This window comes from Stenotrophomonas sp. YJH_SMC_130, assembly GCF_059369035.1.
This window is the reverse complement of sequence record NZ_JCAFSH010000006.1, coordinates 114,042-157,892: the sequence shown is the minus strand read 5'-3', so window position 1 is coordinate 157,892 and position 43,851 is coordinate 114,042. Positions and strand designations below refer to the sequence as shown.

44 protein-coding genes (1 of these 44 cut by a window edge) are annotated in these 43,851 nt (G+C 65.9%); 22 read left to right on the top strand and 22 right to left on the bottom strand.

The genetic code is table 11. From position 1 onward, the window contains the following. The first annotated feature begins 430 nt into the window (after window positions 1-430). From AC5P5V_RS10875 to lpdA, 6 genes are all read left to right on the top strand, one after another. Entirely contained in the window at window positions 431-1,096 is a 666-nt protein-coding gene (locus tag AC5P5V_RS10875) for a T6SS immunity protein Tdi1 domain-containing protein (RefSeq protein ID WP_083297597.1), read from the top strand. A gap of 529 nt (window positions 1,097-1,625) precedes the next feature. Beyond that, window positions 1,626-3,041: a ribosomal protein uL16 3-hydroxylase gene (locus AC5P5V_RS10870; RefSeq protein WP_134969463.1), complete on the top strand. Its 1,416-nt coding sequence runs from the start codon at window positions 1,626-1,628 to the stop codon at window positions 3,039-3,041. Between the two features lie 9 nt (window positions 3,042-3,050). After that, window positions 3,051-3,947, top strand: coding sequence for a GNAT family N-acetyltransferase (locus AC5P5V_RS10865; RefSeq protein ID WP_231352198.1), 897 nt, complete (start codon window positions 3,051-3,053; stop codon window positions 3,945-3,947). A gap of 186 nt (window positions 3,948-4,133) precedes the next feature. After that, the gene (locus AC5P5V_RS10860; protein WP_231352199.1) at window positions 4,134-6,965 is read left to right on the top strand and encodes a 2-oxoglutarate dehydrogenase E1 component; all 2,832 of its coding nucleotides are present in this window, start codon (window positions 4,134-4,136) and stop codon (window positions 6,963-6,965) included. 40 nt (window positions 6,966-7,005) lie between these two features. Then, a complete protein-coding gene (gene sucB / locus AC5P5V_RS10855) occupies window positions 7,006-8,205 on the top strand; it encodes a dihydrolipoyllysine-residue succinyltransferase (protein ID WP_053499860.1) in 1,200 nt (399 codons plus the stop codon). 63 nt (window positions 8,206-8,268) lie between these two features. Next, window positions 8,269-9,705 carry a dihydrolipoyl dehydrogenase gene (gene lpdA / locus AC5P5V_RS10850; protein WP_061477976.1) on the top strand — a complete coding sequence of 479 codons (1,437 nt, stop codon included), beginning with the start codon at window positions 8,269-8,271 and terminating at the stop codon, window positions 9,703-9,705. Between the two features lie 161 nt (window positions 9,706-9,866). On the opposite strand, the gene AC5P5V_RS10845 is transcribed toward lpdA, so the two are convergent. From AC5P5V_RS10845 to AC5P5V_RS10805, 9 genes are all read right to left on the bottom strand, one after another. Next, complete coding sequence (locus AC5P5V_RS10845; protein ID WP_134969315.1) at window positions 9,867-10,124, bottom strand: hypothetical protein; 258 nt, start codon at window positions 10,122-10,124, stop codon at window positions 9,867-9,869. Then, window positions 10,121-10,333, bottom strand: coding sequence for a hypothetical protein (locus AC5P5V_RS10840; RefSeq protein ID WP_005417525.1), 213 nt, complete (start codon window positions 10,331-10,333; stop codon window positions 10,121-10,123). The genes AC5P5V_RS10845 and AC5P5V_RS10840 overlap by 4 nt, the downstream gene beginning before the upstream one ends. 246 nt (window positions 10,334-10,579) lie before the next feature. After that, window positions 10,580-12,010, bottom strand: coding sequence for a replicative DNA helicase (locus tag AC5P5V_RS10835; protein ID WP_005417526.1), 1,431 nt, complete (start codon window positions 12,008-12,010; stop codon window positions 10,580-10,582). A gap of 246 nt (window positions 12,011-12,256) precedes the next feature. Beyond that, window positions 12,257-12,817 (bottom strand): NADPH-dependent FMN reductase, encoded by a 561-nt coding sequence (locus AC5P5V_RS10830; protein ID WP_134969316.1) that lies wholly within the window; start codon window positions 12,815-12,817, stop codon window positions 12,257-12,259. A 66-nt stretch (window positions 12,818-12,883) separates the two neighbouring features. Further along, window positions 12,884-14,827: an asparagine synthase (glutamine-hydrolyzing) gene (gene asnB / locus AC5P5V_RS10825; protein ID WP_231352200.1), complete on the bottom strand. Its 1,944-nt coding sequence runs from the start codon at window positions 14,825-14,827 to the stop codon at window positions 12,884-12,886. A gap of 3 nt (window positions 14,828-14,830) precedes the next feature. After that, a complete protein-coding gene (locus AC5P5V_RS10820; RefSeq protein ID WP_495215877.1) occupies window positions 14,831-17,110 on the bottom strand; it encodes a transketolase C-terminal domain-containing protein in 2,280 nt (759 codons plus the stop codon). Between the two features lie 61 nt (window positions 17,111-17,171). Beyond that, window positions 17,172-17,828 carry a glutathione S-transferase family protein gene (locus tag AC5P5V_RS10815; protein ID WP_111177393.1) on the bottom strand — a complete coding sequence of 219 codons (657 nt, stop codon included), beginning with the start codon at window positions 17,826-17,828 and terminating at the stop codon, window positions 17,172-17,174. 155 nt (window positions 17,829-17,983) lie between these two features. Further along, the gene (locus tag AC5P5V_RS10810; RefSeq protein ID WP_061477983.1) at window positions 17,984-18,532 is read right to left on the bottom strand and encodes a GNAT family N-acetyltransferase; all 549 of its coding nucleotides are present in this window, start codon (window positions 18,530-18,532) and stop codon (window positions 17,984-17,986) included. Window positions 18,533-18,658: 126 nt separating this feature from the next. Further along, window positions 18,659-19,501 (bottom strand): glycine zipper 2TM domain-containing protein, encoded by an 843-nt coding sequence (locus AC5P5V_RS10805; RefSeq protein WP_061478099.1) that lies wholly within the window; start codon window positions 19,499-19,501, stop codon window positions 18,659-18,661. A gap of 163 nt (window positions 19,502-19,664) precedes the next feature. On the opposite strand from AC5P5V_RS10805, the gene AC5P5V_RS10800 reads away from it, so the two are divergent. Continuing rightward, window positions 19,665-19,880 (top strand): DUF6116 family protein, encoded by a 216-nt coding sequence (locus tag AC5P5V_RS10800; protein WP_005417541.1) that lies wholly within the window; start codon window positions 19,665-19,667, stop codon window positions 19,878-19,880. Further along, on the top strand, window positions 19,877-20,650 hold the full coding sequence (locus AC5P5V_RS10795; protein WP_134968881.1) for a TatD family hydrolase: 774 nt from the start codon (window positions 19,877-19,879) through the stop codon (window positions 20,648-20,650). Before AC5P5V_RS10800 ends, AC5P5V_RS10795 begins: the two co-directional genes overlap by 4 nt. Before the next feature lie 76 nt (window positions 20,651-20,726). Here AC5P5V_RS10795 and AC5P5V_RS10790 read toward each other — a convergent pair whose 3' ends face one another. Continuing rightward, window positions 20,727-21,554, bottom strand: a complete 828-nt coding sequence (locus AC5P5V_RS10790; RefSeq protein WP_005417543.1) for a tRNA threonylcarbamoyladenosine dehydratase — start codon at window positions 21,552-21,554, stop codon at window positions 20,727-20,729. A 79-nt stretch (window positions 21,555-21,633) separates the two neighbouring features. Here AC5P5V_RS10790 and AC5P5V_RS10785 point away from each other — a divergent pair, with 79 nt between their 5' ends. Next, window positions 21,634-22,068, top strand: a complete 435-nt coding sequence (locus AC5P5V_RS10785) for a cytochrome c (RefSeq protein ID WP_134968882.1) — start codon at window positions 21,634-21,636, stop codon at window positions 22,066-22,068. Window positions 22,069-22,204: 136 nt separating this feature from the next. Further along, a complete protein-coding gene (locus AC5P5V_RS10780; protein WP_005417545.1) occupies window positions 22,205-22,699 on the top strand; it encodes a glycine zipper 2TM domain-containing protein in 495 nt (164 codons plus the stop codon). Window positions 22,700-22,771: 72 nt separating this feature from the next. On the opposite strand, the gene AC5P5V_RS10775 is transcribed toward AC5P5V_RS10780, so the two are convergent. Then, window positions 22,772-22,981 carry a cold-shock protein gene (locus AC5P5V_RS10775; protein ID WP_005417546.1) on the bottom strand — a complete coding sequence of 70 codons (210 nt, stop codon included), beginning with the start codon at window positions 22,979-22,981 and terminating at the stop codon, window positions 22,772-22,774. A gap of 235 nt (window positions 22,982-23,216) precedes the next feature. Here AC5P5V_RS10775 and AC5P5V_RS10770 point away from each other — a divergent pair, with 235 nt between their 5' ends. From AC5P5V_RS10770 to arsC, 3 genes are all read left to right on the top strand, one after another. Beyond that, the gene (locus AC5P5V_RS10770; RefSeq protein ID WP_032958895.1) at window positions 23,217-23,702 is read left to right on the top strand and encodes a DUF456 domain-containing protein; all 486 of its coding nucleotides are present in this window, start codon (window positions 23,217-23,219) and stop codon (window positions 23,700-23,702) included. Between the two features lie 118 nt (window positions 23,703-23,820). Further along, a complete protein-coding gene (locus AC5P5V_RS10765) occupies window positions 23,821-24,975 on the top strand; it encodes a phospholipase A (protein WP_061477987.1) in 1,155 nt (384 codons plus the stop codon). Next, the gene (gene arsC / locus AC5P5V_RS10760) at window positions 24,975-25,316 is read left to right on the top strand and encodes an arsenate reductase (glutaredoxin) (RefSeq protein WP_061477988.1); all 342 of its coding nucleotides are present in this window, start codon (window positions 24,975-24,977) and stop codon (window positions 25,314-25,316) included. The genes AC5P5V_RS10765 and arsC overlap by 1 nt, the downstream gene beginning before the upstream one ends. Window positions 25,317-25,389: 73 nt before the next feature. Here the strand turns inward: arsC and AC5P5V_RS10755 are convergent, their stop codons facing one another. The 3 genes from AC5P5V_RS10755 to AC5P5V_RS10745 form a co-directional block, all read right to left on the bottom strand. Next, the gene (locus tag AC5P5V_RS10755; protein ID WP_061477989.1) at window positions 25,390-26,025 is read right to left on the bottom strand and encodes a glutathione S-transferase family protein; all 636 of its coding nucleotides are present in this window, start codon (window positions 26,023-26,025) and stop codon (window positions 25,390-25,392) included. Window positions 26,026-26,083: 58 nt separating this feature from the next. Next, complete coding sequence (locus AC5P5V_RS10750; protein ID WP_005417563.1) at window positions 26,084-26,422, bottom strand: hypothetical protein; 339 nt, start codon at window positions 26,420-26,422, stop codon at window positions 26,084-26,086. 122 nt (window positions 26,423-26,544) lie between these two features. Further along, window positions 26,545-28,062 (bottom strand): fumarate hydratase, encoded by a 1,518-nt coding sequence (locus AC5P5V_RS10745; RefSeq protein ID WP_005417564.1) that lies wholly within the window; start codon window positions 28,060-28,062, stop codon window positions 26,545-26,547. A gap of 146 nt (window positions 28,063-28,208) precedes the next feature. On the opposite strand from AC5P5V_RS10745, the gene AC5P5V_RS10740 reads away from it, so the two are divergent. The 4 genes from AC5P5V_RS10740 to AC5P5V_RS10725 all read left to right on the top strand — a co-directional run bounded on the left by AC5P5V_RS10740 (window position 28,209) and on the right by AC5P5V_RS10725 (window position 32,691). After that, window positions 28,209-29,105 (top strand): RNA polymerase sigma-70 factor, encoded by an 897-nt coding sequence (locus AC5P5V_RS10740; RefSeq protein WP_231352202.1) that lies wholly within the window; start codon window positions 28,209-28,211, stop codon window positions 29,103-29,105. Between the two features lie 35 nt (window positions 29,106-29,140). Beyond that, a complete protein-coding gene (locus AC5P5V_RS10735; protein WP_061478100.1) occupies window positions 29,141-29,590 on the top strand; it encodes a carboxymuconolactone decarboxylase family protein in 450 nt (149 codons plus the stop codon). Between the two features lie 369 nt (window positions 29,591-29,959). Further along, window positions 29,960-31,831 (top strand): ABC transporter ATP-binding protein, encoded by a 1,872-nt coding sequence (locus tag AC5P5V_RS10730; RefSeq protein ID WP_134969186.1) that lies wholly within the window; start codon window positions 29,960-29,962, stop codon window positions 31,829-31,831. Window positions 31,832-31,911: 80 nt separating this feature from the next. Then, entirely contained in the window at window positions 31,912-32,691 is a 780-nt protein-coding gene (locus AC5P5V_RS10725) for a ferredoxin--NADP reductase (RefSeq protein ID WP_049439380.1), read from the top strand. A 94-nt stretch (window positions 32,692-32,785) separates the two neighbouring features. Here the strand turns inward: AC5P5V_RS10725 and AC5P5V_RS10720 are convergent, their stop codons facing one another. Then, window positions 32,786-33,265, bottom strand: coding sequence for a glutathione peroxidase (locus AC5P5V_RS10720; RefSeq protein WP_134969187.1), 480 nt, complete (start codon window positions 33,263-33,265; stop codon window positions 32,786-32,788). 130 nt (window positions 33,266-33,395) lie between these two features. On the opposite strand from AC5P5V_RS10720, the gene AC5P5V_RS10715 reads away from it, so the two are divergent. Then, window positions 33,396-35,564, top strand: coding sequence for a M3 family metallopeptidase (locus AC5P5V_RS10715; protein ID WP_134969188.1), 2,169 nt, complete (start codon window positions 33,396-33,398; stop codon window positions 35,562-35,564). Between the two features lie 127 nt (window positions 35,565-35,691). On the opposite strand, the gene cfa is transcribed toward AC5P5V_RS10715, so the two are convergent. Genes cfa through AC5P5V_RS10700 form a run of 3 tightly spaced genes read right to left on the bottom strand, consistent with a single transcriptional unit; the run spans window position 35,692 to window position 38,048 of the window. Next, entirely contained in the window at window positions 35,692-36,807 is a 1,116-nt protein-coding gene (gene cfa / locus AC5P5V_RS10710; RefSeq protein ID WP_061477996.1) for a cyclopropane fatty acyl phospholipid synthase, read from the bottom strand. A 19-nt stretch (window positions 36,808-36,826) separates the two neighbouring features. After that, window positions 36,827-37,708, bottom strand: a complete 882-nt coding sequence (locus tag AC5P5V_RS10705) for a DUF3298 and DUF4163 domain-containing protein (RefSeq protein ID WP_061477997.1) — start codon at window positions 37,706-37,708, stop codon at window positions 36,827-36,829. Window positions 37,709-37,745: 37 nt separating this feature from the next. Next, the gene (locus tag AC5P5V_RS10700) at window positions 37,746-38,048 is read right to left on the bottom strand and encodes a GNAT family N-acetyltransferase (protein WP_005417588.1); all 303 of its coding nucleotides are present in this window, start codon (window positions 38,046-38,048) and stop codon (window positions 37,746-37,748) included. Window positions 38,049-38,256: 208 nt separating this feature from the next. Between AC5P5V_RS10700 and AC5P5V_RS10695 the strand changes: the two genes are divergently transcribed. Next, entirely contained in the window at window positions 38,257-38,418 is a 162-nt protein-coding gene (locus AC5P5V_RS10695) for a hypothetical protein (protein ID WP_180883853.1), read from the top strand. A 48-nt stretch (window positions 38,419-38,466) separates the two neighbouring features. On the opposite strand, the gene AC5P5V_RS10690 is transcribed toward AC5P5V_RS10695, so the two are convergent. After that, entirely contained in the window at window positions 38,467-39,090 is a 624-nt protein-coding gene (locus AC5P5V_RS10690; RefSeq protein ID WP_005417591.1) for a rhomboid family intramembrane serine protease, read from the bottom strand. Between the two features lie 7 nt (window positions 39,091-39,097). After that, on the bottom strand, window positions 39,098-40,663 hold the full coding sequence (locus tag AC5P5V_RS10685) for a POT-type proton-dependent oligopeptide transporter (protein WP_061477998.1): 1,566 nt from the start codon (window positions 40,661-40,663) through the stop codon (window positions 39,098-39,100). Between the two features lie 162 nt (window positions 40,664-40,825). Between AC5P5V_RS10685 and AC5P5V_RS10680 the strand changes: the two genes are divergently transcribed. Continuing rightward, entirely contained in the window at window positions 40,826-41,674 is an 849-nt protein-coding gene (locus tag AC5P5V_RS10680; protein WP_061477999.1) for an endonuclease/exonuclease/phosphatase family protein, read from the top strand. Between the two features lie 71 nt (window positions 41,675-41,745). On the opposite strand, the gene AC5P5V_RS10675 is transcribed toward AC5P5V_RS10680, so the two are convergent. Next, the gene (locus AC5P5V_RS10675; RefSeq protein ID WP_005410310.1) at window positions 41,746-42,357 is read right to left on the bottom strand and encodes a superoxide dismutase; all 612 of its coding nucleotides are present in this window, start codon (window positions 42,355-42,357) and stop codon (window positions 41,746-41,748) included. Between the two features lie 219 nt (window positions 42,358-42,576). Between AC5P5V_RS10675 and AC5P5V_RS10670 the strand changes: the two genes are divergently transcribed. After that, window positions 42,577-43,029: a guanyl-specific ribonuclease gene (locus AC5P5V_RS10670; protein WP_061478000.1), complete on the top strand. Its 453-nt coding sequence runs from the start codon at window positions 42,577-42,579 to the stop codon at window positions 43,027-43,029. After that, on the top strand, window positions 43,029-43,442 hold the full coding sequence (locus AC5P5V_RS10665; RefSeq protein WP_061478001.1) for a barstar family protein: 414 nt from the start codon (window positions 43,029-43,031) through the stop codon (window positions 43,440-43,442). The genes AC5P5V_RS10670 and AC5P5V_RS10665 overlap by 1 nt, the downstream gene beginning before the upstream one ends. A 132-nt stretch (window positions 43,443-43,574) precedes the next feature. On the opposite strand, the gene AC5P5V_RS10660 is transcribed toward AC5P5V_RS10665, so the two are convergent. Further along, window positions 43,575-43,851: the end of a dermokine domain-containing protein gene (locus AC5P5V_RS10660; protein WP_231352203.1), read on the bottom strand. Its footprint extends 1,487 nt past the window's final position; 277 of the gene's 1,764 nt are visible here — the last part of the coding sequence; its start codon lies beyond the right edge, outside the window; it ends in the stop codon at window positions 43,575-43,577.

Below are 43,851 nucleotides of genomic sequence, written 5' to 3'. Positions count from 1 at the left end.
CTGCTTACATCCACGGCTTCTACAATCCAGCCCGGCTACACTCGGCGCTGGGCTACCACTCGCCTAACAACTACGCCCGGCAGCTCCGGGCTGCCGCCTGAAACGGCTTCATGGCGTCCGTTTTCAGGGGGCCAGATCAGACACCCCCGCGAACCCAACCCGCCCCACCTCTGACAGATTCCCGGTGACGGATCGAAGAGCATTGGGTTGTCGGGACGGAATTTGAAAGAGGGACGCGGCTTCGCCGCGTCCCTTTTGTCGTTTCTGGCTCCCATCCTCATTTCATGCCGCACACCGGGGCAAGGCAGGCCGGAGGGACCGTTTCTGAAAACGGGCCAACGTCGGTATTGCCTGATACGTTCGACCATCAACAAGTCCGGCAGATGACGTATTCGCGCCGCAGATTCGAAGGCCAAACTGCAGATCAGAAATGAGTAAACTAATTGACTACATCGTCAACGAGCATGGACACCCAAAGCTGTGTCGCTCGCTCACCCGCGACGAGTGGAATTCACTTCCAACATCCCTTCCTGATCAACTCCGCGAACTCTTCGCTAAGCTGGGCTTTTTCTTCACACTGCAAGGCCAGCTCCAGACATGCCACCCCAGGAGTTTCAAAGGCATTCTGGATGCAGTGTTCGACCGCGACGAGCAATTCAACAGTACGAATTGCCATGCGTTTTGCCATAGTGCGTTCGGCAATATTTTCTTCTATCACGAAGTCTTCGGCATCGGAGAGATAGAACTTATGCATGGCTCAGTGATGTGTGAGACATCTGCACGAGATACAGATGCCGGAATGCATCTTGAACATGCCATCGAGATCCCATTTATGCTCGACGCAGAGGATATCGATGCTTACGACAAAGATGACAGACGGCTATTCTCCAGAGCACGGAAGAAGCTTGGGCCCTTAGAGATCGGTGAATGCTATGGATTCCAGCCACTGCTTTCACTGGGTGGGGAGAACACCATCGAGAATCTGAAGAAGGTCGAGGCCATTGAGCATTTAGGGATCCTGTGCCAGACACAGGACTTCTCCTTATACGAGTATTCATCGTATGGAACCCGGGCGCTTGTCAGATCATTCAGTTGAAATCACACGGCGATCTTTAGATCGACAACTACAGATCTCCTCCCGGTCTTGATACTTCCTGGTAGTTTCTGCGACCTGTGTCTGATCCTGTAGCCCTAAGCCTACGCCGGGCTGCCTTTCGCAATGGTAACAGCAAGCCGAGCGTTGGCTCTGCTCTACATGAGCAAGCGCAGCGCGCGACCCGCTGTTGCCTTTGATCTTCTTCTTCCATTCCGTGGCGGGCCGCGCAGGAAACTGTCAGGGGCCGGGCGGGTGGGCTGTGCGGGGGCGTGAGCCGCATGGATGCGGCGATCGAGCTTACATGGACGTACTTGCAGCGTCCCCCGCGCGGCCCACCCGCCCGGCCAAGCCCATGAAGCCGGTCGACTAACAGTCGACCCTACCAAGATGTCGCCACGAGGGGCTCCGCCGTTGGCCGGACACCCCGCGACAAACCACCGCACGTGCGCAATCCCCACGAACGGCGGACAATGGACTCCTTGGCGGCCCGCCACGCCGCCCCTCCCGCTTTCCGCTGCAAGGATTCCCCATGGCCGCCCGCAAGTCCTCCGCCCCCCTCATCGAAGTCACCGCCCGCCCCGGCCAGCCGCTGGGCATGGCGCCGGCCACCTTCCTGCGCGACTTCTGGCAGAAACGCCCGCTGCTGATCCGCAACGCCTTCCCCAACTTCCAGACCCCGGTGCAGCCGGAAGACCTGGCCGGGCTGGCCTGCGAGGAAGGCGTGCTGGCGCGCCTGATCGAGCACGACAAGACCCGGGACGGCTGGCGCGTGCGCACCGGCCCGTTCCAGGAAGACGTGTTCCCCGCCCTGCCCGACCACGACTGGACCCTGCTGGTGCAGGACGTGGACAAGTGGGATCCGGACGTGCGCGCCCTGATCGAGCACTTCAGCTTCCTGCCGCGTTGGCGCATGGATGACGTGATGATCAGCTTCGCCGCCACCGGCGGCTCGGTCGGCGCCCATGTCGACCAGTACGACGTGTTCCTGCTGCAGGCCCACGGCCACCGCCGCTGGCAGATCGACGCCAGCGAATCGATCAAGGGCAGGCAGCCACCGCTGGGCTTCCGCCCGGACGTGGAACTGAAGCTGCTGAAGGTGTTCAAGCCCACCCACGACTGGGTGCTGGCGCCGGGCGACATGCTGTACCTGCCGCCGAACGTGCCGCACCACGGCGTCGCCGAAGACCCCTGCCTGACCTTCTCGTTCGGCATGCGCGCGCCGTCCTCGGCCGAACTGATCAGCGACTACCTGGACACCCTGATCGCCGATGCCGACGAGAACATCCGTTACCAGGATGCCGACCTCAAGGTGCCAGCCGACCCGAACGAAATCGACACGGTGGCGATGGCGCGGGTGATCACCGCGCTCAACGCCATCCGCATGAACGACCCGGACAAGCTGGGTGACTGGTTCGGTCGCTTCATCACCACCTACCGCGCCGCCGGCGAGGTGATGGCCCACCAGGCTGCACCGGCACCGGAGGAAGTGGTCCAGGCGCTGGCCTCCGGCCTGCTGCTGCAGCGCCACCCCTGGGCACGCCTGGCCTGGCGCCGGGCCAAACGCGGTGCCAGCCTGTACGTCAGCGGTCAGGACTTCGCGCTGCCGGTGAAGGACGCCCAGCGCCTGGCCGGTGCCGAGCAGCTCGACGCCGCCGCCTATCGCGGCCTGTCCGACAAGGGCCGTGCTGTGCTCCAGCAACTGCTGGTCAGTGGCGTGTTCCAGTTGATCGATCCGAACGAGGTGTATGACGCTGAAGACGAGGACGACGGCGAAGACGCCGTGGTGCTCGGCGAAGTGGTCGAAGGCCGTGACCGCGTCGACGCGATCGACGCCGATGCGGTGTCCGACGATGTCCACTCCGTGACCGTGCACGACGATGGCATCGAGGTCATCGTCAACTTCGAGGACGACGAGGAAGACGACAGCGACGCCGGCCGCGTCTGAGCCGCCGCCATGATCCGGGTCCAGCAGGTCAGCCACGCCGACGCCCACGTTGCCATCCACGACGTGCGCCAACGCGTGTTCGTGCAGGAACAGGGCATCGCCGCGGAACTGGAACGCGATGCGCTGGACCCGGTCAGCGTCCATGTGTTGGCACTGGACAGTGACAACCAGCCGGTCGGCACCGGTCGGCTGGCCCCGGACGGCCGCATCGGCCGCATGGCCGTGCTGGCCAGCCATCGCAGCCACGGGGTCGGTGAGGCCCTGCTGGAGGCACTGGTCGAGGCCGGGCGCAGGCTCGGCCTGGCCGAGCTGCACCTGCACGCCCAGCTGCCCGCCCGCGAATTCTATGCCCGCCAGGGCTTCCTGCCTGAAGGCGAGGTGTTCGAGGAGGCCGGCATCGGCCACCAGCAGATGCGCCGCCGGCTGGGCGCGGCCAGCGCGATCGACCGCCGCGCCGAGGCGGTGGCCATCACCACAGCCATCATCCACCGCGCCCGTCGCCAGCTGTGGCTGCACAGCCGCCAGCTGGACCCGGGGCTGCTCGACGCGCCCCCGGTACAGGCCGCCCTGCGCCGCTTCGTCACCGCCCGCCATGACAAGCAGCTGCGGGTGATCGTGCACGATGCCGCTGCGATCGCCTCTGCCGGGGCACCGCTGCTGGCGCTGGCCCAGCGCCTGCCAAGCGTGATCCAGTTCCGCGAGGTCAGCGATCCGGTCGACCGCGCGCTGGCCTCGGCCTGCCTGCTCAACGATGCGGGCGACTTCTACTTTCGTCTGATCGGCCATCGCCTCGACGGCGAGGCCGGCATCGCGCTGCCGGCACGTTCGCAGCCGTTCGAGCAGCAATTGCAGCGCGTCTGGGACCGTTCGCGCGATTGCAGCGAACTGCGCGCGCTCGGCATCTGAGCCGGCACCGCTGACCCAACCTGTCTGGAACCGGCACCAGCGGACGCGGGATACCTGTGGTGGTGCCCCTTCGTGTCCCGTTGGGGGTACAATTTGGCTGTTTGAACGCGCCCGCGCAGGGCTATTCATCTTCCTGCCGGGTCCTTCTGAAGCCATACCCCACAAAGCGAATCAACACCCTCCATCGTGGACAATCAACTGAAGCAGTTTGCGCAATCTTCGCAACTCGCCGGCGGCAACGCCTCCTATGTCGAGGACCTGTACGAGCAGTACCTGGTCTCCCCGGATAGTGTCGATCCCAAATGGAAAACCTACTTCGATGGCTTCAAGGGCCGTGAAGCAGGTGACATTCCGCACTCGGCCGTCATCTCCCACATCGCGGACGCGGCCAAGGATGCGCTGAAAGCTGGCACCGGCAGCGGTGCGGGCGACGAGCGCGAGCGCAATGTCGGTCGTCTGATCACCGCCTACCGCTCGCGCGGCCACCTGGACGCCCGCCTCGATCCGCTGGGCCTGGCCGCGCCGGTCAACACGCCGGACCTGGGCCTGCCGTTCCACAGCCTGTCCGATGCCGATCTCAACAGTGAGTTCAGCACCGGCGGCGTCGGCGGCCAGCCGCGCATGAAGCTGCGCGACCTGCTCGCACGCCTGAAGGCGACCTACACCGGCTCGATCGGCGCGGAGTTCATGCACATCTCCGAGGTCGAGCAGCGCCAGTGGATCTACAAGAAGCTGGAAGCGGCCGGTGGCAACTACCAGCTGGACGCTGACACCCAGCGCCGCACCCTGGAGCGCCTGACCGCGGCCGAAGGCCTGGAGCGCTACCTGCACACCAAGTACGTCGGCCAGAAGCGCTTCTCGCTGGAAGGCGGCGACTCGCTGATCCCGATGATGGACACCATCATCCGCAGCGCCGGCAAGGATGGCGTCAAGGACGTGGTGATCGGCATGGCCCACCGCGGCCGCCTGAACGTGCTGGTCAACACTCTGGGCAAAAATCCCCGCAAGCTGTTCGACGAATTCGAAGGCAAGTTCGAACACGACGAGCACGCTTCGGCCGGCGACGTGAAGTACCACATGGGCTTCTCCGCCGACGTGGCCACCGACGGTGGCCCGGTGCACCTGGCACTGGCGTTCAACCCGTCGCACCTGGAAATCGCCGACCCGGTCGTGGCCGGTTCCGTGCGTTCGCGCCAGGAGCGCCGCAAGGACACCGCACGCAAGCAGGTCATGCCGATCCTGATCCACGGCGACGCGGCCTTCTCCGGCCAGGGCGTGGTCATGGAGCTGTTCCAGATGTCGCAGGCCCGCGGCTTCGCCGTCGGCGGCACCGTGCACATCGTGGTCAACAACCAGGTCGGCTTCACCACTTCCAACCCGCTGGATACGCGCTCCACGCGCTATGCCACCGACGTGGCGAAGATGATCGCCGCCCCGGTGCTGCACGTGAACGGCGATGATCCGGAAGCCGTCGTGTTCGCCGCGCAGCTGGCCTTCGAGTTCCGCCAGAAGTTCGCCAAGGACGTGGTCATCGACCTGATGTGCTACCGCCGTTGGGGCCACAACGAGGCCGACGAGCCGGCGATCACCCAGCCGCTGATGTACCAGGTGATCCGCAAGCACCCGACCACCCGCGAGATGTATGCCGAGCAGCTGGAAAAGGCGGGCGTGATCGCCGCCGGTGCCGGCAAGGCCATGGTCGATGCCTACCGCGAGAAGCTGGACGCGGGTGAAGTGACCACCGAGCTGGCCAAGGTCGAGAAGACCCCGCCGAGCAGCCCGCTGTTCGTCGATTGGCCGAAGCTGCTGGAAGGCAAGCTGTCCGATCCGGTCTCGACCAAGGTCGAGAAGAACAAGCTGGTCGAGCTGGCCAAGCTGATCAACACCATCCCGGACGAAGTGCAGCTGCACTCGCGCGTGGCCAAGGTCTACGACGACCGCCGCAAGATGGCCGCCGGCGAGATTCCGGGCGACTGGGGCTTTGCCGAGAACCTGGCCTACGCCACCCTGCTCGACGAAGGCCATGCGCTGCGCCTGGTCGGCCAGGACGTCGGCCGCGGTACGTTCACGCACCGCCACGCGATCCTGCACGACCAGAAGACCGACAACTACTACATGCCGCTGCGGCAGCTGGTGGATTCGCCGGAGAAGGCCACCGTCATCGACTCGCTGCTGAGCGAAGAAGCGGTGATGGCCTACGAGTACGGTTTCTCCACCACCGATCCGAACACGCTGTGCATCTGGGAAGGCCAGTTCGGCGACTTCGCCAACGGTGCCCAGGTGGTGATCGACCAGTTCATCGCCGCCGGTGAAGCCAAGTGGGGCCGCATTTCCGGCCTGACCCTGCTGCTGCCGCATGGCTATGAAGGACAAGGCCCGGAACACAGCTCGGCGCGCCTGGAGCGCTTCCTGCAGCTGTGCGCCCTGGAGAACATGCTGGTTGTCGTGCCGTCGACCCCGGCGCAGGCCTTCCACATGCTGCGTCGCCAGCTGCACATGACCACCCGCAAGCCGCTGGTGGTGATGTCGCCGAAGTCGCTGCTGCGCCACAAGCTGGCCGTGTCGACCCTGGACGAACTGGCCAATGGCGAGTTCCAGCACCTGATCGGCGACGCCAATGCCGATGCCAAGAAGGTCAAGCGCGTGGTGCTGTGCTCGGGCAAGGTCTACTACGACCTGCTGGAAGACCAGACCAAGCGTGGCCAGGACGACGTGGCGATCATCCGCGTGGAGCAGCTGTATCCGTTCCCGCGTGCGCTGCTGGCTGCCGAGCTGAAGAAGTACGGCAAGGCCACCGACGTGGTGTGGACGCAGGAAGAACCGCAGAACCAGGGCGCGTGGTACCAGATCCGCCACCACCTGCAGTTCTGCCTGGCCGATGGCCAGAACCTGCACTACGCCGGTCGCGCACGTTCGGCGTCGCCGGCTGCCGGTCACATGGCTGACCACGTCCGCGAGCAGCAGCAGCTGATTGCCGACGCACTGGTCAACCCGTTCAACGACACGTTCGCTGAATAATCCTCCCCCTATTTAGAAGACAAACCAGGAAGCTCCCGCAATGGCCACCGAAGTCAAAGCCCCGGTACTGCCCGAATCCGTCGCCGACGGCACCATCGCCACCTGGCACAAGAAGGTGGGCGACGCCGTCAAGCGCGACGAAAACCTGCTTGACCTGGAAACCGACAAGGTCGTGCTGGAAGTGCCGTCGCCGGTTGACGGCGTGCTGAAGGAAATCAAGTTCAAGGAAGGCGATACCGTGACCTCCAGCCAGGTCGTGGCGATCATCGAAGAAGGCGCCGTGGCTGCGGCTCCGGCTCCGGCCGCTGAAGAGAAGAAGGCTGAAGCCGCACCGGCCGCCGCTGCTCCGGCCGCTGCCGCCGCTCCGGCTCCGGCTGCCAAGTCGGCCGCCGACACCCTGCCGCCGGGCGCCCGCTTCACCGCCATCACCGAAGGCGTGAACCCGGCCGACGTCGACGGCACCGGCCGTCGTGGTGCAGTGACCAAGGAAGACATCGTCAACTTCGCCCGCAACGGCGGCGCCGGCAAGGCCGGTGGCGCACGTCCGGAAGAACGCGTGCCGATGACCCGCATCCGCAAGCGCATCGCCGAGCGCCTGATGGAGTCGAAGAACTCCACCGCCATGCTGACCACCTTCAACGAAGTCGACCTGTCCAAGGTGTCGGCGGCGCGCAAGGAGCTGCAGGACGAGTTCGTCAAGGCCCACGGCATCAAGCTGGGCTTCATGAGCTTCTTCGTGAAGGCCGCTGCCAACGCGCTGCAGCGCTTCCCGCTGGTCAACGCCTCGATCGACGGCGACGACATCATCTACCACGGCTACTCGGACATCTCGATCGCCGTGTCGACCGAGAAGGGCCTGGTCACGCCGGTCCTGCGCAACGTCGAGCGCATGTCGTTCGCCGACATCGAGAAGACCATCGCCGACTACGCCAAGAAGGCACGTGACGGCAAGCTGGGCCTGGAAGAACTGCAGGGCGGCACCTTCACCGTGACCAACGGCGGCACCTTCGGTTCGCTGCTGTCGACCCCGATCATCAACCCGCCGCAGAGCGCCATCCTGGGCATGCACGCCATCAAGGAGCGTCCGATCGCCCAGAACGGCCAGGTCGTGATCGCGCCGATGATGTACCTGGCGCTGTCCTACGACCACCGCATCATCGACGGCAAGGACTCGGTGCAGTTCCTGGTGGACATCAAGAACCAGCTGGAAAACCCGGGCCGCATGCTGTTCGGCCTGTAAGAAACCTCCCGCCCCTCCGCGCCTGCGCGGAGGGGTTCTGGTAATGCATCAAGGAATAATTCAATGGCTGAACAATTCGACGTCGTCGTCATCGGTGCCGGCCCGGCCGGTTACCACGCTGCCATCCGCGCGGCCCAGCTGGGCCTGAAGACCGCCTGCATCGACGCAGCGCTGGGCAAGGACGGCAAGCCGGCCCTCGGCGGCACCTGCCTGCGCGTGGGCTGCATCCCGTCCAAGGCGCTGCTGGATTCCTCGCGCCAGTTCTGGAACATGGGCCACATCTTTGGCGACCACGGCATCAGCTTCAAGGATGCCAAGATCGACGTCGAGGCGATGATTGGCCGCAAGGACAAGATCGTCAAGCAGTTCACCGGCGGCATCGGCATGCTGTTCAAGGCCAACAAGGTCGCCGCCTATTACGGCTTCGGCCAGCTGCAGCCAGGCAACGTGGTCAAGGTGAAGCAGCACGACGGTTCGGAAGTCGAGCTGAAGGGCACCAACGTCATCATCGCGGCCGGTTCGGATTCGATCGAGCTGCCGTTCGCCAAGTTCGACGGCGAGACCATCGTCGACAACGTCGGCGGCCTGGACTTCACCGAAGTGCCGAACCGCCTGGCGGTGATCGGCGCCGGCGTGATCGGCCTGGAACTGGGTAGCGTGTGGAAGCGCCTGGGCGCTGAAGTGACCATCCTGGAAGCCATGCCGGAGTTCCTGGCGGCTGCCGACGCTGAAGTGGCCAAGGCCGCTGCCAAGGAATTCAAGAAGCAGGGCCTGGACATCAAGCTCAACGCCAAGGTTTCCAAGACCGAGATCACCGGCAAGGGCAAGAAGAAGGAAGTCATCGTCACCTACACCGACGCGGAAGGCGAAAAGACCCTGACCGTGGACAAGCTGCTGGTGGCCGTCGGCCGTCGCGCCGCCACCAAGGGCCTGCTGGCCGAAGGCACCGGCGTGAAGATCAACGAGCGTGGTCAGATCGAAGTCGATGCGCACTGCCACACCGGCGTCAACGGCGTGTGGGCGGTCGGCGACTGCGTGCGCGGCCCGATGCTGGCGCACAAGGGCTTCGAGGAAGGCATCGCGGTGGCTGAGCTGATCGCCGGCCTGCCGGGCCACGTCAACTTCGACACCATCCCGTGGGTCATCTACACCGAGCCGGAACTGGCCTGGGTCGGCAAGACCGAAGCCCAGCTGAAGGCCGAAGGCATTCCGTACAAGGCCGGCAGCTTCCCGTTCGCCGCCAACGGCCGTGCAGTGGCGATGATCGAGCCGGCCGGCTTCGTGAAGATCCTGGCCCATGCCGAAACCGATCGCATCCTCGGCATGCACCTGGTTGGCGCCAACGTCTCCGAACTGGTGCACGAAGGCGTGCTGACCATGGAGTTCAGCGGCTCGGCCGATGACCTGGCCCGCATCTGCCACGCCCACCCGTCGCTCTCGGAAGTGATCCACGACGCCGCGATGGCGGTCAGCAAGCGCGCCATCCACAAAGCGAACTGATCTGCATCATGGTAGGTGCCGACCGTTGGTCGGCACTCACCTGCAGAAGAAAAACCCCGCCTCGGCGGGGTTTTTTGTTGGCTGCCCTGGTGTAGAGCCGAGCCCACGCTCGGCTGCGCATTTGGTGGTCCGTGAAAGCCTAGCCGAGCATGGGCTCGGCGCTACGCCTTTCCAGCCGGCTTCTTCGGTGGATCCTCACAGACCCGATGCTGCACCACCGTCTCGCCGACCTTCCATTCCTTGGTGACCCGGCAGCGCTCCCTGGCCTCGGGTACCGCCAGAGGCTTCGCCCCCGCAGCATTCGCTTCGTCGGCACCGGCTGCCTGCTGGCGCTCCAGCCACACCGAAGGCGGTGCTGGAGGTGCGGCCAGTACCGGGCCGGCCAACAGGGCCAGACCGACCAGCACCACCGCCCTCATGCGGGCACCGCCCGGCCACCGAGCATGCGCGCCGGCAGCATGAACAGCGCGCGCAGGAACGCGAACAGCGCCGAGAAGGTGATGCCGACCAGTCGGAACGGCAGGCTCAGCAGCCACACGAACGGCCAGGCGATCAGGGCGAGGATCGCCAGCGGCCAGCACAGTACGAACAGCAGGCACCACACGCCGAGCGCGAACAGGGTCTTCATCACGGTCTCCTTGGGGCGGCACCCTGCCGCCTGCGAACACCTTGGCGCCCTGCCCTGGCGCCGGCAAACGGTTTGCGACGAAACCGGGCTGGGGGCGATGAAACCGATCCAGCGCAGTGCAACGCCACGCCCACGCCCGGCTGCGCTTCGTGGCAACCGCATGGAACCCGCGCTGACAGTGGCTCCTGCCGGTGCCTTGGCTCTCAGCGCCCGGTGGCGGTTGCCGGCCAGCGGCCGGCGTGACCGTTATTCGAACGAACCGACCGAATCGTGGGCCAGGTTGTCGAAGCGGGTGTACTCACCGAAGAACTTCAGCTTGCACGAGCCAGTCGGGCCACCACGGTGCTTGCCGATGATGATTTCGGCCAGGCCCTTGTCCGGCGAGTTTTCCTTGTTGTAGTAGTCGTCGCGGTAGATGAACACGATCATGTCCGCGTCCTGCTCGATTGCGCCCGATTCGCGAAGGTCGGCCATCACCGGGCGCTTGTCGGTACGCGTTTCCAGCGAGCGGTTGAGCTGGGAAAGCGCGATCACCGGCACGTTCAGTTCCTTGGCCAGTCCCTTCAGCGAACGCGAGATTTCCGAGATTTCGGTCGCGCGGTTCTCGCTGTTGCCCGGCACGCTCATCAGCTGCAGGTAGTCGATCACCACCAGGCCCAGGTCATGCTCGCGCTTGAGGCGGCGGCACTTGGAACGCAGCACTTCCGGCGACACGCCCGGCGTATCGTCGATGAAGATCTTGGTTTCCTTCAGCATCTTGATCGCGCTGGTGACGCGGCTCCAGTCCTCGTCTTCCAGCTGGCCGGTACGCAGGCGCTGCGCGTTGATGCGGCCGTTGGAGGAAATCAGGCGCATCGCCAGCTGCGATGCCGACATTTCCATCGAGAACACCGCCACGCCCTTCTTCGACTTGATGGCCGCGTACTCGGCGATGTTCAGCGCGAAGGTGGTCTTGCCCATTGCCGGGCGCGCCGCGAGGATGATCAGGTCGGTCGGCTGCAGGCCAGCGGTCATCGCATCGAAATCGTTGTAACCGGTCGGCAGGCCGGTGATGTTGCCGCCGTTCTCGAAGCGGTTGCGCAGCTCCTCGAAGGCATCCTTCAGTGCACCGGGCATGGCCACGAAATCGGTACGGCCACGCGCACCCTGTTCGGCGATTGCAAACACGCTCTTTTCCGCCGAGGCCAGCAGCTCGCTGCTGTCACGCCCCTCCGGCTGGAAACCGTCGTTGACGATGTCGGTGCCGACCTGGATCAGCTGCCGCAGCACCGCCTTGTCGCGCACGATCTCGGCGTAGGCCACGATGTTGGCAGCTGACGGCGTGGTACTGGCCAGTTCGATCAGGTAGGCGCCGTCCCCCACCAGTTCCATCTTGCCCTGCGATTCAAACCACTCGCCCAGCGTTACCGCATCGAACGGCCGTTCGCGCTCGGACAGCTCGCGGATCGCACGATAGATCATCTGGTGATCGCGACGATAGAAGTCGCTTTCGGTCAGCTGGTCGTTGACACGGTCATACGCCTCGGGCGCCAGCATCAGGCCACCCAGCACCGCCTGCTCGGCTTCCACCGAATGGGGCGGTACCCGCAACTGGTCGATGCGCGACTCGTCGCGATCGCGATCGAAGCCATCACCGCGCTCTCTGCGGTTGGAACGGAAGCCGGGACGAGCGGACATGCTGCGGTGTTTCCTGCAAAAGTGGACCAGATGAGTGTAGGCATGTGCCGACCCCGGCAGCCATGGACAAACCTGTGGATAAGCCGTGGGAAAACGGGGGATATCCGCCGGTACCTGGCCAGACTGGCGTGAGAGCGTCGCACTGCCTGCGACGGACGCCGTTGCGGCGCCCGAGCGGGACATTATCGCAGATCAACGCTCGGGGTCGGATCCCCTTCGACGCAGGGGACTCTGACCCCGCAGGCGTCAATCGCCCTTGACGTGCACTGCGATCAACGCCAGGAACCGGTCCACGTAACCCTGCAGGAACTTCTGCGTGCCTTCGTTGTGGATCGTGCCGTCGGCATCGATCAGGCCGTCCTTGAAGTGGATGAATGCCTCGGGCTGGCCCAGCACATGCATGTCCAGGAAGGCCAGGCAGTTGCGCAGGTGCTGCTGGGCCACGGCGGTACCGATCTGGCCGATGGAGGCGCCGATCACCGCCGCCGGCTTGCCGGCAAACGCACTGTCACCGTACGGGCGCGATCCGATATCGATGGCGTTCTTGAGCACGCCAGGCACCGACCGGTTGTACTCGGGTGTCACGAACAGCACCGCGTCGGCGGCGCGCACCTGGTCCTTCAGCCGGGTGCCCTGCGGCGGATAATCGGCGTCGAAATCCTGGTCGTACAACGGCAGATCGCCGATCTGCACGTACTGGAAGCGCGCGCGATCACCGGCGAGCTTCTCCAGCGCATGGGCCAGCTTGCGGTTGCAGGAATCCCTGCGCAGGCTGCCAACGAACACGGCGATGGTGGGGACGGACATCGGGACATACTCCTCACGGTGCGGGAGGCCCAGCCTAGTCGCCAGGCCCGTGCCATCCGGTGAAGATCAGCCGCCGGTCACGCCGGTCCGCGCCTGCCGCCAATGCGCCTGCCAGGCCTGGAACATCAGCACGTTCCACAGGTGGGTATGCCACTTGCGCTGCCCCCCCAGGAACTGCTGCCACAGCGGCTGCACCGCCGCCGCCGACAGCACGCCCTCACGCTCCAGCCGCGCCGGCTGCAGCAAGTCCTCTGCCCAGGGTCGCAGGTCGCCCTTCAACCAGTCACTGACCGGTGCGCCGAAGCCGCGCTTGGGACGGTGCACCATTGAATGCGGCACGTAACGGCCCAGCACGCGCTTGAGCAGCACCTTGCTGGTCGTCTCACTGCGCTTGAAGCCCAGCGGCAGCGACCAGGCGAACTCGGCCACGCGCCAGTCCAGCAATGGCGCGCGCGCCTCCAGGCTGACCGCCATCGAGGTCCGGTCGACCTTGCACAACAGGTCATCGGGCAGGTAGGTCACGAAATCGGCCAGCATCATCGCGTCGGCCGGTGTCCCCGCGCCGTGCAGCGGATCGGCCAGGTCGTAGAAGCTGCCGGCGGCCTGCGCGCCGGGCACCGCCGCGGCAGGATCGCGCCAGCGCGAGATGCGGTTGCGGTAGACGTCGCCGATGCCACGTGCGCCGGTCTCGGCCAGCAGCGCCGCCAGGCCACCGGTCCGCGAGGCCTCGCCCTGCTGCTGCGAGCGTGCGCCCATCCAGCGCCGCAGCGGCCCCGGCACGCGTTCGAGCATCTGCCAGTTGCGCAGCGCGCGTACATACCGGGTGTAGCCGAAGAACAGCTCGTCGCCACCGTCGCCGGACAGCGCGACGGTCACGCCCTGCCGCGCCAGCCGTGCGACCAGCGCGGTCGGCACCTGCGACGCATCGGCAAAAGGCTCATCGAACATCGCCGGCAACTGCGGCACCACGGCCAGCGCGTCGGCGCCACTGACGTACAACTCGGTGTGATCACAGCCGAGGTGAGCCGCCAGCTCCCTGGCCAGCGGTGCTTCGTCATGTCCCGAGTCGGTGAAGCCGATACTGAAACTATGCACCGGCTGTCCGCTCTGCGCCTGCATCAGCGCCGCCACCAGCGATGAGTCCGTGCCGCCGGACAGGAATACGCCGACCGGCACGTCGGCCACCATGCGCAGCGCCACCGCATCACGCAGCAGCGTGTCCAGCTGTTCCTCGGCCTCTTCGATGCGGCCCTGGAACGGGGCGGCCAACGCCGCCTGCATGCGTGCGCGCGCATCCCAGTACGGGCGCTGTGCCTGCTCCGGGCGGTGTGCCGCGGCGCCTGCGGCCACAGCCGCTGCATCCAGCCGCAGCACCCGGCCCGGCATCAGCTTGTAGCAGCGCTGGTGGATGCTGTGCGGCGCCGGGATGTAATCCAGCCGCAGCAGCAAGGTGAGCGCATCGCGGTCGATGTCGTTGTCGAACGCCGGGTGTTGCCAGAGCGCCTTCAGTTCCGAACCGAACACCAGCGTGTCGCCGGCCCAGCCGTAGTACAGCGGCTTCTTGCCGACGCGGTCGCGGGCCAGCCACAGGCAACGATCCTGGCGGTCCCACAGCGCGATGGCGAACATGCCGTTGCAGCGCTGCAGGGTATCTTCCACGCCCCACTGCAGGATCGCCGCCAGCAGTACTTCGGTGTCGGAATGGCCGCGGAAGGTGTGCCCCAGCGGCTCCAGCTGTTCACGCAGAGCCGCGAAATTGTAGACCTCGCCGTTGTAGGCCATCACGTAGCGGCCGTCCGCCGAGGCCATCGGCTGGTGGCCCAGCGGGGACAGATCAAGGATGCTCAGGCGCCGATGCGCCAGCGCGATGCCCGCCTCGGCATCGACCCAGCTGCCGCCATCATCCGGCCCGCGATGGTGCAGCGCCTGGCCCATGGCCAGCGCCTGCGCCTGCAGCGCCTCGGCCGACGCCAGCGGCGCCGGCAACAACATTCCCGCCAATCCACACATGCATCAGGGTTCCTGCGCCAGGTCGAGGGCGGCGCCAATCACCGCATTGTCGCTTGGAAGCCCGAACATTGCTGCCCCTGCCAGTGGCGTGTAGGTGTCGGCGCCACAGACGCGGCGCAGCGGCAGGTGACCAAAGCCGGCCTCGACCAGCGCCGTGACCACGCCCTCACCCACTCCGCCGCTGTGGCGGCCTTCGTCCAGCACCAGCACCCGCCGCGCGCTCGCGGCCTGGGCCGCGATGAAGCCGGCATCCAACGGTACCAGCCAGCGCAGGTCGACCACCCGCACCTGCCAGCCCAGCTGCTGCTCGATCGCCCGCGCCGCGCGCAACGCCATCGGCACGCCATTGCCATAGGTGTAGATCACCAGGTCTCCGGCCTCCGGTGCATAGACCCGGCCCTCGCCCAGCACCAGCGCCCGGCCCTGTGCCGGGTAGTCGAACAGCCACTGGCCATCCCCCGCTTCGTGCAGGTCCTTGCTCATGTACAGCGCGATCGGCTCCAGGAACACCGCCACGCGCCCATCCACCCGCGCCAGTGCAGCCAGCGTGCGCAGCATCATCACCGCATCGTCGCCGCGCGAGGGGCAGCCGACCACCAGCCCGGGGATGTCGCGCAACGCGGTGATCGAGTTGTCGTTGTGGAAGTGCCCGCCGAAACCCTTCTGGTAGCCCAGCCCGGCCACCCGCACCAGCATCGGGTTGCGGTACTGGTCGTTGGAGAAGAACTGCAGCGAACAGGCTTCACCACGCAGCTGGTCGATGGCGTTGTGCAGGTAGGCCAGGTACTGGATCTCCGGAACCGGCAGCATGCCCAGGTTGGCCAGGCCCTGCGCCATGCCCAGGATCATGGTTTCATCCAGCAGCGTGTTGAACACCCGGCGTGGGCCGAAGCGGCGCAGCAGATCCTTGGTGACGGTGTACACACCGCCCTTCTGAGCCACGTCCTCGCCGAACAGCAGGCTCTGCGGATACTTCGCAAGCAGTTCCTGCAGGCCGTGGTTGATCTGGATCGCGAGATGCCGTGGCGCCTGTCGTTCCGGCAAGGCCTCGGCACCGCCATAGAGTGCCTCGCGCGCTTCGTCGGCGACCTCGCGCCGGGCTTCGGCCTGCACCGCCGCGGGCGTATAGGGTGCCAATGGCGCCATGACCTCCTGCAGCGACTGCAGCTTCGCGCGGCCTTCGGCATCGGCAGCGGCGGCCATGCAGCGCGCGCGCATCGTCTCGTAGGCCACTTCGATGGCGGCTGCATCCATCCAGCCCGATTCCAGCGCGATCTGCGCCGAGCGCAACAGCGGATCCTGCGCCTCGGCCGCGCACAATTCCGGCAATGCACGCCATTCCACCTCGAAGTCGGTGCCGGCGTGGCCCATCAGGCGCGTGGTGCGCAGATGCAGGAAGGTCGGTCGCCGCGTCCGCCGGCAGTGGTCCACTGCGGCCTGCACCTGGGCGTGCCCGGTGGCCAGGTCGAGGCCATCGGCAAGGAAATAGTCCAGCCCCGGCTGGTGGCTGAAACGCTCGGCAATCCAGCCGTCCGGCGTCTTCACCGAGATGCCCAGCCCGTTGTCCTCGCAGACGAACAGGATTGGCGCCGGCAGTTTCTGGTTGGCGGCCCACATCGCGGTGTTGAATGCGGTCTGCGCAGTGGCATGATTGGCCGAGGCGTCGCCAAACGAGCACAGCACGATGCTGTCGGCCGGAATGGGAAGCGCATGGCCCAGCCGCTTGCCGCTCTCGATGGCCAGCGCGGTGCCCAGCGCTTTCGGCAGGTGCGAGGCGATGGTCGAGGTCTGCGGCAATACCCACAATGGCTTGCTGCCCCACACCTTGTGCCGGCCGCCACTGGCCGGATCATCGGCGCTGGCCGCGAATGAAAGCGCCGCATCGCGCAACGGGTCGATGCCCGGCACCTGGCGCGAGCGCTCGAGCATGAAGGCGCCGGAGCGATAGTGCAGGAATGCGGGGTCGGTATGCCGGCAGGCCCGCGCCAGCAGCGCGTTGCCTTCATGGCCGGACGACCCGATGGTATAGAAGACCTTGTTCTGCACGCGCAATACGCGCGCCATCAGGTCCAGCTGGCGGCTGGCCAGCTGCGAATCGAACAGCTCACCGAAGGCCGCAGCGCTGAGCGTGCTGCCCGGCAGGATCGGCGCGTCCGGCGCAGGACGTGCGCGCGGTGTGCCTCGCCAGCCACGCACCGCGTCGAGGAAATTGGCGTCGCACACTTCGGCGCGGTTGAGCACGCGCATGCGCGCAGGAATCGGATCTGGAACCACAGCAAACATCGAACACCCTCCGTGTCGTTGTTGCGTTCCACCCGGCAGCGCCGGGCGCTATCCTGTGGGATCAGGCGGCCTCGAAGCGCGCGCGCACCTCGGCGGTCACCGCTGGCATCGCCACGAAGCGCGGCTGCGCACGCACGCGCTGCAGCCAGGCGCGCACTTCCGGGAAGGGCGCCAGGCTGATGCCGCCTTCGCCTGCCACGTCGGTATAGGCGAACAGCGCAATGTCGGCGATGCCGTATGCGCTGCCGGTGAACCACTGCGCTTCGCGCAGGTGCTGCTCCATCACGGCCAGCGCGGTGGCGGCACGCTCGTGCAGGCGTGGCAGTTCAGAACGGCGCGGTGAATCGGGCGGTGTCCAGCCGCGGATGAAGCGCGCTACCGCCACGCATGGCTCGTGCGTGTACTGCTCGAAGAACATCCAGCTCAATGCCTGCGCGCGTTCCCAACCGTCGGTAGGCAGGTAGGGCGTCCCTTCGGCCAACCAGAACAGGATCGCATTGGATTCAGTCAACACGCGGCCATCGTCGCGGACGATCAACGGCACCTTGGCGTTGGGATTGAGCGCAAGGAACTCGGCGGTGTGGGTCTGGCCATGGGCACTGTCCACTTCCACCCAGCGGTAGCGGCTGCCGAGCTGCTCCAGCAGCAGGCGGACCTTGTGGCAATTGCCGGACACCGACATGCCATGCACCGTCAACGGGACGCGCTCTTCCACCATTGCCTGATTCCTCGGATCCGGCCGGCGGCCAGCTGCACGCAGTCTGGCAAGCCCGCCGGTGAATGCCAAGCGCGGATGCAGCATGCGGACAATCTGTAGAGCCGAGCCCATGCTCGGCTGCTGTGCGCCAGATGCAGCCGAGCATGGGCTCGGCTCTACAACGGCGAACGGCGCTGCCGCCACTGTTCGCGCGACTGGCCCCAGATCTGCATCGGCTTGTCGTTGTACGGCGGTGGCAATTCACCCATGCGCAGCAGCGTGCTGCCGAGCTTGCGCGCGACCGCCCTCGAGTTGTCGTTGTTCTCGGCGATGGTGTGGATCACCTCGTCCCAGCCCAGCGTGTCGAACGCCCAGTCGATGGCGGCAACCGCCGCTTCCGGTGCATAGCCCCGGCCCCAGCTGGCATGCCGAATACCCCAACCGACCTCGGTCCCAGGCCAGTCCTGCGGCTGCCACGGTCCCATCCGGCCGATCCAGTCACCGCTGGATTTCTCGATCACGCTGAACATCGAGAAGCCGAACAGCTGCCAGGCGCCGGCCAGGCTGCAGAAGCCGCGCCATGCCACCGAGGGCGGTTGAACACCCCCCAGGGTGCGCATCGTTTCCTCGTCGGCACAGAATGCCAGGTACGGTTCGTAGTCCTCGCGCAGCAGCGGGCGCAGGATCAGCCGCTCGGTTTCCAGGCGCAGGTCGAAGATGCTCATGCCGACTCCTTGTCGAAGGGGGGCATCCATCATGGTCGATTCCCTTTCCCCACGGATGAATGCCCGTGCGCACAACGAAACGGGCCGGCATGAGCCGGCCCGTCGGGTGCAGCAGGGTGTTCTGGATTACTGGCGCGTGGCCGCAGTGGCGCCGGCAGCAGCGGTCTGCGTGACCAGCTGGCCATCGACCACCGGCAGGCGATCGCTGGCCGGCTTGTTGTCCATGCGCACGGTCTTCTCGGCGCCATCATAGCGATAGGTCACGTTGTAGCCCTTCACCACATCATTGGTACCCATGGCGATGCGGCTGCCCGGCTTGCTGGCCATGCGCATGGTGCCGGTGGTCCCGTCTTCGTTGCGATAGGTCACGTTGTAACCGGTGACGCGGCTCGACTCGGACGTTGCGGTTTCGGTGTGGCACTGGCGCTCGGTACGATTGACCACGCGACCACCCACATGGCGCTTGTCGATCTGGTTGCCGATGAAGCCACCGGCCACCGCACCGGCTGCGGTCGCGGCCTTCTTGCCGTTGCCGCCACCGACCTGGTTGCCGAGCAGGCCACCCACCACCGCGCCGACCACGGTACCGCCGACGTTGCCATCACGCTCCGGCAGGCGCTCCTGCACCGTCACGTCCTGGCAGACCTCGTGCGGGGTCTGGGTGGTGGAGGTCTCGCGCACCGGATCGGTGCCGATCACGGTGGCATAGGCCTTCTGCTTCTCGGTGATCGGGTCGACCTTCAGCACATCGGCATATTCCAGCCCGCGCGGCGCCGACGGGTCGAGCTTGTCACCACGTACGCCATCGTCGGTGGCGTTGCCATCGACCAGGCGCGACTCGCCATTGGGGGTTGCGGCGCTGATGGAGTCGGGCGATTTGTCGCCACTCTTCATGAAGGCGGCGGTGGCGATGCCACCCACCAGCAGCGCGCCCGCTGCGACCAGGACAGTTGTAGTTGTGCTTTTCATGACCTGCTCCTTGCGGACCATCCGCAACGTTCTCGGGACAGATTGCAGCATGCGCTGCCTGAACGGAATCTCCACATTTCCTGCTCATTCCTGTAACCCATTCAGCATCAGGAAATGCAGGGCCCGTGGTAGCGTTTGCATATTCCCCACGAGGATCCCCGCCATGGCCAACCCGATGCTGCTGCCAGTACTGCAGTGGGCGCGCCGGCTGCGCTACCCCACCCTGTTCAAGCTCACCGCCGGCCTGTTCGTGCTGACGCTGTTCATCCCGGACCCGATCCCGTTCATCGATGAGCTGGTGCTGGGCTTCGGCACGCTGCTGCTGGCCAACTGGAAGAGCCGCAACGCCACCACGCCACCGCCGCTGGAACAGCGTTGAGCGTGCTGGTCGACAGCCACTGTCATCTCGACGCGAGCGCGTTCGACCCTGACCGTGCCGCGGTGATCGAGCGGGCGCAGGCCGTGGGTGTGCGCCAACAGGTGGTGCCAGCGGTCACCGCTGCCAGCTGGCCGAAACTGCGCGAGGTCTGCCAGCAGGCGCCCGGGCTGTACCCGGCCTTCGGCCTGCACCCGATGTTCCTGGCCGATCACCAGCCTGGGCACCTGCCACTGCTGCGCCAGTGGATCGAGCGCGAACGCCCCTGCGCGATCGGCGAATGCGGCCTCGACTTCTTCGTCGAAGGACTGGATGCCGAGGCTCAACAGGCGTATTTCATCGGCCAGCTGGAACTGGCCCGAGAATTCAATCTGCCGGTGATCGTGCACGCGCGACGCGCGGTGGATGCGGTGATCGCCGCGATCCGTCGCGTCGGCGGCCTGCGCGGCGTGGTGCACAGTTTTTCCGGCAGCCCCGAACAGGCCGCGCAACTGCACAGGCACGGCTTCCTGCTGGGTCTTGGTGGTCCGCTGACCTACGAGCGGGCGCAGCGCCTGCAACGGCTGGTACGCGGGATGCCGCTGGAGCAGCTGCTGCTGGAAACCGACGCGCCCGACCAGCCCGACGCAGGGGTCCGCGGCCAGCGCAACGAACCGGCACGGTTGGCAACCATTGCCCGGCACGTGGCCGCGCTGCGCGGAATGGAGCTCGAGGCCCTGGCACAGGCCACGACAGAGAATGCACGGCGGCTGTTCGCGCTGCCGGCAACGTAAAGGCGGGGGCCAACCTTGGCCGGCACGCTGTAACGACCGCGACGAACCCGATGCCGGCCAGCGGCCGGCACTACCGTCACGCGTCGGCGTAGGCCTCGGTCACCTCGGTTTTCGCCTTCTTCGGCTCCAGCAGCATCTCCAGCGCCTTGCCCACCGCCGCAAAGGCGAACGCGCCGGTGATGTGGGTCGCCGCGCCCAGACCGGCACCGCAGTCCAGCTTCAACGCCGCATCGGCACCCAGGTTCGGACGAATGCCGCAGACGCTGCCATCGGCCTGCGGGTACTTCACATTCTCCAGCGAATACACCGCCGGCACGCCGAAATAGCGCTTGGCGTTCTTCGGGAAGTTGAACTCGCTGCGCAGCTTCTTGCGGATCAGCGCCAGCATGGCGTCGTGCTCGGTGCGCGAGACATCGCGGATACGTACCAGGGTCGGGTCGGTGCGGCCACCGGCAGCGCCGACGGTCAGCAGCGGCAGCTTGCGGCGACGGCACCAGGCGATCGTCTCGACCTTGACCCGGAAGCTGTCGCAGGCGTCGATCACCAGATCGAACCCGCGGTCCAGCAGCTCAGCCATGTTGGACATCGTCAGGAATGCCTGCACGGCGTCGACGTCGATCCCCGGGTTGATCGCACGGCAGCGCTCGGCCATCGCCTCGGCCTTGTTGCGCCCGTAATTGCCTTCCATCGCCGGCAGCTGCCGGTTGGTGTTGGACACGCAGATGTCGTCGGCATCGATCAGGGTCAGATGACCGACCGCCGAACGGGCCAGCGCCTCCACCACCCACGAGCCGACGCCGCCCATGCCGACCACCGCCACGCGACTGCCCTGCAGGCGCTCGAGCGCACCCACGCCATACAGCCGTTCGATGCCGGCGAAGCGTTGTTTGACCTGTTCGTTCATCGGGCTATTTTAACGTGCAGGTGCCAGCGCCCAAAGCACGTCGGCGTCGAACCCACCGTTGCACGCCTGGAGAGCCCGCATGAACGCCAGCCCGCCCCGCCGCCTGTCCCCTGCCCATCGCTACCTGTTCGTACTGTGCCTGGGCCTGCTGATCGGCTTGGTCGCCACGGTAATGGTGGGCCGCGCCCTGCAGGCGCGTCGCGACCCGTTCCCGGACAGCCTGATGCAGGTGATGCAGCGGCAGTCGCAGCTGCTGCAGCAGGCTCAGCAGCAGAACCGCTGCAGCCTGGCCGACAGCGTGCCGCGGCTGCAGGCACTACGCCTGTTGTCCAATGACCTGGACCTGGCGTTCCCCGGGCTGAAGGACAGCACGCAGTTCCAGCAGCACGCCAGCCGACTTCGCGGCAACCTCAACACGGCGCTGGCCGCACCGCCAGGCGACTGCAGGGCCTCGGCCCAGCTCGTGGAAACGCTGCAGGCCGATTGCCGGGCCTGCCACCAGGATTTCCGCTGAGGCGCGTTCATCCTGCAGCCGGGCATCAGGTGCTTGGTTGGCGCGTTGTTCACGTTCGAAGGGAGAGGATTCGTCCACCCTGCTGCATGACGCAGTACCACCCAACATACCCGCCTTCACGGCCAGGAGACGCCCCATGAAGATCCAGCTCATCGCCGCCAGCGCCATCGCTACCCTCGCGCTGGCCGGTTGTGCCACCTCGCCCGGTTACAGTGGCGGTGGTTACAACAACGGCTACAACAACGGCGGCTACGGCAACAACGGCGGCTACAACCAGGGCCGCTGCGCGGACTGTGGCATCGTCACCCGCATCAACACCGTGCCCTCGGGCCGCACCGCGCCCAGTGCGACCGGCGCGATCCTCGGCGGCATCGTCGGCGCCGTGGCCGGCCATGAAATCTCCGACCACACCGGTGGCAGCCGTGGCAACAAGAACATTGCCGCCGCTGCAGGCGCGGTCGGTGGCGCCCTGGCCGGCAATCAGATCCAGAAGAATGTGACCAGCGATACCTACGACATCAGCGTGCGCATGGATGATGGCCGCACCATCGTGGTCAACCAGCGCGACCTGGGTGGCATCCGTGAGAACACCTATGTGCGCGTGGTCAACGGCAAGGTCATCCTGCGCTGACCTGCAGCGGGCCAAAGGCCAAGAAAAAGGCCCGCTTGCGCGGGCCTTTTTCGTGCCGGAGGACGGCAGGTGTTACATCGGCTGGACCTTGTCAGCCTGCAGGCCCTTCTGGCCCTGCACGACTTCAAAGCTCACACTCTGGCCTTCCTTGAGGCTCTTGAAGCCCTGGGTCTCGATGGCGCGGAAGTGCACGAACACGTCCTCGCCATTCTGGCGGCTGATGAAGCCGAAGCCCTTCGCATCATTGAACCACTTTACGGTACCGGTCTCGCGATCAGCCATCTCACTAACTCCCTTTGACTCTCTCTTGTTGTTGGAAACGCCTGGTGGGCGGCTGACAAGCAAGGGGGAAGCGAGGTGCATCGATGCAGCGGATCGGGAAGATCTTGCTTCATCAGGCCACGATCCACGGTGACCTTGCCAAGCTCAGCGACTGCAACTTAACCCGGCCAAAACGAAAAAGCAACTGGCAAAATCTTTCACTGTCAACCCCAAAACGGACTCCATACGGGACAGCATGGGACTCTCATTCATCTTGTATCTGCTAGCGGTCATTTTTGTCCTGATAGGCATCGCCGGCATCATCCTGCCGGCCCTCCCGGGCATCCCGCTGGTGTTCATCGGACTGCTGCTGGCCGCCTGGGCCGACGGCTTCGCCCACGTCGGCTGGCCCACCCTGGTCGCGCTCGGGGTACTGACCCTGCTTTCGCTGCTGGTGGACGTGCTGGCCACGGTTGTCGGCGCGCAGCGTGTCGGCGCCAGCCGCAAGGCGCTGTGGGGAACCTTCGTCGGCAGCATCGTCGGCCTGTTCTTCATGCCCATCGGCCTGTTCGCGGGTCCGCTGGTCGGTGCCCTGCTCGGCGAGTACTGGCACACCCGCGAACTCGGCCGCTCGACCAAGGTCGGCCTGGCCACCTGGCTCGGCATCCTGCTTGGCCTGGCACTGAAACTGGCGGTTGTGATCGCGATGCTGGGCCTGTTCGCGTTCGCCTGGTTCTTCTGAGCCACCTGGCCTTCACGCCACGCGCACGCTGTGACCCTGCATAAACCGTGGGGCTGGCCGCGATCCGGCACAGCCGCCACACTGTGTGATTCCCGAATTCATCGAAGGGCCTGCTGCAATGACCCTCCCCACGCTGTTTCCCCGTCTGGCGCCGCTGGCGCTTGCCCTGGCCAGTGCACCGCTGGCTGCGCAGGAGTTCGCGCCTACCGCCGATGCCTCACCGGCCGCCTGCGCGGCAATTACCACCGACGCGGCCCGGCTGGCCTGCTATGACCGCCTGTTCGGGCATACCCCGGAGGCTACCGCCGCCGCTGATGCTGCCGCTGAAGCGGCTGCGCAGGCCCGCCGCGAAGAACGGCAGACCGCGCGCGTGAGCCAGGGCGAGGAAAAGCTGCGCGAGCGGGTGAGCGACCTGTTCCGCCCGGCAACGCCGGACAGCGCGCTGGCCAACGCCGGCCGCGGTTCGCTGCTGGACAGCCGCTGGGAACTGGCCGAGGACTCCAAGCTGGGGCCGTTCCAACTGCGCGCCTACAAGCCGGTGTACCTGCTGCCCGCCTTCTGGACCAGCGATCGCAACACCATGCCGCACTCGCCGAACCCGGCCAACAGCGTGACCACCCCGCAGGTACTCGACAGTGCCGAGCTGAAGTTCCAGATCAGCTTCAAGACCAAGATCGTCGAGAACCTGTTCGGCGACAACGGCGACATCTGGGCCGGCTACACCCAGAGTTCGCGCTGGCAGGCCTACAACAGCGAGGATTCGCGCCCGTTCCGCGAAACCAATTACGAGCCGGAAGTGATGATGGTGTTCCGCAACGGCTACTCGATCGGTGGCTGGCGCGGGCGCATGACCGGTATCGCGCTGAACCACCAGTCCAATGGCCGCGCCGACCCGCTGTCACGCAGCTGGAACCGGGTCATGCTCAACATCGGCCTGGACCGCGAGAACTGGGCGCTGGTGCTGCGTCCCTGGTACCGCATTCCCGAAAGCCGCAGCGAAGACAACAATCCGGACATCGAGGATTACATGGGTCGCGGCGACGCCACCCTGACCTGGAACCGCAATGGGCATGAGGTCTCGCTGATGGCGCGCCATTCACTGCGCACCGGAAGCCGTTCGCACGGTGCGCTGCAGCTGGACTACGGCTTCCCCATCAGCAACCTGCTGCGTGGCCATGTGCAGGTCTTCGACGGCTACGGCGAAAGCCTGATCGACTACAACCACAAGGCCACCTATGTGGGTGTGGGCGTGTCTCTGCTGGAGTGGTTCTGATGGACGTGACGATCTGGCACAACCCGGCCTGCAGCAACTCGCGCGGCGCACTGAAGCTGATCCGCGATGCGGGCTTCGAGCCGGTGGTGATCGACTACCTGGGCAACCCGCCGGACGCAGCCACGCTGCGCCAGGTACTGGCCGAATCCCGGCTGCACGCACAGGAACTGGTACGCAGCAAGGAGGCGCTGTTCGCCGAACTGGGCCTGGACGGCGCCGACGACGCCACGCTGCTGGCGGCGATGAGCGAACACCCCCGTTTGATCAATCGCCCCGTGGTGCGCACGGCCAAGGGCACGCGGCTGTGCCGCCCACCGGAAACAGTGCTGGAGATCCTGTAACCCGAAAAAGGGGACGGAGGGAATTAAGTCGTATGTGCACAAACGACTTAATTCCCTCCGTCCCCTTTTTTGGTTACCGCCAGTCGGTGATGCCTTCGCGGCGGTAGACCTCGGCGAACGCCGGGCGCGCCTTCATCGAGGTGGCATGCGCCTTCAGCACTGGCCAGGTGTCGCTGGGCCTGGGCATGTTGCGCGACCAGCGCATCAGCATCACCAGCATGTAGTCGACCACGCAGGGCGTGGCGCCCAGCAGGTACGGGCCGTGCGCCTGCAGGTGAGCGGCAACGTGCTGCCAGGCCGCTTCGAGCCGCTGACGCGCCCTCTCGCGGCTGGCCTCGACGTTCGCCTCGCCGGCCATTTCATGCGGATAGAACCAGGCCCGATAGGCCGGCTGCAGCGTATTGGCACACCAGAACATCCAGCGGTAGGCATCGCCTCGCTGCGGCGTGCCCGGCACCGGGAGCAGGCCGGCCTCCGGGTGGCGATCGGCCAGGTACAGGGCGATGGCCGCCGCTTCGGTCAGTACCAGGCCATCGATCAACAGTGTCGGCACCACACCGGCCGGATTGAGCGCCAGGTACTGCGCCGACTTGTGCTCGCGCGCGTCGAAATCCAGCAGCACCAGTTCATGCTCGATGCCGAGCTCGATCAGCAGCCAGTGCACGACCAGCGCGGCGGTACTGGTCGAACCATACAGCGTGGTGCTCATGCGGAAGATCCTGTGCAGGTGGATCAGCCGATTATGCGCCCACGCGCACGATCGTTGCTCAGCCGCAGCTGCTCATGCAGGAATCCCGGCGCTCGCCACAGGACATCATCGGCGCGCGCATCGCGCAGTCGTGCGTCTTCAGTTCGCAGGCTCGGCGCAGGTCCGGATTGTCCACGTCCTTGCAGCGCTTGTCCGGCGCCGGCACCACCTGCTGCTCGCAGTTGCTCTGGCGGCTGCCGAGGGAGTCATTCTGCGCCATGCAGCTGCGATAGCCGGCCTGGCACTGCACGCGGCATTGCGCCGATGCGGGGAAATCCGCGCCTTCGTACGACGCCGGGGTGCTGCAACCGGCCAGGGCCAGCAGCACGCCTACCACGATGAATCGATGCAGGGCCATGGACACGTCCTGTGCGAGGGTGTTCCGACCGTAGCAGAACAACCGCTACCGGAACATCAATATTTTTGCCCATACAACAACGGCGCCACAGGAGCGCCGTTGTCTGGTCCGGGATGGAAGGCTTACTCCACAACCACCGGAATCTTGCCGATGCGGGCCTGCCATTCGCGCGGGCCGGTCTTGTGCACCGATTCGCCGGTGGAATCCACCGCCACGGTCACGGGCATGTCCTGCACGGTGAACTCGTAGATCGCCTCCATGCCCAGGTCGGCGAAACCAACCACCTTGGCCGCCTTGATGGCCTTGGACACGAGGTAGGCCGAACCACCAACGGCCATCAGGTAGGCCGACTTGTGCTTCCTGATCGCCTCGATGGCGGCCGGGCCGCGCTCGGCCTTGCCGACCATGCCCAGCAGGCCGGTCTGTGCCAGTACCTGCTCGGTGAACTTGTCCATGCGGGTCGCCGTGGTCGGGCCGGCCGGGCCCACCACTTCGTCGCGCACCGGATCGACCGGGCCGACGTAATAGATGAAGCGGCCCTTCAGGTCGACCGGCAGTTCCTCGCCCTTGTTGAGCATGTCGACCATGCGCTTGTGCGCGGCATCGCGGCCGGTCAGCAGCTTGCCGTTGAGCAGCAGGGTCTGGCCCGGCTTCCAGCTGGCCACATCTTCCGGGGTGATCGTGTCCAGGTCCACCCGGGTGCCCTTGGACGCGTCATAGGTCAGCTTCGGCCAGTCTTCCAGCGACGGCGGGTCCAGCATTACCGGGCCACTACCATCCAGGGTGAAGTGCGCATGGCGGGTGGCGGCGCAGTTCGGGATCATCGCCACCGGCAGGTTGGCCGCATGGGTCGGATAGTCGTTGATCTTGATGTCCAGCACAGTGGTCAGGCCGCCCAGGCCCTGCGCGCCGATGCCCAGCGCATTGACCTTCTCATACAGCTCCAGGCGCAGCTCCTCGATGCGGTTGGAGGCACCACGGGCCTGCAGCTCGGTGATGTCGATCGGTTCCATCAGCGCCTCCTTGGCCAGCAGCATCGCCTTCTCGGCGGTGCCACCGATGCCGATGCCGAGCATGCCCGGCGGGCACCAGCCGGCGCCCATGGTCGGCACGGTCTTCAGCACCCAGTCGACGATGGAGTCGGACGGGTTGAGCATGGCGAACTTGGTCTTCGCTTCCGAACCACCGCCCTTGGCGGCAACGATGACGTCGACCTTGTTGCCCGGCACCACCTTGACGTTGACCACGCCCGGGGTGTTGTCCTTGGTATTGATCCGCTTGCCGGCCGGATCAGCCAGCACCGAGGCGCGCAGCTTGTTGTCCGGATGCATGTAGGCGCGGCGAACGCCCTCATTGGCCATGTCTTCCACGCCCATGGTGGCGTCATCCCAACGCACGTCCATGCCGATTTCCAGGAACACGGTGACGATGCCGGTGTCCTGGCAGATCGGACGGTGGCCTTCGGCGCACATCCGCGAATTGATCAGGATCTGGGCCATCGCTTCCTTCGCGGCCGGCGACTCCTCGCGCTCGTACGCGGCGGCGAGGTTCTTGATGTAGTCGACCGGGTGGTAGTACGAGATGTACTGCAGCGCGTCGGCGATGGACTGGATGAGGTCTTCCTGCTTGATCGATGTCACGGCTTGCTCGCTTGCTCGAGGCTGGCGGGGGTAATCCGCCCATTTTACCCCCTCCCCCGGCCCCGGGGTGGTCGTGCTGGCCGCTGGCCGGCAAGATTCCCCCGACGCTCTGTCACGCCACGCGCCACTACGGCGTCCTTGCCCACATGAACGCCGAAACCGTTTTCCAGACCCACCGCCCGCGCCTGATGGCGCTGGCCTACCGCCTGCTCGGCAGCCGCGCCGACGCCGAAGACGTGGTCCAGGACGCCTGGCTGCGCTGGTCCGGCGCCGATCCTGCCAGCGTCCGCGATGCAGAGGCCTGGCTGGTCACCACCACCACCCGGCTCGGCCTGGACCGCCTGCGAGCGGCCAAGCGCGAGCGCGCGCACTATGTCGGCCCATGGCTGGCCGAACCGCTGGCGGTCACCCTGGAGCCGGACCCGGCGCCCGGTCCGGCCCAGCTGCATGCGCTGGCCGACGATGTCTCGGTGGCCTTCCTGACCTTGCTCGAACAACTCGGCCCCGAAGAACGCGCCGCCTTCCTGCTGAAGGAGGCCTTCGACCACGACTATCGCGAGATCGCCGAGCTGATCGGTCACAGCGAGGCCAACTGCCGGCAGCTGGTGCACCGCGCCCGGCAGCGCCTGCAGGCCGGACGGCCGCGCTTCAACGCCGATGCCATCCAGCACCGGCAGTTGCTGAAGCGCTTCATGGATGCCTCGCAGCGCGGCGACAGCGAGGCGATCCAGGCCCTGCTGCACGCCAACGCGCAACTGGTCTCCGACGGCGGCGGCGTGGTTACCGCCGCGATCCGCCCGCTGCTGGGCGCCGAGCGCATCGGCCGCCTGTTCTGGGCCATCGCCCGCCGCGGCGCGGTGCATCCGGCGCAGCTGGGCTACGTCAACGGCGAACCGGCGATCCTGCGCTTCCAGAGCGACCGCCTGCACTCGGTCACCACCATCGAAGTGGTCGATGGCCGCATCGCCAACGTGTACAGCGTGCTGAATCCAGAAAAATTGCCGAAGGTTGTCACGCACCGCAACGCTGCGGCGTCCTTGTGATGAAGGCGGCCATCGTGGCCGCCGTGGAGCCCACGATGTCCGATCACACCTCCCCCCGCGTCCCCTACACCCGTCTGGCCGCCGAGGCCTTCAAGGGCCTGCTGGCCACCAGCCAGGCGGTGCATGACAGCTCGATCGACCCGACCCTGATGGAACTGGTGTTCCTGCGCGTGTCGCAGCTCAACGGCTGCGGCTACTGCATGGACATGCACGGCACGGCGCTGCGTAAGGGCGGCATCGAGCCGCGCAAGCTGGACACCCTGCCCGCCTGGCACGAAAGCCGCTTCTTCGACGCGCGCGAACGCGCGGCACTGGGCTGGGCCGAGGCGCTGACCCGGCTGACCGAGGGTGCGCCGTCGCAGGCGGCGTTCGATGCATTGGCGCCGCACTTCGATGCGAAGGGCATCAGTGACCTGAGCATGGGCATTGCGGTGATCAATGCCTGGAACCGGCTGGGTGCGGGGCTGCTGCCGCCGCTGCCGTAAAAGGGTCCTGTTGGCCGGGCTGCCGCCCGGCACCCGCAGAGGCCAGAGCAACAGCTGGAGCAACGGCAAAAGCTGGCTCTTCTGCGGGTTGGCAGGGTGGGTCAGGTCACAGGGGACGCTGCAAGTACGTCCATGTAAGCTCGGTCGCCGCATCCATGCGGCTCACGCCCCTGCGACCTGACCCACCCCGCCTTCGATAGTTCACTGGAGCTGCTGGTAGGTGTCGACCTCGGTCGACACGGTAGATCCACGCCATGCGTGGATGCGGGAGGGTCAGATCCCTTTGTGTGGCAAAGGGATCTGACCCCGGTGCCGGCCACACGGCTGCACTGACCCCCTCTGCACGTAGCAGGCGCGCACAATACGCGCATGCCTGCTTCCGCCACCGCTGGCGCTGCCGCCGCGAAGAAACCCAGCCTGCGCCAGCGCTTCAGGGCGATGCGCAATCTGCCCCCTTTCCTGCGCATGGTCTGGAAGACCAGTCCGGCGCTCACCCTGGCCAGCCTGGGGCTGCGCCTGATCCGTGCCCTGCTGCCGGTGGCGATGCTGTACGTCGGCAAGCTGATCATCGACAGCGCCCTGCACCTGAGCCAGCACGATGCCGGCTTCCCGCCGCTGGGCGAGGCGCTGTCCAGCGGCCTGCTCAATCCACTGCTGGGCCTGCTGGCACTGGAATTCGGCCTGGCCATCGCCTCGGACCTGCTCGGCCGACTGGTCAGCTACGCCGACGCTCTGCTTTCCGAACTGTTCGCCAACGCCACCAGCATCCGCCTGATGGAACACGCCGCGACGCTGGACCTGGAGGATTTCGAAGACCCGGACCTGCAGGACAAGCTGGACCGTGCGCGCCGCCAGACCATGGGCAGGATGAACCTGATGAGCCAGCTGTTCGGCCAGGTGCAGGACGCGATCACCGTGGCCAGCCTCGCCGTCGGCCTGCTGGTCTACGCGCCGTGGCTGATCCTGCTGCTGGCGCTGGCACTGGTGCCGGCCTTCATTGGCGAATCGCACTTCAACGCGGCCGGCTACAGCCTCAACTTCCAGTGGACGCCCGAGCGCCGCCAGCTCGACTACCTGCGCCAGCTGGGCGCCAGCGTGGAAACGGCCAAGGAAGTGAAGATCTACAACCTGCACCGCTTCCTGGTGGAGCGCTACCGGCGCCTGTCGGTGGCATTGTTCCAGGCCAACCGCGCCCTGGCACGGCGCCGCGCGTTCTGGGGCACGCTGCTGGCTGCGCTGGGCACGCTGGGGTATTACACCGCCTACGCCTACATCGCATGGCGCACGGTGCGCGGGGACTTCTCGATCGGCGACCTGACCTTCCTCGCCGGCAGCTTCCTGCGCCTGCGCCAGCTGCTGGAAGGCCTGCTGATCGGCTTCTCGCAGGTGGCCAGCCAGGCGCTGTACCTGGATGACCTGTTCTCGTTCTTCCAGATCCAGCCGGAAATCCACTCGCGCGATGGGGCCGTGCGCGTGTCGCAACCGATCCGCCAGGGCTTCGTATTCGAGAACGTCGGCTTCCGCTACCCCGATGCCGAACAGTGGGCGGTGCGCCATCTGGATTTCCAGCTGCACGCCGGCGAAGTGCTGGCCCTGGTCGGCGAGAACGGTGCCGGCAAGACCACCCTGGTAAAACTGCTGGCACGGCTGTACGAGCCGGACGAAGGCCGCATCCTGCTCGACGGCCGCGACCTGCGCGATTACGACCTGGATGACCTGCGCGCCAACCTCGGGGTGATCTTCCAGGACTTCGTGCGCTACAACCTCAGCGCCGGCGAGAACATCGGCGTCGGCCAGGTCGAGGCGATGGACGACCAGGCACGCATCGCTGACGCGGCGCGACGCGGCATGGCCGAGGAAGTCATCGACGACCTGCCCGGCGGCTACGACCAGCAGATCGGCCGCCGCTTCAAGCAGGGCGTGGACCTGTCCGGTGGCCAATGGCAGAAGATCGCCATTGCCCGCGCATGGATGCGCAATGCGCAGGTGATGATCCTGGATGAGCCAACGGCAGCGCTGGATGCCCGCAGTGAGTTCGAGGTGTTCCAGCGGTTCAGGGAACTGGCGGATAATCGCACCGCAGTACTGATTTCCCACCGCTTTTCCTCGGTACGCATGGCCGACCGCATCCTGGTGCTGGCCGATGGCCGGATCGAGGCCAGCGGCACCCATGCGCAGCTGATGGCGCAGGGCGGCCGCTATGCCGAGCTGTTCGAGCTGCAGGCGGCGGGTTACCGCTGAGAACGCCTCTCGTTCCGCCCAATGAGAACTTGTCTCATTTGAGATAGAATCACCCCCGACGACTTTCGATAGATACGCCCATGTCCTCCGCTTTCGGCGCCGAAACGGTGCTTGAGGTCCGTCACTGGACCGATGCCTACTTCAGCTTCACCACCACCCGCGACAGCGGTTTCCGCTTCGAGAACGGCCAGTTCGTGATGATCGGCCTGGAAACCGAGGCGCGACCGCTGCTGCGCGCCTATTCCATTGCCAGTGCCAACTGGGAAGAACAGCTGGAGTTCTTCAGCATCAAGGTGCAGGACGGCCCGCTGACCTCGCGCCTGCAGCACATCAAGCCGGGCGACAAGGTACTGGTCGGCAAGAAGCCCACCGGCACCCTGCTGATCAGCGACCTGCATCCCGGCAGGAACCTGTACCTGCTGGGCACCGGCACCGGCCTGGCGCCGTGGCTGTCGGTCATCAAGGACCCGGAAACCTACGAGCGCTTCGAGAAGGTGATCCTCTGCCACGGCGTGCGCTACGAGAAGGACCTGGCCTATCGCGATTACTTCGAGAAGGAACTGCGTGAGCACGAGTTCCTCGGCGAAATGATCGGCGACAAGCTGCTGTACTACCCGGCCGTCACCCGCGAGCCGTTCGCCAACCAGGGCCGCCTGACCCAGCTGATGGAGAGCGGCGAGATGCAGCGCACCCTCGGCCTGCCGGAACTGAGCCCGGAAAACGACCGCGCGATGATCTGCGGCAGCCCGCAGATGCTGGCCGACCTTCGCACCGTGCTCGATGCCCGGGGTTTCCAGGTTTCGCCGCGCATCGGCCAACCGGGCCACTACGTGTTCGAACGCGCGTTCGTCGAGAAATAACCCATCGCATCTGTAGAGCCGAGCCCGCGCTCGGCTTGCGCGCGGCGCGCGCTCTCGGAGTCAGCCGGAAAAGCAGCCGAGCGTGGGCTCGGCTCTACAGCAGCGCTTCGATCGCGCTGCGCAACTGCTCCGGCCGGGTGGTGGGCGCATGCCGCGACACCACCTGCCCCTGGCGATCGACCAGGAACTTGCTGAAATTCCACTTGATGCGGGCACTGCCGAGCAGGCCACGCTTTTCGTGCGTCATCCAGGCCCACAACGGATCAGCGCCCTCGCCGTTGACCTCGATCTTCTCCGACAGCGGAAAGCTGACCGGGTAATCCAGCGAACAGAACTGGCGGATCTGCACCGCGTCCCCCGGCTCCTGCGCGCCGAACTGGTTGCACGGGAAGCCGATCACTACCAGGCCGCGTTCGCGGTAGTCCTGCCACAGCTGTTCCAGCCCGGTGTACTGCGGGGTGAACCCACAGCGGCTGGCGACGTTCACCAGCAGCAACGGGTGGCCCTGATAACGGGCCAGCGCCTGTGGATGGCCGTCGAGGTCACGGAAGCTGAAATCGTAGGCGGTGGTCATGGTGGCGGGCCGTGGGCGGTAAATGCATGGTACCCGCGCCCGGACCCGGCAACATGCCTTTTGACACAAGTGCGGGCGCCGCCGGCCGGGTTACCCTCGGGCCCTTGTTTGCCTTACCGGAGTTCCTGCCTTGACCACCCGCCTTGCCCTTGCCGTGGCCATGTCCCTCGGCCTTGCCCTGCCCGCCTTCTCGGCCGGCGCCGCCACCCCGGCTGCCAGCACCCATGCCCAGCAGGCCAATCCGTTCTTCGCCGAAAGCCCGCTGCCCCTGCATTATCCGCAGTTCGACAGGATCAAGGACAGCGACTTCGCCCCGGCCTTCGACGCCGGCATGGCGCAGCAGCTGAAGGAAGTGGAAGCGATCGCCAACAACAAGGCCAAGCCGACCTTCGACAACACCATCATCGCCCTGGAAAAGAGCGGTGACATCCTCGACCGCGCGACCACCGTGTTCTTCAGCCTGGTCGGCGCCGATACCAATGACACCCGCAAGAAGCTGCAGGCCGACTACTCGGCGAAGTTCGCCGCGCACAGCGATGCGATCGCGCTGAACGGCAAGCTGTTCGCCCGCATCCAGGCGCTGTACGACACCCGCGGCCAGCTGGGCCTGGACGCCGAAGGCGTGCGCCTGGTCGAGAAGTACTACGACAACTACGTGCGCGCAGGCGCCAAGCTGTCCGACGCCGACAAGGCCAAGCTGAAGGAGATGAACGCCGAGCTGGCCAACCTGGGGACCAGGTTCAGCCAGAACGTGCAGTCGGAAGTGAACGCTTCGGCGATCACCGTCGACGACGTCAAGGAGCTGGACGGCCTGTCCAAGGAGCAGATCGCCGCCGCCGCCGAAGCTGCCAAGGCCCGCGGACAGGACGGCAAGTACGTGATCACCCTGCTCAACACCACCGGCCAGCCGCCGCTGACCAACCTGGCCAACCGCGCCCTGCGCCAGAAGATCTACGAAGCGTCGGTCAGCCGCGGCAGCCGCGGCGGTGAGTTCGACAACACCGCGCTGGTTTCGCGCATCATGCAGCTGCGTGCCGACAAGGCCAAGCTGATGGGCTTCCCGAACTTCGCCGCCTACAACCTGACCAACCAGACCGCCAAGACGCCGGAAGCGGTCAACGCGATGCTGGGCAAGCTGGCTCCGGCCGCCGTGGCCAACGCCAAGCGCGAAGCTGCCGACCTGCAGGCGATGATCGACCAGGAACAGAAGGCGGCCGGCAAGCCGACGTTCAAGCTGGAACCGTGGGACTGGGCCTTCTACAGCGAGAAGGTGCGCCAGGCCAAGTACAACTTCGACGAGTCGCAGCTGAAGCCGTACTTCGAAATGAAGAACGTGCTGGAGAACGGCGTGTTCCATGCCGCCAACCTGGAATTCGGCCTGACCTTCAAGCAGCGCACCGACCTGCCGGTCTATCACGATGACGTCACCGTCTACGACGTGTTCGATGCCGACGGCAGCCAGCTGGCGATCTTCATCTTCGACCCGTATGCACGCGCCTCCAAGCGCGGTGGCGCATGGATGAACTCCTACGTCTCGCAGTCCAAGCTGACCGGCTTCAAGCCGGTGGTCGCCAACCACCTGAACATCCCGAAGCCGCCGGCCGGCCAGCCGACCCTGCTGACCTGGGATGAGGTGAACACCACCTTCCACGAGTTCGGCCACGCCCTGCACGGCATGTTCTCCAACGTGAAGTACCCGTACTTCTCGGGTACCTCGGTGCCGCGTGACTTCGTCGAGTTCCCCTCGCAGGTCAACGAGATGTGGGCTGACAACCCGGTCATCCTGAAGAACTACGCCAAGCACTACCAGAACGGTTCGGCGATGCCGCAGGCGCTGCTGGACAAGGTGCTGGCGGCGGCCAAGTTCAATCAGGGCTTCGCCACCACCGAGTACCTGGGTGCGGCCATGCTTGACCAGCGCTGGCACCAGATCGGCGCCGACCAGGTGCCGGCGGCCAAGGACGTGATGGCCTTCGAGCGCGCCGCGCTGGAGAAGGACGGCATCTACTACGCGCCGGTTCCGCCGCGTTACAAGACCCCGTACTTCAGCCACATCATGGGCGGCTATTCGGCCGGCTACTACGCCTACATCTGGTCGGAAGTGCTCGACGCCAACACCCAGAAGTGGTTCAAGGACAATGGCGGCCTGAGCCGCAAGAACGGCGACCACTTCCGCGCCACCCTGCTGTCCAAGGGCGGCAGCGTCGACGCGATGCAGCTGTTCCGCGATTTCGCCGGCCACGAGCCGCAGATCGAACCGCTGCTGGAAAAGCGTGGCCTGACCGGCGCCGGCAACTGATCGCCTGCGCGCTAGCGTGAAACGAAAGCCGCCCGGGAGACCGGGCGGTTTTTTTGTTGTGGTTGGGGTCAGAGCCCTTTTCTGTGAAAAGGGATCTGACCCCGGGTTCTCCGACCCCGCGCTGGCTTCATCGTGGCGCCACGTATCCGCCCGGCACGCCTTCCGGCGATAGCACCAGCTGCCACAGCTGCGCGTGCCGGCAGCGGAAGGTGGCCATCGACCCGGCCAGGTAGAAGCGCCACATGCGGCGGAAGTGCTCGTCATAGCGCGCATCCAGCCGTGGCCACGCTGCTTCCACGTTGCGCCGCCATGCCTGCAGGGTCAGGTCGTAGTCGGTGCCGAAGTTGTGCCAGTCTTCCAGCACGAAACGGCCTTCGAACGCCCGGGTGATCTGCGCCGCCGACGGCAGCATCGAGTTGGGAAAGATGTAGCGCGCGATCCACGGATCGGTGCGATGCCGGGAGATGTTGGTGCCGATGGTGTGCAACAGCAGCAGGCCGCGCGGCGACAGGCAACGCTTGGCCACCTCGAAGAAGCCCGCGTAGTTCTTGTCACCGACGTGCTCGAACATGCCGATCGAGAAAATCGCATCGAACGGTTCGTCCAGCTCGCGGTAGTCCTGCAATCGGATCTCGATCGGCAGGCCCGCGCACAGGTTCCGCGCGAACTCGGCCTGCTCCTGCGAAATCGTCACGCCGACGCCACTCACACCGTAGCGCTCAGCGGCGAACTTCAGCGCTTCGCCCCAACCGCAGCCAATGTCCAGCACGCGCTGGCCCGGGCGCAGGCCCAGCTTTCGGCAGACCAGGTCGAGCTTGGCTTCCTGTGCGGCGTCGAGATCATCGGCGTTGCGCCAATAGCCGCAGCTGTAGACCAGGCGCTGGCCCAGCATGGCCTGGTAGAGATCGTTGCCCAGGTCGTAATGACGGCGCCCGACCTCGTAGCTGCCCTGCCCCGCCTGCAGGTTGAACAGGCGCGCCTTCAGCGCATCGGCCACTTCGCGCCAGCCGTGCACCCGTTCATCCAGGTGCGCCTGCATCAGGTGGGCGAGGAATTCATCCAGAACGTTCGCATCCCACCACCCTTCCATGTAGCTCTCGCCCAGGCCGAGCGAGCCTTGGCCCATGACCCGCGCGAAGAAGCGCGGGTCATGCACCTGGATGTCCTGTGGCTGGGTACCGCCGATGCGGACCCCGGCTTCGTGGAGCAGGCCGGCGACCCGCTCCTGCAACCCTGTATCCACGTCACCTCCTCGACTGCGGTCAACCGCGTGCGAACAGCTCCACGTAGTCCTTGGCCACGTGCGGCAACAGCACCGCCGCCGGTACATCGGCGGTCTGGGTGCCGTCCGAGTATGGACCCACCTGGTACGGAGGGAAAACAAAGCGCAGCGCGGTGATCTGCCCCTTGTCGTCGGTCAGTGGCTGGAACTGGCTGAAATTGTCGGCCTGCGGGCCAGTACCGTCGGCGATCATGCGCGATGCGTTGCGCAGCGCTTCCTGCAGCTGGGCCGGGTCCATGTCCTCGCCGCTGAGGCGGGTGGCCACGCGTTCGCGCAGCTGGTCGGCGACGAACTCACTGATCACCTTCCAGCCCTTGGCATCGGCCACCAGCTTGTCGGCGCTGAGCATCTGCTGCTGCTGCGGCAGCCACACGAAGCGCGCCACCAGCGGTTCGCCATGGGCGCCGCCGGTATAGCGGCTGCCATCAGCACTGACCACCACCAGCTGCGGCGTTTCCAGCAGCTTCTCGAAGCTCAACGACAGCTCGTAGGGCATGGTCGGCTTGTCGTTGCCCAGCCCGTCCAGCGCCTGCTGCAGGTCGCTGCGTGCGCTGGTGGCATAGTCCTGCAGCGCGCGCGCCAGGCCGGGGTAGCGGTCGATACCCGCCGGGTAGCTGATGCCCACCACCTCACGCTCGTTGTTTTCGATCACGTCGCGCAGGTCCAGCGGCGCTTCCGTGGCCGGCGTCTCGCCGGCGGCGGTGGCTTCGGCGGCGGGCGCCGCGTCGGTCGCCGGTGCCGGCTCGCTTTCACGCTGGCAACCGGCCAGCAACAGCACGCCCACCACGCCGGCCAGCACGCTGCCGTGCAATGGCCGGTTGTTTCCAATCTTCATCGGGATCCCCTGTTCATGTTTGTACATCATCGCCTGCCATGGCTGAAGCGTGGCCCGCTGGCACTCAGCCAACGAGCAGGTCGTGGTACTCCTCGTGCCGCTGCAGGAAAGCCTCGGCGTAGGAACATGCCGGCACCACCTTGTACTTCTGCTCGCGGGCGAAACGCAGTGCCACGCGGGTCAGCTCACCGGCGATGCCACGGCCGGCGATCGGCTCGGGCACCTCGGTGTGGGTGATCACCATGCGCTTGCGCTTGATCTGGTAGTCCAGCACCGCCAGCTGTCCTCGCACACGGGCGGTGAAGCGGTGGTTGGCCAGGTCGTGTTCGACCTCGTAGGCCAGACCGGGGGGCGTGACCGAAGCCATGGAACTGTCTCCTGCGGCGACTGCGTGGATGGTGCGCAGCCGGGCGCCATGATCGCGTGAAGCCTGAACAGGGGCAAGTCCAGTCCATTCACGTCAGTTTTCGCCCTCAAGCTGGAGGCGGGCCGGCCGCTATCGCCTATGGAGGGGTACGGCCAGGCTGGCACGACCCTTGCGACCGTTGACCATGCGCACCACCGTGGAGGCTCCCATGCACGCCAGCAATTCCCATTCCGATACCGACCGCGCCCTGCTGGAGGGCCTGCTGCAACTGGCGGTGGAAGGGCAGACCGAGGATCAGGATTTCCAGCGCATCGGCGAGGAAGTGTTCGCCCGCCTGCTGGATACCTACGGCCACACGACCCAGGCCTGAAACCGGATACGCCGGGGCCGGATCCACAGGATCCGACCCCGGCACGCTTCAGCCGCCCAGGCGGAAGGTCGGGTTGGAGAGTTCGCGCAGGAAGTGGTTGAAGATGCTCGGCTGCATGGCCAGCATGAAAATCACGCCGAACGCCGCACCTGCCAGGTGCGCGCTGTGGTTGATGCGGTCGCCGCCGCGCTTGTCCATCCAGATGCTGTAGCCGACGTAGAACGCGGCATAGATGATCGCCGGTGCCGGGATGAAGAACACCAGGATGATCGACCACGGCTTGATCAGGATGAAGGCGAACAGCACCGCCGACACCGCACCGGATGCCCCGAGGCTGAGGTAGTTCGGATTCTTCTGGTTCTTCAGGTAGCTGGGCAGGATCGAGACCAGCAGCGCGCCGATGTAGAACGCCGGGTAGGTCAGGTAGCTGCCGGTCAGCTGCACCATCACACTCTCGATGAATCCCCCGAAGAAGAACAGGGTGATCATGTTGAAGATCAGGTGCGACCAGTCGGCGTGGATGAAGCCATAGGTCACCAGCCGGTCGTACTGGCGATGGCGGTCGACGGCCGGCGGCCACAGGATCAGGCGATCGGCCAGCTTGCGGTTGTTGAACGCCATCCACGACAGGATGGCGGTGATGGCGATCAACAGCAGATTGACAGGGGTCATGTCAGGCTCAGGCGCTACGGTAGTTATCGACCATACGATAGCGTTTCGCGTACCAACCGAAGGCCAACGCCGCGACGAAGGCGAAACCGGCGAAGAAGAACATCAGGAACGCCGCTTCGCTCAGGCCCGTACTGGCAATCCTGTGGGTCACGGCATCGTTGCGCACGGCAGCGTTCGACAGCAGCACCCACAGGTTGCCGATGGTGGTGGTCAGGTTCCAGAAGCTCATCACCACGCCCTTCATCGCCTGCGGCGCCTGGCTGTAGGCGAACTCCAGGCCGGTGGCCGAGACCAGCACCTCACCGAAGGTCAGCAGCGCATACGGCAGCATCTGCCAGAAGATCGACATGGCGTTGCCGCCGTCCATCACCACCTGGATGCCGCCGACCACGATCCAGGCCAGGCCGCTGAAGGCGATGCCGGCGGTCATGCGGCGCAGCGCGGTCGGCTCAAAGCCGAAGCGGCGCAGGGCCGGGTACAGCACCAGGTTGTTGAACGGAATCAGGATCATCACCAGCAGCGGGTTCAGCGCCTGCATCTGCGAGGCGGTGAACCAGCTCGGCATCTGCATCTGCTGGCCCTGCAGGACCCAGGTCGAGGCCTTCTGGTCGAACAGCGAGAAGAACGGCGTGGTCAGCGCGAAGATCACCAGCACGCGCAGCACCGAGCGCACGCCTTCCACGGCTTCGGCCGGATGCTGGCCACGGGCGCGGTCCAGCTGCAACCAGGTACCGCCACCGATGCCGGCGAGGATGGCCACCAGCGCCAGGCACAGGCAGATCACGATGCCCAGCGAGCCGACCAGGCCGAACGAGGCCGCCGCCAGCGCCAGGCCGAGCACGGCGATCACCAGGCCCGGACGGCCCTGGCCGGCCACGCGCGTGGTCAGCGCGGTACGCACCACGTTGGCGAATGAATGCGGATCCTTCGGCGGCAGCGGCACCAGCACGTAGCGCTTGCGGCCCAGCCAGAACACGAAGGTAGCAATGAACATCAGGATGCCCGGGATACCGAACGCCCACTGCGGACCCCAGTTCTTCAGTGCCAGCGGGATCAGCAGCGAGGCGAACAGCGAGCCGAAGTTGATGATCCAGTAGAAGGCGTCGAAGACGATCTTGGCCAGGTGCTTGTTGCTCTGGTCGAACTGGTCGCCCATGAACGAGGCCACCAGCGGCTTGATGCCACCGGCACCCAGCGCGATCAGGCCCAGGCCGAGGAAGAAGCCCTCGCGGCTGTTCTCGAACAGCGCCAGGCACAGGTGGCCGGCGCAGTAGACCAGGCTGAACCAGAGGATGGTGTGGTATTTGCCGAAGAACCTGTCGGCCAGCCAGCCACCGAGCAGCGGGAAGAAATACACGCCGATCATGAAGCTGTGCATGATGTCCTTGGCTTCACCGGCACGGCCTTCCGCAGTGATTTCCTGCAGCAGCAGCGAGGTGATCAGGAACTGCACCAGGATGTTGCGCATCCCGTAGAAACTGAACCGTTCGCAGGCCTCATTGCCGATGATGTACGGAATCTGGCGCGGCATCTTTCCTTGGCCGGCGATGGGGGCGACTGCGTCGTGGCTCATCCTGTAAGGCATTCCTGCAAAGCGAAAGGCGCAAGGTTACCGGAACCAGGACCTGCGAAGCACGCTGCAGGGCTGCATGACAACGGTGCCAATCCATGGCAGGCAGTGCAGGCCCTGCCGGAAGTCACGGCACCTCCACGACAAAAGCGTAAACTTATCGTTATGTGCCCCCTCGCCCCCGCCCGCCTCCTGCTCAGCTGCCTTGCGCTGTTGCTGGCATTGCAGGCGCAGGCACGACCACAGGCGCCGGCCGCCGTTGCCAGTGAGAGCGAACCTCGGCAGCTGACGGTCGCCGCGCTGGAGCTGCCCAGCCGCGATGACGCGCAATGGAAGCAGCGCCGCGAGCAGGTCGCACAACTGCTGACTGACCTGCAGCCGGACGTGATCTCGGTGCAGCAGGTGCTGCAGCAGCAAGGCCGCAACCCGGCCTGCTGGCTGGCCAGCCGGCTGCGCTACAGCTGCGACTTCGTCACCGCCGACCCACCCAGCCAGCCACTGCGCCATGGCAATGCCATGCTTACCCGGCTGCCGGTGAGCGAGGACGGCGTGACCCTGCTGCATCCTCCCGGCACCTTCAGTGCGGCCGGCATGATGCGCCTGAAGCTGGGCGAGGCGCTGGTCAACATCTATGTGGCGCGGCTGCGCCCGGACCCGGACGAGGCCACTGCCCGCCAACACCAGACCAGCGACCTGATGACCTGGATCGGCGCCACCGCCGAAGGCATGCCCAGCCTGATCGCGGGCGACTTTTCGGCCAGCACGGTGGAGCTGGTGCGGAGCACGCCCGGCTTCCAGCCGGCACGGCGCAATCCCGGCGGCCGCCCCGAGCCGCCTGCGGCCAGTGGCGGCGGCGCCAGTGGCCACGGCTTGGACGTGCTGTTCCAGGTCAAGCACTTCGGCGGCATCCGCCAGCAGCCGATCCTGCTGCCCGCCGACGGCGACCTGCCCGGACTGCGCCTGGGCGTGTTGGCAACCCTGCGCCTGCAGGACGCTACGGCCACGGCGGAATAGGTCGTGCCGGGATCCTGCAACAGAAAAGGCCGGGGTCTCCCCCGGCCTTTCCACTCATCCCGTCACCGCGATCAGGCGATCGCTTCCTGGTAACGGCGCTCGACTTCATTCCAGTCGATGACGTTGAAGAACGCGCCGATGTATTCCGGGCGGCGGTTCTGGTACTTCAGGTAGTACGCGTGTTCCCACACGTCCAGGCCGAGGATGGGGGTGTTGCCTTCCATCAGCGGGCTGTCCTGGTTGCCGGTGCTCTCGACCACCACCTTCTTGTCCGGGGTCACGCTCAGCCACGCCCAGCCGCTGCCGAAACGGGTCAGCGCCGCCTTGGTGAAGGCATCCTTGAACTTGTCGAAACCGCCCAGGTCCTTGTCGATGGCCTTGGCCACGTCACCCACCGGGTTGCCACCTGCGTTCGGGGCCATCACGGTCCAGAACAGCGAGTGGTTGGCATGGCCACCACCGTTGTTGCGCACCGGACCCTGCAGGTTCTCCGGCAACGACTTGAGCTTCTTCACCAGCTCTTCGACCGGCAGGTCAGCGTATTCGGTGCCTTCCAGCGCCGCGTTGACGTTGTTGATGTAGGTCTGGTGATGCTTGGTGTGATGGATTTCCATCGTCGCCGCATCGATATGCGGCTCCAGCGCGTCGTAGGCGTAGGACAGCTTGGGCAGGGTGTAGGCCATGATGCATCTCCTGATTGCGAGGGCACCCGACGATGTCGGGCGGTGCGCCGTGAATGATGGGGACAGACCCGCAGATTACCAAGGGGGATGTAAAGGAAATTGCGTCCTGCCAGTGAGCACGACGGCAATTGTTACGCAGCAGTGACGCGGCGCCCTCCTCATGCGCCATGCAGCGCGCAGGCGCTACAGTGCGTGTACCACCCTCGCCCGCCCCTGCCCATGCGCAACCCCCGGCTGCTGATCACCGCCATCGCCCTGCTGCTGCTCGGCCTGGTCGCCAACCATTTCCTGCAGCGGCCGCCGGCGCCACAGTTCGCACCGGACCTGCAGGGAACACCGACCGCACGGGCCCCTGCCACGGCCACGCCCGGACGGGACAACGGCCTGCCCGCGTTCCTGCCCACCGAAGCACGCCAGACCATTGCCCTGATCCAGCGAGGCGGTCCATTCCCGCACCGCCAGGACGGCACCACCTTCGGCAACCGCGAGCAGCAGCTGCCGCAACGTCCGCGTGGCTACTACCGCGAGTACACCGTCGACACCCCCGGTGCACGCACGCGTGGCACGCGCCGCATCGTCACCGGCGGCGATCCGCCGGAGGCGTGGTACTACACCGACGACCACTACGAATCGTTCCGCAGCTTCACCGTACCGGCCCAGGGAGCGCAGTGATGAGCCACGATGATTTCGGCCTCGGCCTGCATGACATCAACAATGCCGGCGTCTATGCCATCGACAGCGATGACATCGGCGCACTGGCCGCAGCGATGCGCGATGCCAGCCTCAAGGTGATCCGCATCGATCTGGAGGGCGTGACGGACAAGCGCACCCTCCTCGCCCGGCTCGCCGCGCAACTGGATTTCCCGGCCGGTTTCGGCGGCAACTGGGATGCACTGTCGGACAACCTGCGTGATCTGCAATGGCTGCCGGCCAACGGCTACGCGCTGTTCCTGTGCGATGTGGACGCGCTGCGCGCCGCCGCACAGAGGGACTTCGACACCCTGCTGGACGTGATGGATGAAGCCAGCCGCGATTGGGTCGGCCGCGACGTCCCGTTCTGGGTGTTCCTGTCGCAGAGCGCGTAAGGGCAACGCCCTGATAGAGGCTGACCTTGGTCGGCATGGGCGTGCCCCCCCATGGATCATCCACGCATGGCGTGGATCTACCCGGCGCAGCTGGATGCACAGTAGATCCACGCCATGCGTGGATGCGCCGTCCTAGCGGCTCCCGTTGTCTTCCTGCAGTTCCTTCTTGAACGGGATGTCCGGCGGTGGTCGTGCCACGGCCGGCTGGTCCTGCATGTTGGGGTTGGTCAGGCCGCAGCCGCCACCGGCCTGCAGGATCGAAATGACGCAGGAGATCTTCGAGTTGGTGCCCGGCAACGGAATCTCCATCGCCTTGACGCCCTTGCGCACCCATTCGGCCAGCAGCGATTCCTGTGGCACCCAGTACTTGTCGAACGACGTCGGCGTGTAGTCGTACGGCGGACGTTTC

Coding starts and splice junctions, on each gene's coding strand:
- AC5P5V_RS10875 (WP_083297597.1), top strand. CDS start 431: ATGAGTAAACTAATTGACTACATCGTCAACGAGCATGGACACCCAAAG.
- AC5P5V_RS10870 (WP_134969463.1), top strand. CDS start 1,626: ATGGCCGCCCGCAAGTCCTCCGCCCCCCTCATCGAAGTCACCGCCCGC.
- AC5P5V_RS10865 (WP_231352198.1), top strand. CDS start 3,051: ATGATCCGGGTCCAGCAGGTCAGCCACGCCGACGCCCACGTTGCCATC.
- sucB (WP_053499860.1), top strand. CDS start 7,006: ATGGCCACCGAAGTCAAAGCCCCGGTACTGCCCGAATCCGTCGCCGAC.
- lpdA (WP_061477976.1), top strand. CDS start 8,269: ATGGCTGAACAATTCGACGTCGTCGTCATCGGTGCCGGCCCGGCCGGT.
- AC5P5V_RS10845 (WP_134969315.1), bottom strand. CDS start 10,124: ATGAGGGCGGTGGTGCTGGTCGGTCTGGCCCTGTTGGCCGGCCCGGTA.
- AC5P5V_RS10840 (WP_005417525.1), bottom strand. CDS start 10,333: ATGAAGACCCTGTTCGCGCTCGGCGTGTGGTGCCTGCTGTTCGTACTG.
- AC5P5V_RS10835 (WP_005417526.1), bottom strand. CDS start 12,010: ATGTCCGCTCGTCCCGGCTTCCGTTCCAACCGCAGAGAGCGCGGTGAT.
- AC5P5V_RS10830 (WP_134969316.1), bottom strand. CDS start 12,817: ATGTCCGTCCCCACCATCGCCGTGTTCGTTGGCAGCCTGCGCAGGGAT.
- asnB (WP_231352200.1), bottom strand. CDS start 14,827: ATGTGTGGATTGGCGGGAATGTTGTTGCCGGCGCCGCTGGCGTCGGCC.
- AC5P5V_RS10820 (WP_495215877.1), bottom strand. CDS start 17,110: ATGTTTGCTGTGGTTCCAGATCCGATTCCTGCGCGCATGCGCGTGCTC.
- AC5P5V_RS10815 (WP_111177393.1), bottom strand. CDS start 17,828: ATGGTGGAAGAGCGCGTCCCGTTGACGGTGCATGGCATGTCGGTGTCC.
- AC5P5V_RS10810 (WP_061477983.1), bottom strand. CDS start 18,532: ATGAGCATCTTCGACCTGCGCCTGGAAACCGAGCGGCTGATCCTGCGC.
- AC5P5V_RS10805 (WP_061478099.1), bottom strand. CDS start 19,501: ATGAAAAGCACAACTACAACTGTCCTGGTCGCAGCGGGCGCGCTGCTG.
- AC5P5V_RS10800 (WP_005417541.1), top strand. CDS start 19,665: ATGGCCAACCCGATGCTGCTGCCAGTACTGCAGTGGGCGCGCCGGCTG.
- AC5P5V_RS10790 (WP_005417543.1), bottom strand. CDS start 21,554: ATGAACGAACAGGTCAAACAACGCTTCGCCGGCATCGAACGGCTGTAT.
- AC5P5V_RS10785 (WP_134968882.1), top strand. CDS start 21,634: ATGAACGCCAGCCCGCCCCGCCGCCTGTCCCCTGCCCATCGCTACCTG.
- AC5P5V_RS10780 (WP_005417545.1), top strand. CDS start 22,205: ATGAAGATCCAGCTCATCGCCGCCAGCGCCATCGCTACCCTCGCGCTG.
- AC5P5V_RS10775 (WP_005417546.1), bottom strand. CDS start 22,981: ATGGCTGATCGCGAGACCGGTACCGTAAAGTGGTTCAATGATGCGAAG.
- AC5P5V_RS10770 (WP_032958895.1), top strand. CDS start 23,217: ATGGGACTCTCATTCATCTTGTATCTGCTAGCGGTCATTTTTGTCCTG.
- AC5P5V_RS10765 (WP_061477987.1), top strand. CDS start 23,821: ATGACCCTCCCCACGCTGTTTCCCCGTCTGGCGCCGCTGGCGCTTGCC.
- arsC (WP_061477988.1), top strand. CDS start 24,975: ATGGACGTGACGATCTGGCACAACCCGGCCTGCAGCAACTCGCGCGGC.
- AC5P5V_RS10755 (WP_061477989.1), bottom strand. CDS start 26,025: ATGAGCACCACGCTGTATGGTTCGACCAGTACCGCCGCGCTGGTCGTG.
- AC5P5V_RS10750 (WP_005417563.1), bottom strand. CDS start 26,422: ATGGCCCTGCATCGATTCATCGTGGTAGGCGTGCTGCTGGCCCTGGCC.
- AC5P5V_RS10740 (WP_231352202.1), top strand. CDS start 28,209: ATGAACGCCGAAACCGTTTTCCAGACCCACCGCCCGCGCCTGATGGCG.
- AC5P5V_RS10735 (WP_061478100.1), top strand. CDS start 29,141: ATGTCCGATCACACCTCCCCCCGCGTCCCCTACACCCGTCTGGCCGCC.
- AC5P5V_RS10730 (WP_134969186.1), top strand. CDS start 29,960: ATGCCTGCTTCCGCCACCGCTGGCGCTGCCGCCGCGAAGAAACCCAGC.
- AC5P5V_RS10725 (WP_049439380.1), top strand. CDS start 31,912: ATGTCCTCCGCTTTCGGCGCCGAAACGGTGCTTGAGGTCCGTCACTGG.
- AC5P5V_RS10720 (WP_134969187.1), bottom strand. CDS start 33,265: ATGACCACCGCCTACGATTTCAGCTTCCGTGACCTCGACGGCCATCCA.
- AC5P5V_RS10705 (WP_061477997.1), bottom strand. CDS start 37,708: ATGTACAAACATGAACAGGGGATCCCGATGAAGATTGGAAACAACCGG.
- AC5P5V_RS10700 (WP_005417588.1), bottom strand. CDS start 38,048: ATGGCTTCGGTCACGCCCCCCGGTCTGGCCTACGAGGTCGAACACGAC.
- AC5P5V_RS10695 (WP_180883853.1), top strand. CDS start 38,257: ATGCACGCCAGCAATTCCCATTCCGATACCGACCGCGCCCTGCTGGAG.
- AC5P5V_RS10690 (WP_005417591.1), bottom strand. CDS start 39,090: ATGACCCCTGTCAATCTGCTGTTGATCGCCATCACCGCCATCCTGTCG.
- AC5P5V_RS10685 (WP_061477998.1), bottom strand. CDS start 40,663: ATGAGCCACGACGCAGTCGCCCCCATCGCCGGCCAAGGAAAGATGCCG.
- AC5P5V_RS10680 (WP_061477999.1), top strand. CDS start 40,826: ATGTGCCCCCTCGCCCCCGCCCGCCTCCTGCTCAGCTGCCTTGCGCTG.
- AC5P5V_RS10675 (WP_005410310.1), bottom strand. CDS start 42,357: ATGGCCTACACCCTGCCCAAGCTGTCCTACGCCTACGACGCGCTGGAG.
- AC5P5V_RS10670 (WP_061478000.1), top strand. CDS start 42,577: ATGCGCAACCCCCGGCTGCTGATCACCGCCATCGCCCTGCTGCTGCTC.
- AC5P5V_RS10665 (WP_061478001.1), top strand. CDS start 43,029: ATGAGCCACGATGATTTCGGCCTCGGCCTGCATGACATCAACAATGCC.